The sequence below is a fragment of the Clostridium grantii DSM 8605 genome, from assembly GCF_900129965.1.
In the GTDB taxonomy this organism is placed as follows: domain Bacteria; phylum Bacillota; class Clostridia; order Clostridiales; family Clostridiaceae; genus Clostridium_AF; species Clostridium_AF grantii.
This window is the reverse complement of record NZ_FQXM01000004.1, coordinates 173,014-230,684: the sequence shown is the minus strand read 5'-3', so window position 1 is coordinate 230,684 and position 57,671 is coordinate 173,014. Positions and strand designations below refer to the sequence as shown.

General features: G+C 28.9%; 56 protein-coding genes and 1 other RNA gene (2 of these 57 only partly in view). 51 read left to right on the top strand and 6 right to left on the bottom strand.

Annotated elements, in window-relative coordinates:
• From secD to BUB83_RS04700, 14 genes are all read left to right on the top strand, one after another.
• Positions 1-1,192 carry the 3' portion of a protein translocase subunit SecD gene (secD, locus tag BUB83_RS04765; RefSeq protein WP_073337302.1) on the top strand. 74 nt of this gene lie to the left of the window's left edge, so the window shows 1,192 of its 1,266 coding nt (coding positions 75-1,266); its start codon lies beyond the left edge, outside the window; it ends in the stop codon at positions 1,190-1,192.
• Between the two features lie 4 nt (positions 1,193-1,196).
• A complete protein-coding gene (gene secF / locus BUB83_RS04760; protein WP_073337301.1) occupies positions 1,197-2,051 on the top strand; it encodes a protein translocase subunit SecF in 855 nt (284 codons plus the stop codon).
• A gap of 175 nt (positions 2,052-2,226) precedes the next feature.
• The gene (locus tag BUB83_RS04755; RefSeq protein ID WP_073337300.1) at positions 2,227-3,078 is read left to right on the top strand and encodes a DHH family phosphoesterase; all 852 of its coding nucleotides are present in this window, start codon (positions 2,227-2,229) and stop codon (positions 3,076-3,078) included.
• Between the two features lie 40 nt (positions 3,079-3,118).
• Positions 3,119-3,637, top strand: a complete 519-nt coding sequence (locus BUB83_RS04750; RefSeq protein WP_073337299.1) for an adenine phosphoribosyltransferase — start codon at positions 3,119-3,121, stop codon at positions 3,635-3,637.
• Positions 3,638-3,801: 164 nt separating this feature from the next.
• Positions 3,802-5,973, top strand: a complete 2,172-nt coding sequence (locus BUB83_RS04745; RefSeq protein WP_073337298.1) for a RelA/SpoT family protein — start codon at positions 3,802-3,804, stop codon at positions 5,971-5,973.
• Positions 5,974-6,011: 38 nt separating this feature from the next.
• The gene (dtd, locus tag BUB83_RS04740; RefSeq protein ID WP_073337297.1) at positions 6,012-6,461 is read left to right on the top strand and encodes a D-aminoacyl-tRNA deacylase; all 450 of its coding nucleotides are present in this window, start codon (positions 6,012-6,014) and stop codon (positions 6,459-6,461) included.
• 10 nt (positions 6,462-6,471) lie between these two features.
• The gene (locus BUB83_RS04735) at positions 6,472-7,071 is read left to right on the top strand and encodes an MBL fold metallo-hydrolase (RefSeq protein ID WP_073337296.1); all 600 of its coding nucleotides are present in this window, start codon (positions 6,472-6,474) and stop codon (positions 7,069-7,071) included.
• A 15-nt stretch (positions 7,072-7,086) separates the two neighbouring features.
• Positions 7,087-8,523, top strand: coding sequence for a coproporphyrinogen III oxidase (locus tag BUB83_RS04730; protein WP_073337295.1), 1,437 nt, complete (start codon positions 7,087-7,089; stop codon positions 8,521-8,523).
• An 89-nt stretch (positions 8,524-8,612) separates the two neighbouring features.
• A complete protein-coding gene (gene aspS / locus BUB83_RS04725; protein ID WP_073337294.1) occupies positions 8,613-10,397 on the top strand; it encodes an aspartate--tRNA ligase in 1,785 nt (594 codons plus the stop codon).
• 56 nt (positions 10,398-10,453) lie between these two features.
• A non-coding RNA gene (gene ssrS / locus BUB83_RS04720) (6S RNA) lies at positions 10,454-10,629 on the top strand.
• A gap of 46 nt (positions 10,630-10,675) precedes the next feature.
• Complete coding sequence (locus BUB83_RS04715) at positions 10,676-10,945, top strand: metal-sensitive transcriptional regulator (RefSeq protein WP_073337293.1); 270 nt, start codon at positions 10,676-10,678, stop codon at positions 10,943-10,945.
• A gap of 66 nt (positions 10,946-11,011) precedes the next feature.
• On the top strand, positions 11,012-12,268 hold the full coding sequence (hisS, locus tag BUB83_RS04710) for a histidine--tRNA ligase (protein WP_073337292.1): 1,257 nt from the start codon (positions 11,012-11,014) through the stop codon (positions 12,266-12,268).
• Positions 12,269-12,310: 42 nt separating this feature from the next.
• Entirely contained in the window at positions 12,311-13,546 is a 1,236-nt protein-coding gene (glyA, locus tag BUB83_RS04705) for a serine hydroxymethyltransferase (RefSeq protein WP_073337291.1), read from the top strand.
• A gap of 284 nt (positions 13,547-13,830) precedes the next feature.
• Positions 13,831-15,099 (top strand): ammonium transporter, encoded by a 1,269-nt coding sequence (locus tag BUB83_RS04700; protein ID WP_084133408.1) that lies wholly within the window; start codon positions 13,831-13,833, stop codon positions 15,097-15,099.
• A gap of 35 nt (positions 15,100-15,134) precedes the next feature.
• On the opposite strand, the gene BUB83_RS04695 is transcribed toward BUB83_RS04700, so the two are convergent.
• Positions 15,135-15,401 (bottom strand): aspartyl-phosphate phosphatase Spo0E family protein, encoded by a 267-nt coding sequence (locus tag BUB83_RS04695; protein ID WP_073337289.1) that lies wholly within the window; start codon positions 15,399-15,401, stop codon positions 15,135-15,137.
• A gap of 200 nt (positions 15,402-15,601) precedes the next feature.
• Positions 15,602-15,787, bottom strand: coding sequence for a hypothetical protein (locus BUB83_RS04690; RefSeq protein ID WP_073337288.1), 186 nt, complete (start codon positions 15,785-15,787; stop codon positions 15,602-15,604).
• 623 nt (positions 15,788-16,410) lie between these two features.
• On the opposite strand from BUB83_RS04690, the gene nifJ reads away from it, so the two are divergent.
• From nifJ to BUB83_RS04670, 4 genes are all read left to right on the top strand, one after another.
• On the top strand, positions 16,411-19,914 hold the full coding sequence (nifJ, locus tag BUB83_RS04685) for a pyruvate:ferredoxin (flavodoxin) oxidoreductase (RefSeq protein ID WP_073337287.1): 3,504 nt from the start codon (positions 16,411-16,413) through the stop codon (positions 19,912-19,914).
• Between the two features lie 239 nt (positions 19,915-20,153).
• The gene (locus BUB83_RS04680; protein WP_073337286.1) at positions 20,154-20,456 is read left to right on the top strand and encodes a DUF1292 domain-containing protein; all 303 of its coding nucleotides are present in this window, start codon (positions 20,154-20,156) and stop codon (positions 20,454-20,456) included.
• Positions 20,457-20,512: 56 nt separating this feature from the next.
• Positions 20,513-21,148 (top strand): HAD-IB family hydrolase, encoded by a 636-nt coding sequence (locus tag BUB83_RS04675; RefSeq protein WP_073337285.1) that lies wholly within the window; start codon positions 20,513-20,515, stop codon positions 21,146-21,148.
• Positions 21,149-21,160: 12 nt separating this feature from the next.
• A complete protein-coding gene (locus BUB83_RS04670; protein WP_073337284.1) occupies positions 21,161-21,982 on the top strand; it encodes an aminotransferase class IV in 822 nt (273 codons plus the stop codon).
• A 53-nt stretch (positions 21,983-22,035) separates the two neighbouring features.
• On the opposite strand, the gene BUB83_RS04665 is transcribed toward BUB83_RS04670, so the two are convergent.
• The gene (locus BUB83_RS04665; protein WP_073337283.1) at positions 22,036-23,685 is read right to left on the bottom strand and encodes a putative manganese-dependent inorganic diphosphatase; all 1,650 of its coding nucleotides are present in this window, start codon (positions 23,683-23,685) and stop codon (positions 22,036-22,038) included.
• A 148-nt stretch (positions 23,686-23,833) separates the two neighbouring features.
• On the opposite strand from BUB83_RS04665, the gene BUB83_RS04660 reads away from it, so the two are divergent.
• A complete protein-coding gene (locus BUB83_RS04660) occupies positions 23,834-26,374 on the top strand; it encodes a calcium-translocating P-type ATPase, PMCA-type (protein ID WP_073337282.1) in 2,541 nt (846 codons plus the stop codon).
• Between the two features lie 25 nt (positions 26,375-26,399).
• On the opposite strand, the gene BUB83_RS04655 is transcribed toward BUB83_RS04660, so the two are convergent.
• Positions 26,400-26,843, bottom strand: a complete 444-nt coding sequence (locus tag BUB83_RS04655; RefSeq protein ID WP_073337281.1) for a hypothetical protein — start codon at positions 26,841-26,843, stop codon at positions 26,400-26,402.
• A 216-nt stretch (positions 26,844-27,059) separates the two neighbouring features.
• Here BUB83_RS04655 and BUB83_RS04650 point away from each other — a divergent pair, with 216 nt between their 5' ends.
• On the top strand, positions 27,060-29,339 hold the full coding sequence (locus tag BUB83_RS04650; RefSeq protein WP_073337280.1) for an AAA family ATPase: 2,280 nt from the start codon (positions 27,060-27,062) through the stop codon (positions 29,337-29,339).
• 30 nt (positions 29,340-29,369) lie between these two features.
• Here the strand turns inward: BUB83_RS04650 and ychF are convergent, their stop codons facing one another.
• Entirely contained in the window at positions 29,370-30,464 is a 1,095-nt protein-coding gene (ychF, locus tag BUB83_RS04645; RefSeq protein ID WP_073337279.1) for a redox-regulated ATPase YchF, read from the bottom strand.
• A 431-nt stretch (positions 30,465-30,895) separates the two neighbouring features.
• Between ychF and mraZ the strand changes: the two genes are divergently transcribed.
• The 21 genes from mraZ to pyrR all read left to right on the top strand — a co-directional run bounded on the left by mraZ (position 30,896) and on the right by pyrR (position 48,926).
• Positions 30,896-31,324, top strand: coding sequence for a division/cell wall cluster transcriptional repressor MraZ (gene mraZ / locus BUB83_RS04640; protein WP_073337278.1), 429 nt, complete (start codon positions 30,896-30,898; stop codon positions 31,322-31,324).
• A gap of 11 nt (positions 31,325-31,335) precedes the next feature.
• Positions 31,336-32,274 carry a 16S rRNA (cytosine(1402)-N(4))-methyltransferase RsmH gene (gene rsmH / locus BUB83_RS04635; protein WP_073337277.1) on the top strand — a complete coding sequence of 313 codons (939 nt, stop codon included), beginning with the start codon at positions 31,336-31,338 and terminating at the stop codon, positions 32,272-32,274.
• 16 nt (positions 32,275-32,290) lie between these two features.
• Positions 32,291-32,782 (top strand): hypothetical protein, encoded by a 492-nt coding sequence (locus tag BUB83_RS04630; RefSeq protein WP_073337276.1) that lies wholly within the window; start codon positions 32,291-32,293, stop codon positions 32,780-32,782.
• 14 nt (positions 32,783-32,796) lie between these two features.
• On the top strand, positions 32,797-34,977 hold the full coding sequence (locus BUB83_RS04625) for a stage V sporulation protein D (protein ID WP_073337275.1): 2,181 nt from the start codon (positions 32,797-32,799) through the stop codon (positions 34,975-34,977).
• 94 nt (positions 34,978-35,071) lie between these two features.
• A complete protein-coding gene (locus tag BUB83_RS04620; protein WP_073337274.1) occupies positions 35,072-36,520 on the top strand; it encodes a UDP-N-acetylmuramoyl-L-alanyl-D-glutamate--2,6-diaminopimelate ligase in 1,449 nt (482 codons plus the stop codon).
• Positions 36,520-37,902, top strand: a complete 1,383-nt coding sequence (locus BUB83_RS04615) for a UDP-N-acetylmuramoyl-tripeptide--D-alanyl-D-alanine ligase (protein WP_073337273.1) — start codon at positions 36,520-36,522, stop codon at positions 37,900-37,902. The genes BUB83_RS04620 and BUB83_RS04615 overlap by 1 nt, the downstream gene beginning before the upstream one ends.
• A gap of 2 nt (positions 37,903-37,904) precedes the next feature.
• Positions 37,905-38,861, top strand: a complete 957-nt coding sequence (mraY, locus tag BUB83_RS04610) for a phospho-N-acetylmuramoyl-pentapeptide-transferase (RefSeq protein ID WP_073337272.1) — start codon at positions 37,905-37,907, stop codon at positions 38,859-38,861.
• Positions 38,862-38,891: 30 nt separating this feature from the next.
• Positions 38,892-40,010 carry a stage V sporulation protein E gene (gene spoVE, locus BUB83_RS04605; protein ID WP_073337271.1) on the top strand — a complete coding sequence of 373 codons (1,119 nt, stop codon included), beginning with the start codon at positions 38,892-38,894 and terminating at the stop codon, positions 40,008-40,010.
• 241 nt (positions 40,011-40,251) lie between these two features.
• Positions 40,252-40,983, top strand: coding sequence for a cell division protein FtsQ/DivIB (locus tag BUB83_RS04600; RefSeq protein ID WP_073337270.1), 732 nt, complete (start codon positions 40,252-40,254; stop codon positions 40,981-40,983).
• 9 nt (positions 40,984-40,992) lie between these two features.
• Positions 40,993-41,703 carry a DUF881 domain-containing protein gene (locus tag BUB83_RS04595; protein WP_073337269.1) on the top strand — a complete coding sequence of 237 codons (711 nt, stop codon included), beginning with the start codon at positions 40,993-40,995 and terminating at the stop codon, positions 41,701-41,703.
• 9 nt (positions 41,704-41,712) lie between these two features.
• On the top strand, positions 41,713-42,060 hold the full coding sequence (locus BUB83_RS04590) for a small basic family protein (protein WP_073337268.1): 348 nt from the start codon (positions 41,713-41,715) through the stop codon (positions 42,058-42,060).
• Positions 42,061-42,071: 11 nt separating this feature from the next.
• On the top strand, positions 42,072-42,797 hold the full coding sequence (locus BUB83_RS04585) for a DUF881 domain-containing protein (protein ID WP_073337267.1): 726 nt from the start codon (positions 42,072-42,074) through the stop codon (positions 42,795-42,797).
• 17 nt (positions 42,798-42,814) lie between these two features.
• On the top strand, positions 42,815-43,480 hold the full coding sequence (locus tag BUB83_RS04580; protein WP_073337266.1) for a YggS family pyridoxal phosphate-dependent enzyme: 666 nt from the start codon (positions 42,815-42,817) through the stop codon (positions 43,478-43,480).
• A 15-nt stretch (positions 43,481-43,495) separates the two neighbouring features.
• Positions 43,496-43,963 (top strand): cell division protein SepF, encoded by a 468-nt coding sequence (locus BUB83_RS04575; protein ID WP_073337265.1) that lies wholly within the window; start codon positions 43,496-43,498, stop codon positions 43,961-43,963.
• Between the two features lie 26 nt (positions 43,964-43,989).
• The gene (locus BUB83_RS04570; protein ID WP_073337264.1) at positions 43,990-44,772 is read left to right on the top strand and encodes a YlmH/Sll1252 family protein; all 783 of its coding nucleotides are present in this window, start codon (positions 43,990-43,992) and stop codon (positions 44,770-44,772) included.
• A gap of 17 nt (positions 44,773-44,789) precedes the next feature.
• On the top strand, positions 44,790-45,470 hold the full coding sequence (locus tag BUB83_RS04565; RefSeq protein WP_084133406.1) for a DivIVA domain-containing protein: 681 nt from the start codon (positions 44,790-44,792) through the stop codon (positions 45,468-45,470).
• Positions 45,471-45,632: 162 nt separating this feature from the next.
• A complete protein-coding gene (locus tag BUB83_RS04560; RefSeq protein WP_073337263.1) occupies positions 45,633-46,325 on the top strand; it encodes a 5'-methylthioadenosine/adenosylhomocysteine nucleosidase in 693 nt (230 codons plus the stop codon).
• 70 nt (positions 46,326-46,395) lie between these two features.
• The gene (locus tag BUB83_RS04555; RefSeq protein WP_073337262.1) at positions 46,396-46,974 is read left to right on the top strand and encodes a TraR/DksA C4-type zinc finger protein; all 579 of its coding nucleotides are present in this window, start codon (positions 46,396-46,398) and stop codon (positions 46,972-46,974) included.
• 15 nt (positions 46,975-46,989) lie between these two features.
• Positions 46,990-47,436, top strand: a complete 447-nt coding sequence (gene lspA / locus BUB83_RS04550; protein WP_073337261.1) for a signal peptidase II — start codon at positions 46,990-46,992, stop codon at positions 47,434-47,436.
• Positions 47,427-48,359: an RluA family pseudouridine synthase gene (locus tag BUB83_RS04545; RefSeq protein WP_073337373.1), complete on the top strand. Its 933-nt coding sequence runs from the start codon at positions 47,427-47,429 to the stop codon at positions 48,357-48,359. The genes lspA and BUB83_RS04545 overlap by 10 nt, the downstream gene beginning before the upstream one ends.
• A 27-nt stretch (positions 48,360-48,386) precedes the next feature.
• A complete protein-coding gene (gene pyrR / locus BUB83_RS04540; RefSeq protein ID WP_073337260.1) occupies positions 48,387-48,926 on the top strand; it encodes a bifunctional pyr operon transcriptional regulator/uracil phosphoribosyltransferase PyrR in 540 nt (179 codons plus the stop codon).
• 38 nt (positions 48,927-48,964) lie between these two features.
• Here the strand turns inward: pyrR and BUB83_RS04535 are convergent, their stop codons facing one another.
• Complete coding sequence (locus BUB83_RS04535) at positions 48,965-50,695, bottom strand: Rqc2 family fibronectin-binding protein (RefSeq protein WP_073337259.1); 1,731 nt, start codon at positions 50,693-50,695, stop codon at positions 48,965-48,967.
• 236 nt (positions 50,696-50,931) lie between these two features.
• Here BUB83_RS04535 and BUB83_RS04530 point away from each other — a divergent pair, with 236 nt between their 5' ends.
• From BUB83_RS04530 to BUB83_RS04485, 10 genes are all read left to right on the top strand, one after another.
• The gene (locus tag BUB83_RS04530; protein ID WP_073337258.1) at positions 50,932-51,393 is read left to right on the top strand and encodes a metallophosphoesterase family protein; all 462 of its coding nucleotides are present in this window, start codon (positions 50,932-50,934) and stop codon (positions 51,391-51,393) included.
• A 75-nt stretch (positions 51,394-51,468) separates the two neighbouring features.
• On the top strand, positions 51,469-52,287 hold the full coding sequence (gene dapF / locus BUB83_RS04525; protein ID WP_073337257.1) for a diaminopimelate epimerase: 819 nt from the start codon (positions 51,469-51,471) through the stop codon (positions 52,285-52,287).
• Between the two features lie 197 nt (positions 52,288-52,484).
• Positions 52,485-53,963, top strand: a complete 1,479-nt coding sequence (locus tag BUB83_RS04520) for a GspE/PulE family protein (RefSeq protein ID WP_073337256.1) — start codon at positions 52,485-52,487, stop codon at positions 53,961-53,963.
• An 11-nt stretch (positions 53,964-53,974) separates the two neighbouring features.
• Entirely contained in the window at positions 53,975-55,135 is a 1,161-nt protein-coding gene (locus BUB83_RS04515) for a type II secretion system F family protein (protein ID WP_073337255.1), read from the top strand.
• Positions 55,136-55,163: 28 nt separating this feature from the next.
• Positions 55,164-55,616: a type II secretion system protein gene (locus tag BUB83_RS04510; protein ID WP_073337254.1), complete on the top strand. Its 453-nt coding sequence runs from the start codon at positions 55,164-55,166 to the stop codon at positions 55,614-55,616.
• 32 nt (positions 55,617-55,648) lie between these two features.
• Positions 55,649-56,077 (top strand): pilus assembly FimT family protein, encoded by a 429-nt coding sequence (locus BUB83_RS04505; protein WP_073337253.1) that lies wholly within the window; start codon positions 55,649-55,651, stop codon positions 56,075-56,077.
• Positions 56,058-56,504: a prepilin-type N-terminal cleavage/methylation domain-containing protein gene (locus BUB83_RS04500; RefSeq protein ID WP_073337252.1), complete on the top strand. Its 447-nt coding sequence runs from the start codon at positions 56,058-56,060 to the stop codon at positions 56,502-56,504. Before BUB83_RS04505 ends, BUB83_RS04500 begins: the two co-directional genes overlap by 20 nt.
• On the top strand, positions 56,495-56,977 hold the full coding sequence (locus tag BUB83_RS04495) for a hypothetical protein (protein ID WP_073337251.1): 483 nt from the start codon (positions 56,495-56,497) through the stop codon (positions 56,975-56,977). Before BUB83_RS04500 ends, BUB83_RS04495 begins: the two co-directional genes overlap by 10 nt.
• Positions 56,941-57,369, top strand: coding sequence for a hypothetical protein (locus BUB83_RS04490; RefSeq protein WP_073337250.1), 429 nt, complete (start codon positions 56,941-56,943; stop codon positions 57,367-57,369). The genes BUB83_RS04495 and BUB83_RS04490 overlap by 37 nt, the downstream gene beginning before the upstream one ends.
• Before the next feature lie 8 nt (positions 57,370-57,377).
• On the top strand, positions 57,378-57,671 hold the beginning of the coding sequence (locus BUB83_RS04485) for a hypothetical protein (protein WP_073337249.1). The gene runs 438 nt beyond the window's last position; only the first 294 of its 732 coding nucleotides appear in the window; it begins with the start codon at positions 57,378-57,380; the stop codon falls past the right edge of the window.

Sequence of the window (57,671 nt, the reverse complement as noted above, 5' to 3'; positions counted from 1 at the left end):
AGGTTTATATTCATATACTGGGGCTGTAGGTTTTAAAAGTATATTTGGTTATAAAGTAGCACCATTTACTGAAACAATTAAAAAAGGATTAGATTTACAAGGTGGAGTATCAGTTCTTGAAGAAATTCAAGCAGATGAGGTTGATGAAGCCACAATGGAAAGAACCATTGAAATGCTTTCAATGAGGGTTAATCCAGATGGAGTTAAAGAAACAAGTGTTCAACAGGAAGGAGAAAACAGAATTAGAATAGAAATTCCTGGTGAATTTGATGCAGAAAAAGTATTGGAAAGTATTGGTAAGACTGGTAAGTTAGAATTTAGAGATCCCGACGGAAATGTAATTTTATCAGGTGACGAAGTTACAGATGCATCAGCATATTTAGATCAATATAGTAGTCCTACTATAAGCCTTGAATTTAGTGCTGAAGGAACTACAAAGTTTGCAGAAGCTACTGAAAAATTTATAGGGCAAGCAATCGGTATATATATGGACGATGAATTGTTGACAAATCCTACAGTAAACAGTACAATTACTGATGGTAAAGCAATTATAACAGGAAGTGATACTCTTGAAGAAGCTTCAAGAAAAGCTGGTATAATTAAATCAGGTGCTCTTCCAGTAACATTAAAGGCTGTGGAATATAAAACAGTAGGGGCAACATTAGGTGCCAGTGCATTACCATTAAGTATAAAAGCGGGTATAATTGGTATATTAATAGTTTTTATTTTTATGATAGCATATTATAGAATGCCAGGTTTAATGGCTAATATAGCTTTGTTACTTTATGTGTTTTTAGTACTTGGAACATTTTCTACAATCGAAGCTACTCTTACATTATCAGGAATAGCAGGATTCTTGCTAACGGTAGGTATGGCAGTAGATGCAAATGTATTAATATTTGAGAGAATAAAAGAAGAATTAAAATTAGGAAAAACCATTAAAAATGCTGTTGATACTGGATTTAGCAGAGCATTATCCTCAATACTAGATTCTAATATAACAACTATAATTGCTGCAATTGTGTTATATTCACTTGGTTCTGGTTCGGTAAAAGGATTTGCTTTAACTCTTATGATAGGTATTGTATTAAGTATTTTTACTGCTCTTACTATAACAAGATTATTGTTGAATCTTGCTATAAACATTGGACTAATTAAAAGTTCATCTCATTTTGGGGTAAGAAGGGGGTAAGAAAATGCTTAAGATTATAGAAAAAACTAAAATATGGTTCGCAATATCAATAGTATTAATTGTTATTGGAATGGGTTCACTTTTTGTTAATGGATTAAATTTTGGTATCGATTTTAATGGTGGAACAGTTGTAACTATTGAAATGGGTGAAAAAATTATCCCAGAAACTAAATCAGAAATTGATACAATAATTCAGAAGTATGACAAAAATGCAACATCTAATACTTCAAATGAAACTCAAATTGAGATTAAAAGTAATTCTTTAGATGAAAACACAACAAACGATTTATTTGAAGAAATTAAAACAGCTTATAACTTGGAAGATGCTGACTTACTTTCTCAAAGTAATGTAGGTCCAGCAGTAGGAAAAGAATTGAAAAGTAAAGCTCTTAAAGCACTTGTAATTGCTGTTTTAGCAATGTTGGCGTACATAGCTATAAGATTTGAATTTAAATTTGGTATTGCAGCTGTAATTGCTTTATTACATGATATTTTAATTACATTAGGTGTTTATGCTTTATTTAGAGTTCCATTAAATACTCCTTTTATAGCAGCTATGCTTACTATTCTAGGGTATTCCATTAATGATACAATTGTTATTTTTGATAGAATAAGAGAAAATACTAAAAATATGAAGGGGAAAAGTATTACGGAAGTTACAAATATAAGTGTGACTCAAACTATGTCAAGATCTATAAATACAGTTTTGACTACATTAATTACTATAGTTTCAGTATACATATTTGTACCAGCTGTAAGAGATTTCACTTTTCCGCTAATTGTAGGTATATTGTCAGGTGCTTATTCTTCAATATTTATCGCAAGCCCTGTGTGGGTATTACTAAAAAAGCAAAAGTAATTTTGGGATGCTTATAAAAAGTCTGAAGTACTTCAGACTTTTTATTTTTCACCTTTGGTTAATAACCTTTTGCAAGCAGATATAAAGGAAAAAAATTATATTATATTAAAATTATTGTATTTATTTTTATTTTAAACTATAATAAATATATTTCCTTGCTTTCGGAGGACTACTTATGGAAAAACGTTTTACTAATCAAAATCATATGAACAACTTTCATAATCCTTTATTGCTAAAAGGCATTGATAAAGCTTTGGCGAGAATAATTAAGGCTGTAAATGAAAGAGAAAAAATAGTTTTATATGGTAGCTCTGACGTGGACGGAATAACGAGTACAGCTATGATAATACTTATACTAAAGTATTTAAACGCAGATGTGGAGTATTACGTACCTGATAAGGCTGCCTCTAAACAATTTAATACTGAGTTTATTGAAAGCCATGTAAAATATCTAGGAGCAAAAGTCATTATAACTTTTGGGTGTGGGATAGATTCTTTAGATGAAATTTATTTGTGTAAAAAGTTAGGCATTGATTTAATAATAACTGATTATCGAAAGTCAGATATTATACCAGTGGATACAATAATAATAAATCCTAATCAATCAGGCTGTCAGTATCCTTATAAGGATTTAACTGCAAGTGGAATAGCTTTTAAGATAGCTCAAACTATTGCAGGATATTATCATATTAGTTGTGTAAATAAATATTTGGATTTAGTTTCTATTGGTATTGTGTCAACAAATATTAATATTGATGGTGAAAATAGAATTATAGTAGAGCAAGGGATAAAAGCTATGACGCTATCAAATAATTATGGGCTCAATGCAATAAAGAAACTTAAGAAATTCCAATTAGTTGATATAAATACTTTAAAAGCTTGCGCAGATATATTTATGGCACAAGTAAATGCTTTGGGCAGAATGGATGATGCAAAAATTGTTATTGAATTACTCACTACTAACGATGAAGAAAGAGCAGAAAGAATTGCAAAATATTTAATTAACAAATCAAAAAAAAGTTTATAATAAATTAATTTAAAATAAATTTAATTTAGGAGGAATAAAAGTGAATTTAAAAGATAAGATAAGAATAGTCGAAAATTTTCCTAAAGAAGGTATTAGTTTTAAAGATATCACAACTATTTTACAAGACGGAGAGGCTTTTAGATCTTGTATAGATGAAATAGTAAATTACTTAAAAGATAAGAATATAGATGTAATTGTAGGACCGGAAGCTAGAGGGTTTTTATTTGGAACACCAGTAGCTTACGAATTAGGAATAGGTTTTGTTCCTGTTAGAAAAAAAGGGAAATTACCTAGTGAAACCATTGAAGTTGAGTATCAGTTAGAATATGGTACTGATATATTGCAAGTACACAAAGATGCTATTAAACCTGGGCAAAGGGTTGCTATAGTGGATGATTTATTAGCAACTGGTGGCACTATTGAATCAGCCGCAAAATTAGTTGAAAAAATAGGTGGTAAAGTTGTAACTATGAATTTTGTAGTTGAATTAACGGATTTAAAAGGACGAGATAAATTAAACGATTATGATGTGCAAACTTTAGTAGAATATAATATTTAATAATAAGACCAAAAAAGTAGTTTAGCTTTTTTGGTCTTATTATTTTAAGGATATGATAAGAAATGCTTATATATCTTATTGCAAAATATAACAGGGTATTATATAATATTATAAAAAACTAAAGCTGGTTAGTAGTGCCAGCTTTTGATTTTGGAGAGAATTTGATGATAAAAGAATTGATGAAGGCTATAGATGAAAATTGTATAAATGTTGACAAAAATTTTATTGTAAAAGCTTATGAGCTTGCAAGAGATGCTCATGTAGAACAAAAAAGAGAGTCTGGAGAGCCTTATATTATTCATCCTGTGGAAGTGGCAACTATACTTGCAGAAATGGGATTAGATGAAAATGTAATTGCAGCCAGTTTACTTCATGACGTTATCGAAGATACAGAATATACCTTCCAAGAGATTGAGAATTTATTTAATACTCAAGTAGCAACTTTGGTGGAAGGGGTAACTAAACTTGGTAAGATAAAATATCAAACAAAAGAAGAGCGCCAAGCTGAAAGTGTTAGAAAAATGCTTTTTGCTATGACGAAAGATATTAGAGTTATTTTGATAAAATTAGCCGATAGATTGCATAATATGCGCACTTTGAAGTTTATGAGTGTAGAAAAGCAAAAAGAAAAAGCTAAGGAAACATTAGATATTTATGCTCCTTTAGCTCACAGACTTGGAATGTCAAAAATAAAATGGGAACTAGAAGATTTATCTCTTAGATATATGCATCCAGAAGAGTATTATCAATTGGTAAATGAGATAGCTGAAAAACGTGAAGAAAGAGAATTGTATATTTCCAATATAACTTCTGAGTTAATTACTAAACTATCTTTAGCAGGTATTGAAATCGAAATTGATGGAAGACCTAAGCATTTTTATAGTATATATAGAAAAATGGTAATTAAAAATAAAAAGTTAGAAGAGATATTCGATTTAACAGCCATTAGAATATTAGTAGAGGACATCAAAGATTGCTATGCAGCTTTAGGTATTGTTCATACAATGTATAAACCAATACCAGGTAGATTTAAAGATTATATAGCTATGCCAAAACCTAATATGTATCAATCCCTTCACACAACAGTTATAGGACCGGAAGGAAAGCCTTTTGAAATTCAAATTAGAACTTTTGATATGCATAGAACATCAGAATATGGAATTGCTGCTCATTGGAAATATAAGCAAGGGTCTGAAGGAGATAGAGAATACGAAGAAAAATTAACTTGGTTGAGAGAAACACTAGAGTGGCAAAGAGAAACTTCAAATGCTGAAGAATTTATGGAAGATTTTAAAATAGATATGTTTTCAGATGAAATTTTTGTTTTTACACCAAATGGTAAAGTTATTAATTTGCCTTACCATTCCACTCCTATTGATTTTGCTTATAGAATTCATACAGATGTAGGTCATAAATGTTCTGGGGCAAAAGTAAATGGGAAACTTGTTCCTTTAGATTATCATTTAAAAACTGGAGAAATAGTAGAAATTAATACTAGTTCACACTCAAAAGGTCCAAGTTTACATTGGTTAAAAATCACTCAATCTAATCAAGCTAGAAGTAAGATAAAAGCTTGGTTTAAGAAACAACAAAAGGAAGAAACTTTAGAAAAAGGCAAAGAATTTTTAGAAAAAGAATCAAAAAAACAAGGATATTCTTTAGGAGAATTAACAAAAGGAAAGCCTTTTGAAAAGTTTTTAGATAGATATCATATGAATAATTTAGAAGAGCTTTATGTTACTGTAGGAAATGGAAATATGTTAGCAGCTACCGTAATAGCAAAGATTCTAAAGTATTCTAATAAAAAGGAAAATGTTGACCTTGAGGCTTTAAAAGAACAATTGCTAAAAGAAACTAAAACAATTAAAAAGAAGAAAAGTTCACCAGGAATAATGGTAAAAGGTATAGATAATGTTTTAGTAAGATTTGCAAAGTGTTGTACACCAGTTCCAGGGGATGATATTATAGGTTATATAACTAAAGGCAGAGGGGTTTCAGTTCATAGAAAAGATTGTTTGAATGTAAATAATTTAATAAATACTGACAGTAGTAGAATGGTTCAAGTGTCTTGGGAAGAAAAAGAATCGATTAAGGATGACTATATTACTGGTATAGAAATAAAGGCGGAAGATAGAACTGGTCTTTTAGCAGATTTAATGGAAATAATAGCCAATAAAAAAGTATCTCTTTATGCAGTTAACGTGCAACCGGTTAAAGCAAATATTGCTTATGTAACCTTAAAAGTAAAGATTCAAGATATTAAAAGATTAGAAGATATAATGAAACAACTAAAATACGTTAGAAGTGTTATTTCAGTCTATAGAACTAAAAGTTAATTAGTTCTATAGACTTTCCTTTAGAAAGGGTGATGAATTTGAGAGCGATTGTTCAAAGAGTATCTAGTTCAAAAGTGGTAGTTGATAATACAGTGGTTGGAAAAATTGGGAAAGGTCTTAATGTTTTGCTAGGGATTTCTGTAGAAGATAATTTTGAAGATGTAAAATATATGAAAGATAAAATTGTCAACTTGAGAATTTTTGAAGACCAAGAAGGCAAGTTAAATAAATCGTTGAAAGATATAAATGGAGAATTAATAGTAATATCACAATTCACTTTATATGGAGATTGCAGAAAAGGAAGAAGACCCTCTTTTATTAATGCTTTGTCAGGAGATAAATCAGAAGTTTTATACAATGAATTTATTCATTTGTGTGAAGATGAAGTGGATAAGGTTGAAAAAGGTATTTTTGGAGCAGATATGCAAGTGGAAATACAAAATGATGGACCGGTAACTTTATTAATTGAAAGTAAAAAAACTTTTTAGGAGGAATTTAATGAGTATTAAGTTTGAAACGTTAGAAGTAGGATACCTACAAGAAAATTGTTATATTGTTTATGATGAATCTTCTTTAGAGGGAGTAGTGATTGATCCAGGTGATGAGGAAAATAAAATCATAGCTACTATTGAAAAGATAGGCGTGGATGTGAAATATATACTATTAACCCATGGACATATGGATCATACGGGAGCAGCTGAGGCATTATTATACAAATATAATGTTCCTTTATTGATGAATGAAGAAGATTATAAATTTATTAAAGATAATACTCAGGTTTTTGGGGAGTTTAAGAAATATTCTACAGAAAGCTTTTTGAAGGACAAGGATGAAGTTATAATTGGAAGCAGTAAAATAAAATGCATCGAGACTCCAGGACATTCTCCAGGGGGAATATGTTTTTTAGTGGACGATTATTTATTCTCAGGTGATACAATGTTTATGAGTAATATTGGCAGATGGGATTTGCCAGGAGGTAATTATTCAACCCTTGTGTCTAGTTTGAGAAATAAATTATATGTATTACCGGAAGAAATAAGGGTAATGCCTGGACATGGTCCGTATACCTTTATTAAAGCTGAAAAAAATAATTATTAAGAAAGAAGTTTTTAAATGTTAAATGTGTATCTAAACCATATGGAAGTGAGATTTTCACTTTACCAGCTTTTAAATATGTATTTCCCTTTTGAAATAATTCAATTCAATCAAGAAAAGGATTATGATTATAAATTCTTAATTCAGGGAGAAAATATTTCAATTTATTATAAAAATAAGCTTGAACTTGAAAATAAAATAGAAAATAACTTTTCAGAAGAATTTAAAAAAATAGTATTTAATTATTTGAAGAAGAATACCAAAAAAGAATTGCCTTGGGGTATTTTATCTGGAATTAGGCCAACTAAACAAATTCATAAGCTAATGAAATTAAATTTGTCAAAAGAAGAAACTATAAGTATTTTTGAAGAGAAATTTTTAACTAGCCATGAAAAAGCAATACTTTGTTATGAAACAGCTATAGCGGAAAAGGAAATAGTTAACAAGGAAGAAAACAAAATAAGTATTTATATAGGAATACCTTTTTGTCCAACTAGGTGCTCATATTGTTCGTTTACCTCAAATCCTATTTCTAAATGTAAAAAAATTATAAATCCATATTTGGAAAGTTTATTTATGGAAATAGAAGCTATCTCTAAATTTGTAACAGAGAATAATCTTAAAATTCAATGTGTTTATATTGGAGGGGGAACTCCTACTTCTTTGAATGATGAAGATTTTCATAGTTTAATGACAAAAGTTTTTAATTATTTTGTGAAAAATAGAAATGTGGAAGAGTTTAATGTGGAATGCGGAAGACCAGATAGCATAACTTTAAACAAATTAAATTCCATGAAAGAATTCTTTGTAAATAGAATAAGCATAAATCCTCAAACTATGAATGATGATACATTAAAAAAAATTGGTAGAAAACACAACACTGAAGATATAATAGAAAACTTTAATAAAGCTCGACAACTTGGATTTGATAATATAAATATGGATTTGATTATAGGTTTACCAGGAGAAAATATTTCTTATGTAGAAAAAACTATTCAAGAAATCAAAAAATTAGATCCGGATAGTATTACCATTCATGGCATGTCAATTAAAAGAGCCTCTAAATTACATGAAGATTTGTTAAATAAAAAATTCAAAGTTGAAGAACAAAATAATTTAAATCAAATGTTTGAATTAACAAGAATTTTAGCAAAAGAATTAGAAATGAAGCCATATTATTTGTATAGACAGAAAAATATGGTTGGCAACATGGAGAATTTAGGGTATGCTAAGATAGGTAAAGAAGGAATCTATAATATTCAAATTATTGAAGAAAAGCAAACTATTATTGCATTGGGAGCAGATGCAGTAACTAAAATAGTTTATTTAGATGAGGATAGAATAGATAGAGTTGCAAATTTAAAAGATGTAAGAGAATACATAAAAAGAATTGATGAGAAAATTAATGAAAAACTAGTAAGGTTACAATTATTGCAAAATCATAGTAAAATATAAAATAATATTTTAATAAAAGTAAATAATAACATAACAGCAATAAGGTTAGTAAATAACAATCTTATTGCATAGGAAAGTGAGGCAATACAATGGGAGAATCATTAAACGGTTTAAAGAGAAGTATAATGTGTGGTAATCTTAAAGAAAACCATGTAGGTAATGAATTTACAGTAATGGGATGGGTTCAAAGAAAAAGAAATTTAGGAGCTTTGGTTTTTGTGGATCTTCGTGATACTACTGGATTATTGCAAGTGGTATTTGGTGAGGAAATAAATGTAGAGGCTTTTAATAAAGCAGAGTTATTAAAATCTGAATATTGTGTAGCTATAACTGGAGAATTAGTTTTAAGAGAATCTCCAAATAATAATCTTCCTACAGGAAAAGTTGAATTATTAGGTAAAAGTATTAAAATATTATCAGAGTCTGAAACACCAGCAATTTTAATTAAAGAAAACTTAGATACTGATGAAAGTATAAGATTAAAATACAGATATTTAGATTTAAGAAGACCAGATATGCAAAGAATATTTAAAATTAGACATAAAGTATCTAAAGTTGTAAGAGATTTCTTGGACGAAGAAAACTTTTTAGAACTAGAAACACCTATGCTTACAAAAAGTACGCCAGAAGGAGCTAGAGACTATCTTGTACCAAGTAGAAACTACCCAAGTATGTTTTATGCGCTTCCTCAATCTCCACAATTATTTAAACAATTATTGATGGTTTCAGGATTTGATAAATATTTCCAAATAGCGAAATGTTTTAGAGATGAAGATTTAAGAGCTAATAGACAACCAGAATTCACTCAAATTGACTTAGAAATGTCTTTTGTAGATACAGAAGACGTAATTAGTATGAATGAAAAATTATTACAAAGAGTGTTTAAAGAAGTAGGAAATATTGATATAAGTCTACCAATAAAAAGAATGCCTTACAAAGAAGCTATGGATAGATATGGGTCAGACAAACCAGACACTAGATTTGATCTTGAAATCGTAGATATTTCTCAGGTTGTAAAAGATACTGAATTTGCAGCTTTCAAAGGTGCTATAGAGAATGGTGGAAGCGTTAGAGGTATAAAAGTACCAGGTCAAGCAGGTATGGGAAGAAAGCAAGTTGATAAATTAACGGATTTTGTTAAAAAGTATAAAGCAAAAGGATTGGCTTGGATAGCTTATAAAGAGGATGAAATAAAATCACCAATATTAAAATTCTTAAAAGAAGAAGAAGTAACCGGAATACTTTCATCTTTTGAAGCAGAAAAAGGAGATTTAATACTTATAGTTGCTGATACTAATAAAGTAGTTTATCAATCTTTAGGGGCTTTGAGAATAGATGTAGCTAAAAAATTAGATTTGATAGATAATTCAAGATTTGATTTTCTTTGGGTTACAGAATTCCCTCTTGTATCTTATAACGAAGAAGAAGATAGATACCAAGCAGAACATCATCCTTTTACTATGCCTTTTGAAGAAGATTTACAATACTTAGAAACAGATCCTGGCAGAGTAAGATCTAATACTTATGATATAGTTTTAAATGGAGAAGAATTAGGTGGAGGAAGTATTAGAATCCATGATACACAACTTCAAGAAAGAATGTTTAAAGTATTAGGTTTTACAGAGGAAAGTGCTTGGGAAAGATTTGGATTCTTACTTGATGCATTCAAATTTGGACCACCACCACATGGCGGATTAGCTTACGGACTTGATAGAATGGTAATGTTTTTAGCAGGAACAGAGAATATTAAAGATGTTATTGCATTCCCTAAAAACCAAAATGCTTTCTGTCCTTTAACAGAAGCACCTAATGTAGTGGATGAAAAGCAATTAACTGAACTTGGAGTAAAAATTATTAAAGAAAATAAAGAATAAAAGCAAAATAACATAATATTTTTCATCATTTTGTAGTATAATATAAATATACATTAATGTTCCTGCTTTATACGTAGATGAAGTATATATTGACCCAACATTTTTTGATTGGGAATCTTGCTCTTTTAATCTATTGATGCTCTTAAATGAGAACTTGAAATTGAAAGGCGGATACCCACCTGTTGAGAGACAGGATCAACTATTAGTTCATATACGGTTTAGTGGGAACTTTTAATTAATTGATGCTACGAAAAATATCTAGAGTTAGTGAGGTACCTATGGAAGACAAAATCGTTTTAACTAAGGATATTCAAAATAGATTACGTAGGATTGAGGGACAGGTTAAAGGCATTGAAAGAATGTTAGATAATGAAGCCTGTTGTAAAGACATTTTGGTTCAAGTGGCTGCTGTAAGAGCGGCTGTTAATAAAGTTGGTACTATGATTATTCAAAATTATGCAGGAAATTGTCTTTTACCCAATGAGAATGAAGAACAAAGTGAAAAAGTGGAAGAATTACTTTCTACAATTACAATGTTTTTAAAATAGAGTAATCAAAAGCCTTTCTTAGGGCTTTTTTTATAATTCAATTTTGATTTACAATAGGAGGAAAGAATGAAGATTAATACAAACCCAGTGAGGGGAACTAGAGATTTTGGACCACAAGAAATGGAATTAAGAGATTATGTTACCAATGTAATAATGGAGATATACAGAAACCATGGATTTACAAGAATTCAAACACCGGTTTTAGAAAATATTGATTTACTTCTAGGCAGTGATGGAGGAGAAAATCTTAAATTGATTTATAAGATCTTAAAGAGGGGAAATAAAATAGATTTATCTCAAGAAAACTTAAAAGAAATTGATTTAGTTGATATGGGGTTACGTTACGATTTGACACTACCTTTAAGTAGATTTTATGCAAATAATTATAGTATTTTGCCATCAACTTTTAAAGGTATGCAAATAGGCGAGGTTTTTAGAGCAGAAAGACCACAAAAAGGTAGATATCGTTCTTTTTATCAATGCGACATAGACATAATTGGTGAAGAAAGTGAAATTGCAGAATTAGAGCTTATATTGACAACATCTGAAGCTTTACTAGCTTTAGAATTCAAAGATTTTATTATTCGTATAAACGATAGAAGAATTTTAACAGGATTAATTCAACATGCAGGTTTTAAAGAAGAAGATGTAAACAGTATATGTATTACCTTCGATAAATTAGATAAGATTGGTTTAGAAGGAGTAGAAAAAGAACTTAAAGGAAAAGAGTATAGTGATGAAATTATAAATAAATTTATAGCTATATTAACTGATATAAACCAAGGAATTGAGATTAGTGAAATGGAGAAGTTTGGAATAGAACAAAGTGTTTTAAATCCATTGAGCAATTTAATTGATATAGTTGAAAAACAATCAAAGGGAAAATTCAAAATCAAGTTTGATCCTACTATAGTAAGAGGAATGGGATATTATACTGGTATCATATATGAAATACAATGTGATGGCTTAGGAGTATCAATTGCAGGTGGAGGACGTTATGACAAAATGATTGGTCAATTCATGAAAAGTGATGTTCCGGCAGTTGGTTTCTCTATAGGATTTGAAAGAATTCTTTCAATAATGCAAGATAAAAATTTCAAAATACCAAATAGTTCTCAGAAAATAGCTTTTTTATTTGATAAAGAAAAAGACCATTTATCTAGTGTTATTGAAAAATCCGATGAGTTAAGAGCTGATAAAAATATAGTTGCTCTTATACAAAAGGGCAAAAAGATAGGAAAACAATTAGATAATCTTAAAGAACAAGGTTTTGATAGTTTTTGCATATATGGAGAAGAAATAGAAGTTAAGAAATTAGGTTAAAATATTATTTAATTAAAATAAGGAATATCAAGGGGTGAAATGATGGAATTTGAAAATTTAGTAAATACGGATAAAGAATTATACAATATTATTAAAGAAGAAGAAAGTAGACAAAATTTTAATATTGAGTTAATTGCTTCAGAAAATTTTACTAGTAAATCTGTTATGGAGGCAATGGGTTCAGTTTTAACGAACAAGTACGCTGAGGGGTATCCAAATAAAAGATACTACGGGGGATGTTATGTTGTTGATAAAGCTGAAGATTTAGCAAGAGAAAGACTTAAAAAACTATTTAATGCTGAATATGTTAATGTTCAACCACATTCAGGATCGCAAGCTAATATGGGGGTTTATTTTGCTATGTTAGAGCCTGGAGATACTATACTTGGTATGGATTTAACACATGGAGGGCATCTTACTCATGGAAGTAAGGTTAATTTTTCAGGTTCATTATACAAGTTTGTATCTTATGGGGTAAAAGAAGATGATGAAACTATTGATTATGAAAGTATGAGGGAATTAGCATTAGAACATAAACCAAAGATGATTGTTTCTGGGGCTAGTGCTTACTCTAGATATATTGATTTTGAAAAGATAAGACAGGTTTGTGATGAAGTAGGGGCATTAATGATGGTTGATATTGCGCATATAGCAGGCTTAGTTGCTACAGGGGAGCACCCATCACCAGTTCCTTATGCAGATTTTGTTACTACAACAACACATAAAACTTTAAGAGGACCAAGAGGAGGAGCTATTCTTTGTAAAGAAGAATATGGTAAAGCTATTGATAAAGCTATTTTTCCAGGTATTCAAGGAGGTCCTTTGATGCATATAATAGCTGCTAAAGCTGTTTGTTTTGGGGAAGCTTTAACTGATGAATACAAGGATTATACTATAAAGGTTAAAAACAATGCTAAAACACTGGAAAAAGAATTAAAGAAATATGAATTCCGAATTGTTTCAGGTGGAACAGATAATCATCTTTTACTTATAGATCTAACAAATAAAGATATAACAGGAAAGGAAGCGGAAGCTTTACTTGATTCTGTTGGAATTACAGTTAATAAAAACACAATACCTTTTGAAAAAAGAAGTCCTTTTGTAACTAGTGGAATAAGAATAGGAACACCGGCAGTTACAACAAGAGGTTTTGGAGAAACTGAAATGAGTGAAATAGCTTATTTAATAAACTATGTCATGGAGCACAGAGAAGAAGATCTTTCTTCGGTTAAAGATAAAGTTAAAGAAATGTGTGGAAGATATCCGTTATATAAGTAAAAGGTAGGGCGAAAGCCCTACCTTTTTTATCTTTAAATAAAGTCATAAATAATTAAAATGTTAAAATAATAAAAATATCCTAAAATTTTGATAAATTAGCAATTGACAAACAGAATAATAAATAATATAATAAATACAAAATAATAAATAACAAATCAATAATAAATAGTTGAAAAAAATATTAAATAAGCAATAATATATAATATAATATAATAATTAAATTTATCAATTATTTAATAAAAAATCTAAAATGGGATTTGTTATTAAGAAAAGGGGCGGATTTTATGGATTTAACAAATTTATCAATTGCTATTGACAACTCTTGGGTACTTATTGCAACTGCTTTAGTTTTCTTTATGCAAGCGGGCTTTGCTATGGTTGAAACAGGATTTACAAGAGCTAAAAATGCTTCAAACATTATTATGAAAAATTTGATGGATTTTGCTGTTGGGTCATTAATCTTTTGGGTGTTGGGTTTCACGTTAATGTTTGGTGCGGATAAAGCAGGGTTAATTGGTACAGGTTCTTTGTTTTCATTAGGAAGTTTTGACCACTTGGGATTAAGTATTCCTATTTCTACTTTTCTAATATTTCAAACAGTATTTTGTGCTACGGCGGCAACTATAGTATCAGGAGCAATGGCAGAAAGAACTAAATTCAAATCATATCTAATTTATAGTTTTGCAATTAGTGCAGTTATTTATCCTATAGTTGGACACTGGATTTGGGGTGGTGGCTGGTTAGCAAATCTAGGATTTCATGACTTTGCTGGGTCTACAGTTGTTCATTCTATTGGGGGATGGGCTGCTTTAATGGGAGCTTATATATTAGGACCTAGAATAGGTAAATATGGTAAAAATGGTGAAGTAAATACAATTTGTGCTCATAATATAACTTTGGGAGCTTTGGGTGTTTTCATTCTTTGGTTTGGTTGGTTTGGTTTTAACCCTGGTTCTACATTGTCAGGAATGGATTTTGAAGCAACTGGTCATATATTTATGACAACAAATCTAGCAGCTGCCATGGGAGCTACAGTAGCAATGTTTATTACTTGGTTTAAAAATGGTAAACCAGATGTAGGATTTACATTGAACGGAGCTTTAGCAGGATTGGTTGGTATAACAGCAGGATGTGATTTAGTTAGCCCAGGAGGGGCAGTAATTATAGGATTAATATCTGCTTTTGTAGTAGTTTTTGGAGCAGAATTTATTGAAAAGAAATTAAAAGTTGACGATCCAGTAGGTGCAGTTTCAGTACACGGGTTATGTGGGGTTGTAGGAACTCTTTGTGTAGGATTATTTGCTGTAGATGGAGGTTTATTTTACGGTGGAGGACTATCCATGTTTGGAATACAATTGTTAGGTGCTTTAGCAGTTGCTGTTTGGACATTAGGAACTACATTTGTATTATTTAAGGCTATCGATAAAACAGTGGGACTTAGAGTATCAGCAGAAGAAGAGACTGTTGGACTTGACATTTTAGAACATGGAACAACTGCATATCCTTGTTTTTACACTAAAGCAAAGGGTATGGAAGTACCAGTAGAAAAATAAAAAATAGAGAATCCAACTTTGGATTCTCTATTTTTTTATTGAGTACAGGTTTTGTTTTTTAGACAGCTCATATATTCTACTATAAGAGTATCTAAGTATTGACTTGTTTCTAATATTTCTTTATATTCTAAGGTTTTATCATTTGATAAACACATCTTGTCTAGGATTTTTCTTAATTGATGTATTTTATTATCTAACATAAGTAAATAAGGATTATTTTCTTTACTATCATCATCTAAAGTTATAATAAGTTCATTATTTTTATTGTATGTAACATTATCCGTAGCTAAGAAATCATTCATTTTGTCAATAAAATCATTTATATTAGAAAAGGAAGTTGAAGAGTTTTTTAAATCATTTTCTTTTTTGTTGATATATTTTTTATCATCTCAAGTACATGTTTTTTATCATCAATAAACAAAGGAGCAGCTGTTACTAAGAAAATAGAATTACTAACATATTCAATTTTTGATACAGCATCTTCTTCATAATACGCTTTTCTTCAAATACAGTTTTTGCAAGAAGAACCTCTCCTCCAAATGTTATAGTAAGGTACTTCAGGGAGAAATGATTCATTATCTTTTATTATTTTTGATCTTTTTTTGATTATATCAACTATTCTAATGAAATCATGTCTGCTTTCTATTAAGCATACATTTTCTTTGGTTTGTTCACTCAAACTTTTCATATGATTCTGCTCCTTTCTTTAATGGAGGTTATTAATATAAATAATTTATTAACCAAATAAAAACATAATAGAAAATTTTTTAAAAAATTAAGATATATAATAATAACAATTAAATTTTATCATATCAATAAATTCATTTCAATACATTACTAATTAAATTTACAATATAGCTCTTGTGAAAGGATTTAAAAAAACATGCAGCAATAGTTTTATTTTCTTACAAGATTATATTAAAATTACAAATAATAAATGACAGAATATTTTGATAATTACGAATTTCAATAAAATATTACTTTTTACTAAAGACAAAGCACATTTATATGTTATAATAATATTTGAGTATAATTGTTTTTAATGGCAAAAATATTTGATTTTTATTCCAACAACGTTTGACAAACGTTTGACAATTAATTAACAAATCCTATTTTTCGATAATGTAGAAAAAAATATTATATGACATTTATCGGCGAATATGGACAAGGTATTGTGGCTTAATACAAAGTGAAATTGTTTACTTTTCAATCGGATAATAGTCAGTATTTTGGTTACACTAAAAATGGTTAGTCTAAACGTTTGAAAGCTTGTTTTATTCAAGCAAATATAATAGAAGGAAGGTATTCAAGATGAGTAAAATGAAAACTATGGATGGTAATACTGCTGCAGGATATGTATCTTATGCATTTACTGATGTTGCTGCAATATTCCCAATAACTCCATCATCACCAATGGCTGAACATGTAGATGAGTGGGCGGCTCAAGGAGTAAAAAATATTTTCGGTCAAACAGTTAAAGTTGTAGAAATGCAATCTGAAGGTGGTGCAGCAGGAGCAGTTCACGGTTCACTTCAAGCTGGAGCGTTAACTACTACATACACTGCTTCACAAGGTTTATTACTTATGATACCAAATATGTACAAAATAGCTGGAGAACTTCTTCCATGCGTATTCCATGTAAGTGCTAGAGCTCTTGCAGCTCATGCTTTATCAATATTCGGAGATCACTCAGATGTTATGTCTGCAAGACAAACTGGTTTTGCTATGCTTTCTTCAAACTCAGTTCAAGAAGCAATGGATTTAGGAGCAGTTGCACATTTAGCAACTTTAAAAACTAAAATTCCTTTCATGCACTTCTTTGATGGTTTCAGAACTTCTCATGAAGTACAAAAAATTGAAGTATTAGAATATGATGATTTAGCTAAATTAGTTGATATGGATGCAGTTAAAGCATTCAGAGATAACGCTTTAAATCCAGAGCATCCTGTAACAAGGGGAACAGCTCAAAACCCAGATATCTTCTTCCAAGCTAAAGAGTCTATTAACAAATTCTATGACGCTGTACCAGCAGTTGTTGAAGAGTGTATGGCTGAAATAAGCAAATTAACTGGCAGAGATTATCAATTATTTAACTATGTTGGTGCTGCTGATGCTGAATATGTAGTTGTAGCAATGGGATCAGGATGTGATACTGTTGAAGAAACTATTAACTACTTAAATGCTAAAGGTGAAAAATTAGGTTTATTAAAAGTTCGTTTATATAGACCATTTGTAGTAGATAAATTCTTATCAGCTATTCCTAAAACTGTTAAGAAAATTGCTGTTTTAGATAGAACAAAAGAGCCAGGATCAATCGGAGAGCCATTATTCTTAGATGTAAGAGCTGCATTCTACGGAACAGAAAATGCTCCTGTAATTGTAGGCGGAAGATATGGATTAGGATCAAAAGAATTTACTCCAGGAGATGTTGCTGCAGTATTTGAAAACTTAAAAGCAGAAGCACCAAAAGCTGGATTTACAGTAGGTATTAACGATGACGTTACTAACACTTCTGTAGGTTATGTAGATGGAGTAGACGTTATAGCAGAAGGAACTACAGCTTGTAAGTTCTGGGGACTTGGATCTGACGGTACTGTTGGAGCTAATAAAAGTGCTATTAAAATCATTGGTGACCATACAGACATGTATGCTCAAGGATACTTCTCATATGACTCTAAAAAATCAGGTGGAGTAACAGTTTCTCACTTAAGATTTGGTAAGAATCCAATAAATTCTCCATACTTAATTCAAACTCCTCACTTTGTAGCTTGTCATAACCAATCATATGTAGATAAATATGATATAATTGGTGGATTAAGAGATGGAGGAACATTCTTATTAAACACTATCTGGACTCCAGAAGAAGTAGAAGCACATTTACCAGGAAACTTAAAGAAATATATTGCTGACCACAACATTAACTTCTACACATTAGACGCTGTTAAAATTGCAGAAGAAATTGGTCTTGGTGGAAGAATAAACATGATCATGCAAGCAGGTTTCTTTAAATTAGCAAATATAATTCCTATAGAAGATGCTGTTGCATACCTTAAAGATGCTGTAGTTAAATCATACGGTAAAAAAGGTGAAAAAATTGTTAACATGAACAATGCAGCTATTGATAAAGGTATAGAATCTTTAGTTAAAATAGAAGTTCCAGCAACATGGAAAGATGCTACTAACGAAGTTGTGGTTGATGAAACTCTTCCTAAATTCTTCAAAGATATTTGTGTTCCTGTAAATGCTCAAAAAGGTGATTCATTACCTGTAAGTGCTTTTGCTGGAAGAGAAGATGGAACTTTTGAGCAAGGTACATCTGCTCATGAAAAAAGAGGTATTGCTGTAAATGTTCCATGTTGGTTAGAAGATAATTGTATTCAATGTAATCAATGTTCTTATGTATGCCCACATGCTGTAATCAGACCAGCACTTCTTACTCAAGAAGAATTAGATAATGCACCAGAAGGATTTAAAGCTGTTGAAGCTAAAGCTCTTAAAACAGCAGATAAATTATACTATGGAATGACAGTAAGTCCATTAGACTGTACTGGTTGCGGAAACTGTGCTCAAATTTGTCCAGCTAAAAACAAAGCTTTAGTTATGGAGCCAATTGCAACACAAATGCCTCAACAAGAATCATTTGCTTATGGATTATCAGTTCTAAAAGCTAATCCATTAGATAAAAAGACATTAAAAGGTAGTCAATTTGAGTTACCATTATTCGAGTTCTCAGGAGCTTGTGCTGGATGTGGAGAAACTCCATATGCTAAATTAATAACTCAATTATTTGGAGATAGAATGATGATTTCTAATGCAACAGGTTGTTCTTCAATCTGGGGTGGATCTGCTCCTTCAACTCCTTACACAGTAACTGCTGATGGTAAAGGACCAGCTTGGGCTAACTCTTTATTTGAAGATAATGCTGAATTTGGACTTGGAATGCATATAGGTGGAGAACAAGTTAGAGATAGATTAGTTATGCTTGCTGATAAAGTTCAAGAAGAAACTGTAAGTGATGAACTTAAAGAAGCTTTAACATCCTGGAAAGAAGTAAAAGCATTAGGAGAAGAATCAAAAGTTGCTGCTGAAAAATTATTACCATTATTAGAAGCAGAAAAAGACAACGCTGTTGTAGCTGAAATTGCAGAAAGATCAGACTTCTTAGTGAAGAGATCTCAATGGATCTTCGGTGGAGACGGTTGGGCTTATGATATCGGTTATGGTGGATTAGACCATGTACTTGCATCAGGAGATGACGTAAATGTATTTGTATTTGATACAGAAGTTTACTCAAACACTGGTGGTCAATCTTCAAAAGCTACTCCATTCTCAGCTATAGCTAAATTCGCTGCAGCTGGTAAGAGAACTAAGAAGAAAGATCTTGGCATGATGGCTATGAGCTATGGTTATGTTTATGTTGCTCAAATAGCAATGGGAGCTGATAAAAATCAAACTCTTAAAGCTATAAAAGAAGCAGAAGCTTATCCAGGTCCATCTTTAGTTATCGGATACGCACCATGCGTAGCTCACGGATTAAAATCAGGTATGGGATGTAGCCAATTAGAGCAAAAGAAAGCTGTTGAAGTTGGATACTGGCACTTATACAGATTTAATCCAGAATTAAAAGATGCTGGAAAGAATCCATTTGTATTAGATTCTAAAGAGCCAAAAGGTTCATTCAAAGACTTCTTATTAGGTGAAGTAAGATATGCTTCTTTATCTAACATTCGTCCAGAATTAGCAGATGAGTTCTTTGCTAAAACTGAAAAAGATGCAATGGAAAGATACGAAGGATACAAGAAATTAGCAGAATAAGATAAATTTAACAAGACCTCTTTTAAGAGGTCTTGTTTTTTATTAAATTTTTATTACTATTTTGAAAATAAGCTTTTAATTCTTAATATATATTGGTAAAATAATATTATTAAAAATGAAATTACATCGTAATAAAATTCCAAAATTTAAAGTTCCATTCCATACATGGAACCTATATTAAATAATTGACTAATTAAACTATTATGATATAATTTCAATTAAAGTTTAGGAGGAAAAAAATGGATAATCATGATGAATTACACGAAGGGATAGATACAATTGAAATTGAAATGGAAGACGAAAATGGAAATGTGATTCCATGTGAAATAGTAGATGGGTTTATGTTTGAAGAACAAGAATATGCAGTTGTTAAAAATAAGGAAGAAGATTCTATTTACTTATTTAAAGTAGTAGGAGACGATGAAGAAGCAGAATTAGTATTACCTTCAGACGAAGAGTTTGACGCAGCAGCAGCATATTATGATGGTTTAGTTGAAGAAGATTATGAAGAAGATTTAGAAGATGATTTAGACCAAGAGTAAAACATTATAATTTGAGTCGTTGCATAGTGCATCGGCTCAAATTTTTGGAGGGAAAAATGGAAAAATTAGCAATTTTTGATGTGGATTATACTTTAACCAAAAGCGAAACTTTATATGAATTGTTTAAATTTATGATGTCAAAAGATAAAAAGCTTTTAAAACATTTACCTGTAAGTTTAGGGTCAGCATTACTATATATTATTAAAGTTTTTGACGAAAAAAAAGCTAAAGATAACTTTATCAAATTTCTAAGAAATATTGAAGAGAAAGATTTAGAATTATTGATGGAAGAATTTTATGAAAAAAAATTAAGTAAAATTTTATACAAAGATGCCATAGATAAAATTAAAAAATTAAAAGATGAAGGATGCAAAATATATTTAATTTCTGCATCACCTGAAGTTTATCTCAATCAATTATATAAAATTAAAGAAGTAGATAGAATTATTGGCACTAGATTAAAATGTGAAGAAAAGAAATATTCTATTGAAGGATACAATTGTAAGGGTGAAGAAAAAGTAAAAAGATTAAATGAGGTTTTGAAAGAAAATAATATTGAAGTTGACTTTAAAAATTCATATATGTTTTCCGACTCTTTATCTGATTTGCCTTTACTAGAATTAGTTGGCCATCCTTACTTAATAAACTACAAAAAAGGTCATGATAAAATAGAAGTTCTTTCTTGGAAATAGGAGGCTTTGGGTATGGAAGAGTATATAGGTACTAGTTATTTATATAATGATGAAGCAGTTACCATTAAAGAGTTTGATGTAACTAACGTTTTAATGGAAAACTCCATTTATGAAGTATTTAGGGTAATGAATGGAGTACCTTTATTTATTGAACAACATTTTAAAAGATTAAAGAAAAGTTTTGAATTGATAGATGAAAAAATAAATTTTTCTTTAAGGAAATTAAAAAGCATGGTTAAAAAGTTGTGTGATGAAAATAATATTTTTTTTGGGAATGTAAAATTAGTTTGCAATATAGCAGGGGAAAAAAAGTTTTTTTTGTATTTTATTAAAACTAATTATCCTAGTCGGGAGTTATATGAACAAGGAGTAAAAACCTGTAGTTTTAATTTGGAAAGAGATAATCCTAATGCGAAACTTGTTAAAGGAAATTATAAAAAACTTGTTCAAGAAACTAAGATTGAAAAAAATGTATTTGAATTGATATTAGTTGACAACCATGGATTCATTACTGAAGGAAGTATATCAAATACTTTTATGATAAAAGATAACAAAGTTATAACTGCTTTAAATGAAAAAGTATTAAAAGGTATAACTAGAGATTATGTTTTTGAAATTTGTAGGGAAAATAATATTGAAATAATTGAAATGAATTTTCATATAAGTGAGATTGAACAATTAAATGCTATGTTTATAACAGGTACTTCCCCTAAAATTTTACCAATCCAATCATTGGATTATAAAAAATATTCCACTACCGATAAAATCTTAAGGTTGATAATGAATGAATATGATAAAAAAATTAATGAATATATCAAAAATTATACAATTTAAAATAAACATATATAGCACAACTTTATAGTTGTAGCGATATATGTTTATTTTTATTATTTGTTATTCATAGATTCAATTGTAGTGGTAATGGGAGGAATAACTTGTTTTTTTCTTGAAAGTATTCCATCTACGTAGAATTCGTTATTAACCAACTCTTTGTTAAAAGCCTTTGAAATAATTTCTTTTTCTTTTCCAGAAGCTATAAAGCAAGAGCCATTTTTGAAAATATCTGTAATCATGAATAAAAGCAAATCATAATTTTCAGAGGTAGCTTTTTTCTCGATATAATCTACCAATTCTTTTTTCTTAGAATCGAATTCTTCAATGTTCATAGTGTTTATTTGAGATACTCCTATTTTTCGTTCAATTAAGGTAAAGATTTTAAAATCTGTATTAAATATTTTTTCTATACTTTTACCTTTGATTGAAGTACCGGCTTTAAACATTTCATCAGCAAATTTTTCTATATCTATATTTGCTATATTAGCTAATCTATTAAGAATCATTTTATCTATATTTGTTGAAGTTGGAGATCTAAAAAGCAATGTATCAGAAATAATAGCAGAGGCTAAAATTCCAGCGATTTTTCTTGAAGGTCTTATACCATTCTCAAAGAATTTTGTTGCTACTATGGTTGAAGTACTGCCAACTGGTTCATTTCTAAAATAAATAGGAAAGCCGGTTTGGACATCAGCAATTCTATGATGATCTATAATTTCAATAATATCTGCTTCTTCAACTCCATGTACAGATTGACTCAATTCATTGTGGTCAACTAAAATTAGTTTTTTCTTTTTTTGAGAAATTAAATGATATCTAGATATACTACCTAGTACCTTGTTATTTGCATCTAAAACAGGATAACTTCTATATCTAGTTCTTGCCATAACAGATCTAACATCTTCAATAAATTCAACATTTTTAAATGAAATTAGATTATCTGTGGACATAACAAATTTTATTGGTATACTTTGTATAATCAAACGGGAAGTGGTAAAAGTGTCATGAGGAGTAGAAATTATGGAACAATGTAACTTTTTAGCTTTATTTAAAATATCTTCAGTAGGAGCAAAATTTCCGGTTAAAATCAATAATGAGATATTTTTATTTAGAATAGTATCAATTGCATCTATTCTATTACCACAAATAACTATATCACCATCTTCAATTAATTCATTTGCAGTTGTTGGTTCCATTGCAGCTACCAATATCTTTCCTTTAAAGGAATTGACTTTTTCAAAATTAAGAATTTCCTTACCGGACAAAGTATCTAGAATATTTTGATAGGATGTTTGGCTTTTACCTAATATATAATTATTCCATATGTCCATATAAGCCGCTGTAAGGTCTGTTAAAGTTACAACACCCTCAAAATTCCCTTCTGGATCAACAACAGGGATAGCTTTAGTGCCTTCCTTCTTCATAATAGTCCAAGCGGTTTTAAGGGATATTTCTGCTGAAATAGGAGGAACTTTATCCATTTGTAAATCTCTAACTTGTGGTTTCATGGTTTCCATCAATTTTGGTTTTGATACGTCAAAATAATTTAATATAAATTCTGTTTCTTTATTTAATTCACCTAATCTTATAGGTACAGCGGTAACATCTTCTGTTTTGTTTTTAAATTCAGCATAAGCTATGGCAGAGCATATAGAATCAGAATCAGGATTTTTATGCCCGCAAATATAATATGTTTCTTTCAATTTATTGTCTCCTCTCTTACTTAAAGTAAATACATTATAACTCAACTCTATTAAACTTTTCTATATTTATTTTAAATTCTTCATAACATTATACACATTCTTCATATATTTATCTAGAGGCATAAAAAATAATATGGGAGGGACAGAAATGGTAAATGAAAAAAGCAATTTTAGAGGGTTATCTGAAGATGAAGCTTTAAAAAGGCAAAAGAGATTTGGCCTTAATGTTCTTGAAGAGAAAAAAAGAATATCGCCTTTTGCTATATTAATCCAACAATATAATGATTTTATAATCTGGGTTCTTATAGGTGCAACTATTATATCTTTTATTATGGGAGAAAAAGCAGATGCAATTACAATACTGATAATTGTGATAATGAATTCTGTTTTAGGTTTTATTCAAGAATATAAAACCGAAAGATCATTAGAAGCTTTAAAAGAAATGGCGGCGCCAACAGCAAAAGTGATGAGAAAAGACAGTGTGGTTGTGATAAAAGCAGAATGCTTAGTTCCAGGGGATGTAGTAATAATAGAAAGTGGGGATAGAGTACCGGCAGATTGTATTATTGAAGAAAGTGCTGGAATTCTAATGGATGAATCACTTCTTACTGGGGAATCAGAAAATGTAGAAAAAAATGCAGATAAAAATAATAACTCTTTATTTATGGGGACTATAGTGCTCAATGGTAAGGCAATTGCCAAAGTTGTGGCAATTGGTATGGCTACAGAGATGGGGAAAATAGCAAAAATGCTTAATTCTATTAAAAGAGAAAAATCTCCATTAAAAGAAAAGTTAGATTCATTAGGTAAAATACTTGTATTGATTTGCTTAATTATTTGTTTTGTGGTAACAATTATGGGAGTTTTAAGAGGGAATGATAAATATGAAATGTTTCTTCTAGGAGTATCCCTTGCTGTGGCAGCTATTCCTGAAGGGTTATCTGCTATAGTTACAGTAGCCTTGGCTTTAGGGGTATCTAGGATGCTAAAAAGAAATGCCTTGGTAAGAAAACTACCTGCTGTAGAAACTTTAGGGTGTACATCTATAATATGTAGCGATAAAACAGGAACACTAACTCAAAACAAAATGAAAGTTTTAAAAATATACTTAAATGGCAGAGTTATTGATGTAAACAAAGAAAAAGTAAATAGTGAACTATTAAGAAAAACTTTTGTATTGTGTAATGATTGCATAATATCTTCTAAAAGTAAAAATTTTGAGGAAAGTATAAAAGGTGATGCTACAGATAAAGCATTATTGTCAGTGTTCTTTAATAATGAAAGAGATTATAAGGAATATATAAAAGATAAAATTAAAATTTATGAGATTCCTTTTGATTCCAACAGAAAAAGGGTTTCTGTGGTTATAAAAGAAAAGCTAGGCAATACAGCTTACATAAAAGGAGCGCCTGAAATAATAATAAAAAGATGTAATTATATTTATGAGAATGGGGAATGTAGACTTCTAACTACTGAAGATAAAAAAAGAATTTTAAAAGTTGTGGAAGGAATGACAAGGGAAGCTTTAAGATGTATAGGTGCAGCTTATAAAAGAAATATAAAAAATAATGATAAAACAATAGAGGACAATCTAGTTTTTATTGGTATAGCAGCCATGAAAGACCCTCCTAGAGAAGAAGTTAAAGAAGCGGTATTTAAATGTAGACGTGCTGGAATAAAACCAGTAATGATAACAGGAGATCATAAAAACACAGCTTTTGCTATTGCAAGAGAAATAGGCATCGCAGATGAAAAAAGTGGAGTTTTAACAGGAACAGAGATTGATGATTTGTCAGACAATGAATTATTAGAAAAGTGTAAAAAAACTACTGTTTATTCTAGAGTAACCCCGAATCATAAATTAAGAATAGTAAGATGTTATAAAAAATTAAATAACGTTGTAGCTATGACAGGAGATGGAGTAAATGATGCACCAGCAGTGAAAGAAGCTGATATAGGAATCGCCATGGGTATTTCTGGAACTGATGTTACAAAAGAAGCTTCATCAATGATATTGTTAGATGATAATTTTGCAACAATTGTAGCTGCAGTAGAAGAAGGAAGAATAATTTATAATAATATAAGAAAGTTTATTAGGTATCTTCTATCTTGTAATTTAGGGGAAGTACTTACCATGTTTTTAGCATCACTTATAAATATACAAACACCTTTATTACCAATCCAAATACTATTCATAAATCTTGCAACAGACGGACTTCCAGCTATAGCTCTTGGATTAGATTCTGGTGATAAAGCTATAATGGAGCAAAAGCCTTTAAGTAGAAATGAAAGTATATTTGCTAGAGGATTAAAAGAAAAAATTTTTATAAGAGGTTCATTAATAGGTATTTGCACAGTTTTAGCTTTTTTAGCTGGAAAGTACTATGGTATGGATTTAGAAACTTGCAGGACACTTACCTTGGGTACATTAATTTTATCACAACTTATTCATGTTTTTGAATGTAGGTCTGAAAAGTGCTCTATATTTGAAATGAAGTTTTATACTAATCTTTATCTTGTTGGAGCTGTTTGTATTTCTATAACCATGTTAATTTTAATAATATATCTACCTTATTTAGGCAGAGTATTTCATACGGTTCCTTTAGATTTAGGACAATGGTTAATAATAATTTTCTTTTCAAGTATAATATCTTTTGTTAATAGCTTAGTTTTATTGTTTAGAAAATAAAAAAGAAACTCTAAAGAGTTTCTTTTTATCTACCTTTAAATTTTACTTTTTGAGCATCTTTAAGTTTCTTGATGTTATCATCTGACCCTTCAGTTTGAACTAATTGTTGTTTTGTAGTCATATTTATAACATTCATAATTTCAACACTATCACCAGTCAAAGCAGTTTTTTTATTTGATTTGTTCTTTTCAGGTTTAAGTCCTTGAATAATAAGTGAATTTCCTTGAGAAATTCCAATGAACTTTGGCTTTTTAAACCATTTATTTTTTCTATAATAGCATTTTACTACGTTTCTACTTCTCTCAGGTTTAACAATGATAGTAACCATTATTTTGTGAAAAATCCATAGAACTGATTTTTCTTCAATTTTTACTGATAAAACTTTACCTTGTGCTTGAGTGAGTCTATCGCCATATTTTTTTAAATAATTTTTTGTGTAACTTTCAGTTAATCTATCTCTAATGCCCATTTAAAAAACTCCTTTATGTGTATTTAAATCCATAAAACCTTGTTTGACTAATGAAAATTATATCATAGTATAGTTTTTTTTAAAAGTATTCTTTAAAAAAATTATATTGTAAGGGTAAAATATTGAGATTTTAAGCAGTGAATTATTTTATTTTATGATTAAGTTCCTATTTTCATACTTTTAGAATATTAATATATTATGGAAAGGAGGTTGAGTATGTTAAGAAAATTGGATTCAAAGGATATTGTGTATAATGTTAATTTTGATTCAGAAATATATTTAAATAGGGAAAGTTTTATTCCAGAGTATAAAGAAAATGTTTATGAAGAGTTAGATGAGGCACTAGAATTAAATCATCAGGGATATAATATTTATCTTGTAGATGACTTAACTTCTATGAAAGTTGAAAAATTAAAAGAATATTTAGAAAAGGTAATGGTAAACAAAGAAGTTCCTAATGATATTTGTTATGTGATTAAAGAGGATAGGGAAAAGCCAGAAACCTTGTATTTAAAAAAAGGAAATGGGGAAAAACTCAGAAATGAATTAGAAATGATTCAAAAGAAATATTATGATGTGATTTTTGATTTTTATAATTTAGAAAATTGTGAGGAAAAAGAAAATATAATTGATTCTTTGCAAAACTATAGAACGAAGCTTATTGAAGAATTAGTAGAAAAAGCACATGAGAATGGATTTGATATAAAATCTAGTTATAAAGGATTTGCATTTATACCTCTTACCAAAGAAGGAGAAATAACAGAAGATGATTTTGAATTATTAAAAAAAGAGGAAAAAAAGGATATGCTTGAAAAGGTAGATATTTTGAAAAAGGAAGCAAGAGATATCCTTGATGAATTGAAAAATAAAGAAATAATTGAGTTAGAAAAGTTGAAAGAATTATTGAAAGTATTTTTATTAGAAGAAATGGCAGAATTTAAAGAAGAGTTGTCATTGAAGTTTGAAAATGATGATAGTGCTTTAAATTATATTGAATACATCTATGATAATATTGAGGAAGAACTTGTGGAAATATATACAATGAACTTTGAAGAGGATGATATTCAAATAAAAGATATTTTATTTAATTATGAAGTTAATGTTATGTTTGATGGATCTCAGATTGATTCACCAAGAGTTATATTTGAAAATGACCCATCACTTTCTAATTTATTTGGAAATATTGAATATACGAATAAAAATGGAACATATACATCCGAAATTTCTATGATCACAGGAGGGTCAGTAATCAACTCAAATGGAGGAGTATTAATTATTGAAATAAATAAATTATTGGCTTATTCTAAATCCTATAATTATTTGAAAAATTTTATTGAAGAGGGAAAATTAAAATTAGATTATAATAAGAATTACCTAGAGTTATTAACAATAAGTTCTATAAAACCAGAGGAAATAATTGTTGAAACAAAACTAATATTAGTTGGCACAATTGAAACTTACGATTTGCTGTATGAATACGATCCAGATTTTAAAAAAATATTCAAATTAAAAGTAGAATATAATCCTGTGGTTAATTGCGACGAAAAAAATAAAGAAACGTTGAAAGCAGCATTGAATAATCTTTGCTCAGAAAAAAAATATAAAGAATTATCTGATTCTTGCTATAATAAAATTTCAAAATATCTAGCAAGAAAAGCTGAAAATAGGGAGAAAGTATTATTTGATATAAGTACAATTAATGATATTTTAATATTATCAGACAATAAAGCAAGAAAGTTGAATAAAAAAAACATTGATGAGGAATGTTTGGTTTTTCCAGATGGGAAGAATTCAATAATAAGAAAAAAAATAGATGAAATGTACAAAAATAAGCATATACTTGTAACCGTTTCTGGGGAAAAAGTAGGGCAAGTTAACGGTTTGTCGGTAATAGATTTAAATTATTTTGTATTTGGAAAGCCTATAAAAATAACATGTACGTGTTATAAGGGTGAAGGACATATAATTGATGTTCAAAAGGAAAGCGAGTTAAGTGGGAAAATACATTCAAAAGCTATAAACACTCTTAGTGGTTTGTTGAATAATTTGTTAAATAGTTATAGTAGAATTCCAGTGGACCTACATTTAAGCTTTGAACAGATTTATGGTATGGTAGATGGAGATAGTGCTTCTGTAGCAGAATTCTTAACAATTATTTCATCAATTAGTAAAGTTCCCATAAAACAAAATATGGGGGTTACAGGTTCGCTTAATCAATTTGGAGAAGTACAATCTATAGGGGGAGCAAATGAAAAGATTGAGGGATTTTATAATACCTGTCAAGTTATTGATTCCACAAAAGATAAAGGAGTGCTAATTCCTAATACTAATAGAAATGATTTGGTTTTAAATGATGAAATAGAAAAATCAATTTTATTAAACGAATTTCATATTTATACCATGGAGAACATAAAAGATGCTATTGAAGTAATGATGGGTGATTATGAAGAAGTCTTGATGAAATTAAGAAAAGAATTGAAAAAATATTCAAAATAAGAAAAAGACCTAGTTATAGGTCTTTTTCAATTAAACGTTAAATCTAAAATTAACAACATCGCCATCTTGCATTATATAGTCTTTTCCTTCAAGTCTATAGAATCCTTTTTCTCTTGCAGCAGCCTCAGATCCACATTGAACTAGCTTATCGTAAGAAATAGTTTCGGCTCTTATGAAACCTCTTTCTATATCAGAATGAATTTTACTTGCAGCTTTAGGAGCCTTTGTTCCAATTTTAATAGTCCAAGCTCTGATTTCTTGAACACCAGCAGTTAAGAAACTCATAAGACCTAGTAATTTGTAACTAGATTTAATTAATAAATCAAGACCAGGCTCATTTAATCCATATTCAGCTAGCATTTCTAATCTTTCATCATCATCTAAGGATGATAATTCTTCTTCTATTTTAGCACAAACTTTAATTACTTCAGAGCCTTCTTTTGAAGAAAAATCTCTTACTAATTGAACTAAATCATTATCTTCACCAGACATAATATCATCTTCAGATACATTGGCAACGTAAAGAACAGGCTTTGAAGTTATTAAAAATAAGGCTTTTATTATAGCGGCTTCTTCATCAGTAACTTCAAGAGATCTAGCAGGAAGTTCCTTTTCTAAATGTTCTTTAAGTTTTTCCATGATTTCTAGTTCTGATTTGGCCTCTTTATTACCACTTCTGGCTAATTTCACAGTTTTTTCAATTCTTTTTTCAAGAATTTCAATGTCTGATAGAATCAATTCTAAGTTGATGGTTTCTATATCTCTTATTGGATCTACATTTCCCTCTACGTGAACAACATTATCATCATGGAAACATCTAACTACGTGAACTATGGAAGCTACTTCTCTAATATGAGATAAAAATTTATTTCCTAACCCTTCACCTTTACTAGCACCTTTAACAAGTCCTGCAATATCATAAAACTCTACAGCTGCATGCACTTGTTTTTTAGAGTTGTAAAGCTTTTGTAGAACGTCTAATCGTTCATCTGGAACATTTACAACGCCAACATTGGGTTCTATGGTGCAAAATGGGTAGTTTGCCGATTCTGCACCAGCTTTGGTGATAGCATTAAAAAGCGTGCTCTTGCCAACATTTGGCAAACCTACAATACCTAACTTCATCTTGTACATCCTTTCTTAATATTAACCACTAATTTTATCATTTTAAAGCGATTAATTTTCCTTTATTAGATAATTACTAATAAATTATACTCTAGATTAATTTTAATTTCAATTAAAAGTGATATATAACATTAATTTTGGGTGATTTGGACTTTGAAGTAAAGTAAAGTATTTTATTGTAGTGAAAAATAATTTGATTAAGACTACAATAACAAAAAAATAAACAAAATAATGAATAAATATCAAAAAGTAACAAAAAATACAAAAAAATCAATAAAAAAAGTATTATTTTTAAGATTTTGAAAAAAAATTTTAATTTAATAAAAAAAAGTCTCTAGAAAAAAAGGATTATTTGAATTTGCATAGAACAGTATATAAAAGTGGTTTAAAGTGGTGTAGAATGGAGTAAAGTAGTTTAGTTGGGGTGGAAAATGTTTATAGGGGAATATTCACATTTCTTAGATGCTAAAAACCGAATGATTTTACCCTCAAAATTTAGAGACGAGCTGAATGGAGAAGGAGTTATTACTAAAGGTCTGGATGGATGCTTATATCTATTTCCTTTCAGTGAGTGGAAAATATTACAGGAAAAGTTGAAAAAACTTCCACTAACAAGTAAAGATGCCAGGGCTTTTGTTAGATTCTTTTTTTCAGGGGCTTGCCAAGTTAATTTTGATAAGCAAGGAAGAGCTTTGATACCACAAAATTTATTAGAATATGCTAGTATAAAAAAGGATATAGTAAGTATAGGAGTAATGACAAAAATTGAAATTTGGAGTAAAGAAAAATGGGAGTCGTACAATGATTCAGATATGAATTTTGATGAAATCGCAGAAAAAATGAGTGAACTACTTATATAGAAGGAGAAACTATGGAATTTAAACATATTTCAGTATTATTAGAAGAGGTATTAGAGAATTTGAATATAAAGGAAGAAGGTATTTATGTTGATTGTACCCTTGGTGGAGCAGGACATTCTTCGGAAATTTTAAAAAAATTAAATTCAGAAGGGTTATTAATAGGAATTGACCAAGATACTGAAGCTTTAAGTTTTGCTAAAAAAAAGCTGGAACAGTTTGAAAACGTAAAATATATACATAGCAATTTTCATGATATAAAAGAAGTTTTGGATAGAATTGGTATTGAAAAAGTGGATGGGATTTTAATGGATTTAGGGGTGTCCTCTTATCAATTAGATAAAGCAGAAAGAGGTTTTTCTTACATGAAAGATGCTCCTTTGGATATGAGAATGAATAGTGAAGATACTCGTACAGCCTATGATGTGGTAAATGAATATTCTAAAGCAGAATTAATGAGAATTCTAAGAGAGTATGGGGAAGAAAAATTTACTCCAAGAATTGCAGATAGAATATGCAGGTATAGAGAAACTAAGCCTATAGAATCAACCTTAGAACTAGCAGAAATAGTTTCACAAGCTATACCAAAGAAATTTCAGAAAAATGGGCATCCAGCTAAAAAAACCTTCCAAGCTATAAGGATTGAGGTCAATAAAGAGTTAGAGATTTTAAATAAAGCTATAGAAGATAGCATTGATATGTTAAATGATGGTGGAAGAATTGCTATAATTACCTTTCATTCATTAGAAGATAGAATAGTAAAAACAGTATTCAATAGACTTAGTAATCCATGCACATGTCCTAGTGACTTCCCTATATGTGCTTGTGGTAAAACAGCTTCTATTAAATTGGTAAGTAGGAAGCCTATTGAACCTTCTGAATTAGAAAAAAGTGAAAACTCAAGAAGTAAAAGCGCAAAATTAAGAGTAGCAGAAAAAATTAGTTCTAATTAAATTTGGGGTGAATAGAATGGTAATGAAGAAGAATAATTTTTATATGAATGGCAATACAGCTTTGAATTATGGATCCTTACCAAACCATAAAGATGAAAAACATAAAGAACTTGAGGAATTTAAAAGAAAACAATTAAGAAAAAAATTACAACAGGAACGTTTAACAAAAACGAAGGTTGTGGCCTCCTTTATTCTTACATTTACATTAGGGCTCTCTAGCGTTTATAGATATTCCACTATAAATAAACTTCAAAAAAATATTGGAGATATTAAAACTGAGATTAGTAGAATTGATGCTGAAAATGAAGATTTAAAGATTAATTTACTACAATACAAAAAAGTTGCTTTTATTGAAGATTATGCAATTAATGAACTAGAAATGGTTATACCAAGCTCAGCAAATAGAACTTTCGTTAATTTAGAAAAAAATAATTTTATTGATGAACAAAAGGATGAAAATAGTGGAGGAGATAAAGTTTTAGAACGAATTAAGAGTATTTTTAATTAACGGAGGTATTAAAGGTGAATAAAAATCAATATAGTGATAAAGTAATTATGAAGCGGAGGATGCTCTACACAGTGAGCTTTCTTCTGCTCTTATTTTTTGGATTGTTTATAAGGCTTGGGTATATTATGTTAGTTAAAGCGAAGGATTATAATCCTATTGCAGTACAGCAATGGACAGAGGATGTAAAAATTGATGCAAAAAGAGGACAAATATTAGATAGAAATGGCAATGAGTTAGCTGTATCTGCTAATGTGTATAGAGTTGATTTTGATTTGAATACTTTAAGAAAAGTACAAGAATCTAAAGGGTTAAGTAATGAAGATATTGCAATAAAAATTTCTAATGTTATTGACATAGAAAAAGATAAAGTATTAGGAATACTAGAAAAAACTTTGCCTGGTGGATTGCCTATGAAATCAGCTACTTTAATTAGAAGAATAGAAAAAACGGAAGCTGATAACATAAGAGCACTAGGAATAAACGGAATAATCGTATCGCCTGATACAGCAAGATATTATCCTAATGACAATTTTTTAGCCCATGTATTAGGGCATACAAACTCTGATGGGGAAGGATTAACAGGAGTTGAATTAATGTACAATAGTTACCTTGCAGGAACACCAGGAATACTTATAGCGGAAACTGATGCTAAAAGTCAGGAAATAGGTAATACAATCTCAGAGTACATACCTCCTATAGCAGGAAAAAATTTAATTTTGACTATTGATGAAATGATTCAGCATTTTGCGGAAAAAGCTGCAGATCAAGCATTGATAGACAACAAAGCTAAGGCAGTAACCATAATTATAAGTAATCCAAATAATGGAGAAATACTAGCTATGGTAAATAAACCAGACTATGATCCTAATAACCCATGGATTGATGGATTAAGTTTTGAAGAACTTCAACAAAGTTGGAGGAATAGAGCAGTGAGTGATACTTATGAACCAGGTTCTATTTTTAAGGTGGTTACGGCCACAGCAGCTATGGCAGAAAAAGTTATAGATGAAGATACTTATGAGATAGTTTGTAATGGGAGTACCACTATTGGTAAAAAAATAATTCATTGTTGGAAGAGAACAGGGCATGGAACTCAAGCTTTTGTAGATATTCTTAGAAATTCTTGTAATGTAGGGTTTATGAACTTGGCTGAAAAACTTGGTGCAGAAGCATTAAATAAACATATAAAACTATTTGGATTAGGTGAGAAAACAGGAATAGATCTTCCAGGAGAAGCTAAGGGAATTATAAAAAAGACAGAAAATATTACTGCTACTGATTTAGCAACAATATCTTTTGGTCAAACTAATACACTAACTCCTATACAATATGTTCAAGTAATAAATGCTATTGCAAATGGAGGAAAATTGATTACTCCTCACGTTATGAAGGAGATTCAATGGACAGATGAAAATAATGAAAACCAAACAATTCAATATGATAACTCTAATGTTAGACAAGTAGAAGACCCAGTTGTTATGGAAAGACTTAGAGGGTATCTTGAAGAGGTTATAACTACAGGCGGAGGAGGTAAAGCTTATGTTGAAGGGTACAATATTGGTGGAAAAACAGGAACAGCACAAAAGGTTGTAGATGGCAAATATGCAGCCCAAACATATGTGGCTTCCTTTGGTGGGATGGCCCCTATATTGCCTGGGAAAACTCCAGATTTAACTGTATTTATATCAATAGATGAGCCAGACCCATCAAATTATTATGCTGGACAAATAGCAGCGCCTGTAGCAAAACAAATTTTTGTAGATGTATTTAATTACCTAGATATGGTTAATATTAATAGTAGTAAAGATGAATTACTAAGTGATGTTATTGTTCCGGAGATAAGAGGCTCTAAAAAATCAGAAGCATTAAGTGTACTTAAAGAAAGCAAATTGAATTACGAAATTAGTGGGGACGGAGAATATGTAACAGATACAACTCCAAAGCCTGGGTATACTACAAAAGAAAATAGTAAGATAATAGTTTATACAGGAAGTAATAATCCTGTTACTAATGATATTATCGTTCCAAATTTTAATGGGTTGACAGAAGAAGCAGCTATAGAAATTTTGAATGATTTAGGATTAAAGTATGAATTTAATGGCGAAGGTTTGATATCTCATCAAAGTATAGAATTTAAACAAAAGGTTTCTAAAAATACTTTGATAACTTTTGAACTTGAAATAATAGGAGATTAAAAAAAGTTTACTCTTAGAAAAAAAATGATATAATGTGTACTAGGGTTAGCTAATAAAGCTAATAGGTAAAACTATTGGAAGTGAAGGTGAAAATATGGAATTAAAAGAATTACTATCAGGAATCAATTATAATCTGATTTCAGGAAATATAAATATTAATGTTAATCAAATACAATATGATTCTAGAAATATTTTGCCGGGAGATATTTTTATTTGTATAAAAGGGTTTAAGGTTGACGGACATAATTATATAAATAAAGCAGTAGCAAACGGGGCAAAGATTATTATTGTTATGGATGATGTAGCTATTATAGAAGACGTAACTGTAATTAAAGTGGAAGACACAAGAAAAGCAATGGCTTTTTTAGCTGCTAATTTTTATGGAAAGCCTTCAAAGAAGATGAAGGTAATTGGTATTACTGGTACAAATGGGAAAACAACTTCTGCATTTATGCTTAAAGCTATACTTGAAGAAGCGGGTTTTAAAACAGGAGTTATTGGTACAATAGCCAATTATATAGGTGATAAAAAAGTTAAAGCTGAAAGAACAACTCCAGAATCTTTAGAATTACAGAAATTATTTAAAGATATGGTTGATGAAAAAGTGGATTATTGTATAATGGAAGTCTCTTCTCATTCATTAAGCTTAGATAGAGTTTATGGAACTGAGTTTGATTATGCTATCTTTACAAATTTAACAAGAGATCATTTGGATTTTCATAAAACTTTTGAAGAATATTATGAAGCTAAGTTAAAACTTTTCAAAACGGCTGATTATTCAATTGTAAATATTGATGATACTTATGGGGTAAAAGTTACAAAAGATATAAATTCATTATTTACTAGCTTTGGAATTGAAAATTCAGCAGATTTAACAATTGATAAGGTAGATGCTCATTCTAGAGGTATAGATTTTGAAATAAAGTACGAAGAAATTCAAGAAAAAATAAATTTAAATATTCCAGGCTTATATAATGTGTATAATGCTCTTGGGTGTATTGGGATTTGTTTGAAAGAAAATATTTCAATTAAAGCAATTAAAAAAGGATTGAATGAAGTTGTGGTTCCAGGTAGATGTGAACTAGTAGCAAAGGAATATAACTTAGACTTTGAAATAATAATTGATTATGCTCATTCTCCAGATGGATTAGAAAATATCTTAACTACTGCAAAGGAATTTACTAAAAATAGGCTTGTGGCTGTATTTGGATGTGGTGGAGACAGAGATAAAGAAAAACGTCCTATGATGGGTGAGATTGGAGCAACAATTGCGGACATTGCTATAATAACATCTGATAATCCAAGAAGTGAAGAACCTATGGATATTATTAATGATGTTTTAGCAGGAGTACCAAAGGATGCTAAATTTATTGTAGAAGAAAATAGAAAAGAAGCCATAAAAAAAGCTATTAGATTGGCACAAAAAGGTGATGTTATAGTAATTGCCGGTAAAGGTCATGAAGATTACCAAATATTAAAGGATAAAACTATAGATTTCGATGAAAGAATAGTGGTTAAAGAAATTCTAGAGGAGGAGAACTAATGGAAACTCTTTTATTCCATGAAATAGTTAAAGCTATTGATGGAGAAATATTGAAAAAAACAACTAAAGAACAATTTGATTCTGTAATTATAGATTCTAGAAAAATTACTGAGGGATGTATTTTCCTTGCTTTAAAAGGTGATAATTTTGATGCAAATGAGTTTGTAATTGATAGCAGTAAAAAAGGAGCAAAGTTATGCATAATTGATAATCTTTGTTTCTCTTTAAAGGAAGTAGCAGAAAATACATCAATTATACTTGTAAAAGATTCTAAGAAAGCTCTTTTGGATTTGGCGGAATATTATAGAACTAAATTAAATATAAAAGTAATAGGCATAACTGGGTCTACTGGTAAAACTTCAACTAAAGATATTTTAGCGGCTATGCTTTCGGAGAAGTTTAAGGTTTTCAAAACAAAAGGAAATTTCAATAATGAGATTGGTTTACCGCTGATGATATTTCAATTAAATGATTCTTATGATGTAGCAGTGTTAGAAATGGGTATGAGTGGATTTGGCGAAATAAATAATTTAGCAAGAGTAGCAAGGCCAGATTTAGCCATTATAACAAACATAGGAGTATCTCATATTGAACATTTAAAGACTAGGGAAAACATTCTAAAAGCAAAATTAGAAATTGTGAACTATTTTAGTGAAAAATCTTCATTAATCGTGAATGGTGAAAATGATTTATTAAGTACATTAAGTAGTAATAAATTTGATTTATTTAAAATAGGATTAGATAGAAACAAAAATACTTTTGCAACAGATATAGAAATTTTACCAGCATCTTCTAAGTTTAAAGTTGTAACTTTTAATGGAACACATGAATTTAACTTGAATATGCCAGGTGAACATAATATTCTAAATACTTTATTGTGTATAGAATGTTGTGAACTTTTAGGTATGAGTTTTGAAGAGATGGAAAAAGGGTTAAACAATATAGAAAGAACTTCTATGAGGTTAGATATTGTTAAGGGTGATAAATTCACAATTATTGATGATTGTTATAATGCAAGCCCAGATTCAACAAAAGCAGCTATTGAAGTGCTAGCTTCCTTTAAAGATAAAAGAAAAGTTGCAATCCTTGGTACCATGAAAGAACTAGGGGAAGAAGCTTATAAACATCATGAATCAGTAGGAAAGCATTTAAAGAAAAATAATATAGATATTTTAGTTAGTTGTGGAGAATATGGGAAAGCATATTTTGGTGGATTTGAAAAGGAAAACAATTCATTTTTGTTTGCTAATATTGAAGAGATGGCCTCTAATATATCCTTTCTTCTTAAAAAAGATGATGTTCTCTTGGTTAAAGCCTCAAGAAGTGAAAAATTTGAAAATATTGTTAACTTATTAAAAAGCTTAGATATAAAAGGAGAGTAATCATGCAAAGTGTAATTTATTCAGTTATAGTAGCGTTTTTTATATCATTGGTTTTAGGACCTATAATAATCCCAATGTTACATAAATTAAAGTTCGGACAAAATATAAGAGAAGAAGGGCCTAAAAGTCACCAGAAAAAATCTGGAACGCCATCTATGGGGGGAATTATTTTTATAATTTCTTCGGTTGTAACTATTTTTTTGGTGGATCGTAATTTGAGTTCTTCTTCCTTAGCAATTATCTTTGCTTTAATTGCTTTTGGAGCAATTGGGTTTACGGATGATTATTTGAAAATTGTTAAAAAGAAAAATGAAGGGTTAAAGCCTAAACAAAAAATGATACTTCTTATAATAGCAGCCACAGCACTTGCGATATTTGGATATACATCTCCAGAAGTAGGTACAAAGATTTTTATTCCTTTTCTAAAAAGTGAATGGGAACTAGGAATTCTATTTATTCCTTTTATAGTAATCTATTTTGCTGCTACAACAAATGCAGTAAATTTAACTGATGGATTAGATGGACTTTCTACTACTATTACTATTTTAGTGATGACATTCTTTGCTTCAGTATCTTTAATCTTAGGGAATATTCAAGTGGCTTTATTTTGTGGAGCATTAGCTGGTGCCTTACTTGGATTTTTACAATTTAATGCTTATCCAGCAAAAGTATTTATGGGTGATACAGGTTCTTTAGCATTGGGAGGAGCTTTAGCTACTATAGCAATGGTATTAAAATTACCTTTGTTGGTTATAATTGTAGGAGGAGTGTATTTAGGAGAAACTCTTTCAGTTATAATTCAAGTAATTTCTTTCAAAACAACAGGAAAAAGAGTTTTTAAGATGAGTCCCATTCACCATCATTTTGAATTAATGGGATGGCATGAAACTAGAGTTGTTGTAGTATTTTCTATTGTTACAATTATATTATGTTTGATAGGTTTTTTATCTATTACATAAGCTGGCGTTTTTTTTACAGGAGGAAGTTTTATGAGTAAGTCTTTACTTAGAAAGCAACAAGTAGATTTTATTCTATTATCTTGTATAATGTCTTTGGTTGCAATTGGTGTAATTATGGTTTATAGCGCAAGTTCGCATATTGCATTATATAAATATAAGAATGACTTATATTTTTTAAAACGCCAAGGAGCCTTTGCATTTCTAGGATTTACATCAATGTTTTTTATATCAAGAATCGATTATCATTGGTTTAGACATCATACAGGAAAGATAATGATAATAGTAGTTGCATTTTTATTACTAGTTTTGCTACCTATTTTCCCCTCAATTAATGGAGCTAGAAGGTGGATTATTATAGGTCCAGTATCAATTCAACCATCTGAAATGGCAAAGTATGTTGTTGTGTTGTATATGGCTAAAAGCATTACCAATAAAGGAAATCAAATAAAAAGTTTTCTTTACGGGGTACTACCATACTTATTAGTGTCAGGTTTTTTTGCAGGGCTAGTATTAGCAGAAAAGAATTTAAGTATAGCTGCGGTAATAATGATAGTTACTATTATTGTTTTATTTGCTGCGGGATGTAAATTTATTCACATTTGTTTAGTAGGTGGATTTGTAGGAGCATTAGGAGTAGCGGCAACAGTTTTTCAACCATATAGAATGCAAAGATTTCTAACTTTTTTAGATCCTTGGGCTGATCCTAAAGGAGCGGGGTATCAACTAATCCAATCATTACTAGCTTTGGGTTCTGGATCTATTCTAGGGCAAGGGTTAGGTTTATCAAGACAAAAATGTTATTATATACCTGAACCCCATAATGATTTTATTTTTTCTGTTATTGGTGAAGAATTAGGATTGGTGGGATGTACCTTTATTATGATATTGTTCATAATATTTATTGCAAGGGGTATATCAGTGGCATTAAATGCAAAAGATTTATATGGAACAATTTTAGCTGTAGGAATTACTGCAGTAATTGCAGTTCAAGCAATAATTAATATAGCAGTTGTAACAGGATCTATGCCAGTAACAGGGGTACCACTTCCATTTATAAGTTATGGAGGATCATCCTTGTTTATAAATCTTAGTGCCATGGGATTATTATTAAATGTATCAAAACAGGTTAAGAATAAAAGAAGTTTTTAAAATAAAAAAGAATCTTTGAGATTCTTTTTTTGTTTTAAAAAATAATTTATAATGTAATCGCTTAACGAGAAAAACAGGCTATTAAATTCATGAATTTTAGTATATAATTTAGTGAGTTTAATGAAAGATTTAATACCATAACTATTAATAAGAAAGGGTAAAGTTTTTCTTTTAACATAGAATAAAAATACATTTTGTGGTATTATGTATATGAGTTTGTATAAGAAGAAGGGATTAGTTTATGTCAAAAAAAAAGAAAAATAAACTTAATAAAATATTATTTTTTATATTCTTAATATCAATTGTGGCACTATTATTAGCTAATCTACCCATTTTTTCAGTGAAAAAAATTCAGGTTATAAATAATAAAAGTTTGAAAAGTGAAAAGATTTTGGAACTTTCACAAGTGAAATTGGGTACAAATATATTTTTTATTAAAAGTAAAAACATAGAACAAAAAATATTAAGTGAACCAGAAATTGAGGAAGTAAAAATAAATCGTAAATTACCCAATACTTTAGTACTAGATATAAAAGAAAGAAAATATGTTTTTTATATATTCAGCAATGGAAGTTACTATTTATTAGATAACGAAGGATTTGTTTTTGATAAAAAAGAAACTTTAGAGGATAACAATTTAATAGAATTAAAAGGGCTTGAATATGAAAAGTTAAAAGAAGGGGAAAGTATTGAGATTCTAGATAGTAGAAAAATGATATTGATAAGTAGCTTAACAGATTTAATGAGAGCGCTAAATTCAAATGTCAGTTATCCCACCACTATTGATATTACAGATTTATATGATATAAAAGTTTACTTTAATTCTATGGAAGTGAGAATTGGTAATATCGAAAACTTAAAAGATAAGTTTAATATTGGCATAAATATTTTAAATGAAAAAGATTTAGCAGATAAAAAAGGGTATATTGAAGTTAATTATGGAGGTAATCCTGTATTTTATATAGAAAACTAGGAGGAAAAAATGAATAAAACAAGTGGCAAAATTGCATTAGGAATTGTTTCTCTTTTATTAGGGCTTATGTTAACCTATCAGTTGAGAGCTGTTGCTAAAAACAAAAAAATAACGGGTAATAATGATGTGGCTACAATTACAATTGAAGTTGAAAAGTTAACTAAACAGAAAGCAGATATGCAGAAACAAATAGATGAACTACAAATACAAATTCAGAATTATGAAAAAGCAGTAAGTGAAGATACTTTATCAAAAGCTTTAGTTCAAGAACTGGATAGCACTAGAATGCTACTAGGCTCTACAGATGTTCAGGGAGAAGGAATAATTTTAACAATTGAAGCAGAAGAGGATATTTTTTCTGCTCAAAGTCCACAATATGGAGTAGATTATGGTGATTTAGTTAGAATAGTTAATGAATTGAATTATGCTGATGCTGAAGCTATTTCAATTAATGATATAAGGATTACTTCAAGAACAGGAATTAGATTAGCAGGAAATGCTATAATTATTAATGAAGAAAAAATATCTCCAGTTGAGACAGTTACTATAAAAGCAATTGGAAATAAAAATAAACTTTCAAAAGCACTAGAGTTTCCAGGAATACTTGATACTGGATTTACGGGATTTACTACAAAATTGACACCGTCTGATAAAGTAGAAATCTCTAAGTACAATGTTACTTTGAATTTTATGTATGCAAAACCTATAAATAATAATTGAGGTGTATTTATGATAATTTTTATTGGTCTTATTATTGGAGTTTTAATTGGAATGTTCACAAATTTTTCAATACCAGCACAGTTTGATGCTTATTTATCTGTTGCTATTTTTGCTTGTTTAGATTCAGTTTTTGGTGCACTTAAATCTGTATTAAAAAAAGAATTTAGAACAGATGTCTTTATTTCAGGTTTTTTTGGTAATGCAATTTTAGCTGTTGCATTAACATACTTAGGAGATAAATTAGGCATGCCTATATATATTGCTGCAGTTATAGTATTTGGGGGAAGAATTTTTGATAATTTTTCTACAATTAGAAGAGTGTTATTAAGTAAACTTGAAGAAAGTAGATTGCATTAAGAGGTGATTAAATGAAAAAAAACCAAGCAAATATTTTTATATTTATTGCATCGGTTTTAGTTGGGGTATTGATATCATTAAATGTACTAGGTAACACTGGAAGTCAAAAGATATATTTGGACCCAGAAGATTTCGTAGAAGCTTATAATGAAAAGGTAAAATTAACAAATGAACTTACTAATTTAAATAAAACCTTATATGAGCAAAGTAAAAAAATTGGGTCATATAAAAGTGCTTCAAATAATAATGAAGAAATAGTAGAAGAAATGAAGAGTGAGCTTACTAATAATTATATGAATTTAGGTAAAACTGATGTAGAAGGGGAAGGAATAACTATAACCTTAACAGATGGGGATGAAGTTCTTCCTTTTGGTGGAAATTTAATTCATGATAACGACGTTTTAAATTTGATTAACGACCTTAAAAATGCAGGTGCTGAAGTCATTTCTATTAATGGACAGAGAATAACTGATCAATCGGATATTTTTTGTAGTGGACCTTTTATTGAGGTTAATGGGGTTAAAAACCCAACTCCCTTTATAATAAGTGCTATTGGAAACAAAATGCAAATGGCTAGTTACATGGAATCAGAAGGAAAAAAAATCTCTAATTTGAAAATTAGAGGAATAAAAGTAAAACTTGTAACGTTGGATAATATAAAAATTCTTGCTTTTAATGGAGAATTAAATTATAACTATTTGAGTAAGAAAGATTCGGAAGAAAAGTCTACTAATTAATTTTCAGGGGTGATAAAATGACAATTGAAAATAATTTAATAAATATTAGAGAAAGTTTAGAAGGTAAGGAAGTTGGAATAATAGCAGTATCTAAAACTAGAACTATACAGGAAATGGAAAAGGCTTATTCACAAGGAATAAGAGATTTTGGAGAAAATAAAGTTCAGGATTTTATTACAAAATATGATGAATTTCATAAAGATGTAAAATGGCATTTTATTGGACATTTACAAAAAAATAAAGTAAAATATATAGTAGGAAAAGTTTTTTTAATACATTCTTTAGATTCAATTAAACTTTTAGAGGAACTAGAAAAGAAATATGCTAAAGAAAATAGTTTTGTGGATGCACTAATTCAAATAAATATATCTAAAGACATAAAAAAATGGGGTATATTCATAGAACAAGTAGAAGAATTTATTAAAGAGTGTGAAAAATGTAAGCATGTGAGAATTAAAGGTTTGATGACAGTTATTTCAAAAGGAAATGAAAAGCATTGTAGGGATCAATTCCTTTTAATGAAGAATTTGTTTGAAGATTTAGGAAAAAGAGAATTTAAAAATGTAAATATGAAATACTTATCTATGGGAATGTCAGGAGATTATGCTTACGCAGTAGAAAACGGTTCTAACTTGATAAGAATTGGTGAAGGTATTTTTGGGAAAAGAGATTATTCCAAATAATAGGGGGAAAGTAAATTGGCTAAGGTTTTTAATAAAGTTAAAGGATTTCTGGGATTTTCAGATGAATATGATGAAATAGAAGAATACGATGATGAAATAAATGAAAAACAAAATGAAGTTAGTAACATGATTAATTATGCAAATGCTAACAAAGGAGTGTCTAGAACAGCTTCAAAGGTTGTTTCTTTGCATACAACTCAAGACACAAAAATTGTAATTATAAAACCTACACATTATAATGATTCTGTTGAAATTTGTGATAACTTAAAGGAAAGAAAAGTTTCTTTAATAAATTTAACAGCCTTGGAATCTAGTACAGCTCAAAGATTACTAGATTTTATTGCAGGAGCATCTTATGCATTAGAGGGTGTACTTGAAGAGGTAAATAAAGGGGTATACGTTTTGTCACCTTCCAATGTGGAAGTTTCAAATGAACTTAAATCAGAATTAAAAAATAAAGGAATACTTAATTGGAGTAAATAATTAAATTTTCTTGGTTAGGAATACATATGAATAAATTAGAGTTTTTAAAGTATTTTGATGCTGAAAGTAGTTTGTTAGTTTCAAATATATTTGAAAAGATAATGCTTTGTTCCAAAATTGGAATTATAAAAGGAAGCGATATTTTCTTAACACCTGATGTTTGGGTAGTTTTAAAAAAAATCGAAAACAAATTGCCATGTAAAATAATTTTAGATGGAGTATTTGAGGAGTCAGATAGAAAATATGCAATTTTTCTTCCTAAAGAAAACTTTGGCTATGCTGAAGAAAAATTTATAAAAGTTTTAAAGATTGAAAATATGTCTAAGTACAAGGAATTAACACATTCTCATTATTTGGCAACTTTAATTCATTTGGGTTTAAAAAGAGAAGTTTTTGGAGATTTAATCATAAAGGATAACTGTTGTTTTTGTACTGTAATAGAAAATATGGCTCAATTTGTGTGTGAAAATCTTCAAACAATAAATAAAAATCCAGTTCAAGTTCATATATTAAATATAAATAGTGAACAATTACCACAATTAAATTACTTAGATAAGATGATAAATATTCCATCTTTAAGATTGGATGCAGTAGCTTCTACAGCATTTAATATTTCTAGGTCAGAGGTTGTTGAAAAAATAAGTAAAGGTAATTTGATACTCAATTATAAAAAGCAGTATAAAAAGGATTTCATTATCAAGGAACAGGATATTATTACTTTAAGAGGTAGTGGAAAAATAAGAGTGTTGAACGTTGCTGGAGAAACTAAAAAAGGAAAACTTAAGTTAAAAATTAAAATATACAATTGATTATGGGGGTGTCTACATTGAAAATAACAGTTATGGATATAGAAAATAAAGAATTTAAAAAAGGCTTTAGAGGGTATGAAGTAAATGATGTTGATGAATTTTTAGAAGATATTGCAGAAGATTATGAAACTTTGTACAAAGAGAATTCATCTTTAAAAGAAAGATTAGAAGTCCTAGATGAAAAGCTAGATAATTACAAAATGATAGAAAATACAATAAATAATACTTTGTTAATGGCACAAAAAAGTTCAGAACAATTAAAGATAAATTCTGAAAGTGAAGCACAATTAATAATAAATAGAGCTAATGAAGCTGCAAAAAAAATAATTGATAATTCTCAAAGTGAAGTTATAAAGATAAAAAATGAATATGACAAAATCAAAAACCAATATATGTCATTTAAGACTAAATACAAAAATTTTATGATTTCTCAAACAGAATTGTTTAATGAATTGGAAAAAGATTTTTCAAGAAACTTTAGTATAGCTTTTACTGAAGAAACACCAATAGTGTCAAAATCAATGGAAAATGAAATTGATGCTTTATTTACTAAAGAGAATGAAGTTGCAGCAGGTATAGAGGAAATAGTAAATTTGGACTCTAAAGAAATTGAATTTTTAAATAAAGAATTAAAAGAAAAAACAGAAGTAGAAGATGAAGAATTAGAAAATTTAGAAGAAGAGATTGAAGAAATTTAAAAGAGATAAAGTAAAAGTCTTACTCAAGAGAGTAGGACTTTTAAGTTTCTCATTGTATTAAATGCGAAAATTTGATAAAGTATATATGGTAGTTAGCTCTGAACTTAATTCTAAAAGCTAATACACAGAATAACTATAAATTAATTAACTTAGGAGGTTTTTATGAGAATAGGAATAATAGGAGCAATGGATGAAGAGGTAAGTATTTTGCTCCAAGATATAGAATTAGAAAAAAAAATAACAAAAGCTGGTATGGAATTTAATTTAGGTAAATTGTATAGTAAAAATGTAGTTGTGGTAAAAAGCGGTATAGGAAAAGTAAATGCTGCAGTGTGTACTCAAATTTTAATTGATGACTATGCAGTAGATTCTGTTATAAATATAGGCGCAGCAGGTGGTATTGGAGAAGAAGTTCTTCCAGGTGACGTAGTTATTGCAACTTCTTTAATTCATCATGATATGGATGTTACAGCTTTTGGAACTCCAATTGGTCAAATACCAAGAATGGATTGCTTTGATTTTAAAAGCGACGAAAAATTATTAAAGCTTACCATTAAATCTGCAGAAAATATAAAGGATATTAAAATACACAAGGGTATTATTGTATCAGGAGATCAATTTATAGATAGTGTTGAAAAAGTTAAATGGTTTAGTGAAGAATTCCATGCTTTAGCTTGTGAAATGGAAAGCGCTAGTATAGCACAAGTTTGTTATTTAAATAATAAAGCTTTCGTAATTATAAGATCAATATCAGACAATGCTTGCACAGGAGCACATATGGATTTTAATAAATTTGTTCCTTTAGCAGTTAAAAATTCAAGTATTATTATCAAAAATTTACTTCCTTCAATTTAAATCTGACTTACCAATAATTATCTTTATATATAATCACTATTCTGGTTAAAATAATACAGAGGTGTTGTATATGAATAGGGAGAAAATTAAAATTTTTGAAGAAAAGTTGCTAAAAGAGAAAAAAGAAAAAGAAGATTTGATAAAAGCAATAAAGGATGAAAAACAAGATAATTCTATTAATGAACTATCTAACTATGATAACCATCCTTCTGATTCTGCAACAGAATTGTTTGAAGTTGAAAAAGCAATGGCCTTACAAGCGGAACAAGAAAGAATTTTAGATCAAGTTAATTCAGCATTAGAAAATATTCATCAACAGAATTATGGTCATTGTAAAAATTGTGGTGCACCCATTGTAGAAAAAAGACTTGAGGAAATTCCTTACACGAATATTTGTTCTAAATGTGCACTAGAAAAAGAAAATATTACAACTGAAAATACTTTTAATCAAGCGGTGAATGAAATTGTAATAAGTACTTCTTTTCAAGGAAGAGGCAAAGAATTTAATACTGGAACTGATTCGGCTTATGAAAAATTAGAATCTTTTAATATGATGGAAAACATGGAAGAATTCAGTGATTATGAAGAGGACTATGAGGATTCTATTGAAAAAATAAGCAACCAGCAATATAAAAATCAGCTTCAATAAAAAGGTGGGGGCAAATTGGAAATTTTAATTATAATCCTAGGTATAGCACTAGATAGAATAACTAAGTATTGGGCATTAAATTCATTAAAGATAAATGGAGGAGTAGAAATCATAAAAGATTTCTTCTCTTTTGAATATTTGGAAAATAGGGGGGCAGCCTTTGGTATTTTCCAAAATAAAGTAAGCCTTCTAACAATGGTAACTTCTTTAGTTTTATTAGGTATTATCTACTACAGAATTAAATACAAGCCTAAAACTAAAATTATGAGAATATCTTTAGCTTTGATTATTTCAGGAGCTATTGGAAATTTAATAGACAGAATTTCTATTAATTATGTTGTTGACTTCATATTAGTACATTATAAAAATGTATATTATTTTCCTACATTTAATGTAGCTGATATGTTTGTAGTAGTTGGAACATTTTTACTAGCAATATGTATTGTAAAGGAATGGGAATAATGAAATTTGAGTTTATAATTGATGAAGAAAATAAAGATAAAAGAATAGATGTTTTTCTTTCAGAAAATGTTGAGAATACATCTAGATCTCATATACAAAAACTTGTTGATGAGGAAAATATAATTGTTAAAAATAAAAACAAGCTAAAAGCTAATTATAAGTTGAAACTAGGGGATATTATACTAATGGACCTGCCAGAACCAGAAGAATTTAAAGCAGAGCCTGAGAATATTCCAATAAAGATAATTTATGAAGATGAAGACATTATATTAGTAGACAAAGCAAGAGGTATGGTTGTTCATCCAGCACCGGGAAATTATACAGGAACCTTGGTAAATGCATTGTTATATCACTGCAAAGATTTGTCTGGTATAAATGGGGTTAAAAGACCGGGAATAGTACATAGAATTGATAAAGATACTTCAGGTATTCTTGTTATGGCAAAGAATGATAAAGCTCATATTAGTTTATCCAAGCAATTTAAAGACCATACCATTAAAAGAGAGTATATAGCATTAGTAGAAGGAAGAATGAAACAGGATAGTGGGAAGGTTGATGCTCCTATAGCAAGACACCCAAAAGAAAGAATAAAAATGGCAATTGTTAAAACAGGTAAGAGAGCTGTAACTCATTATGAAGTTATTGAGAGATTTACAAGATTTACTTTAGTTAAATGTGAGCTAGAAACAGGAAGAACACATCAAATAAGAGTTCACTTAAAAAGTTTAGGATTTCCTTTAGTAGGAGATACAGTTTATGGTTTTAAACATAAAAGATTCAAATTAGAAGGTCAATTTCTTCATGCTAGAAAATTAGGGTTTATACATCCTTCATCTGGAGAATACGTGGAGTTTGTTTCAGAAACACCAGAAGAATTAACAGAAATTTTGGAAAAGATTAAAAGAATGGAAAAAGATATTTAGGGATGTTTAAAGGAGGAAATGGGGCAAATGGAATTTAAAGCATTATTATTAGATGAAAAAGCTGTAAATAGAACTTTAACAAGAATTTCCCATGAAATAATTGAAAAAAACAAAGGGGTAGAGGATATTGTTTTAATTGGAATCAAAAGAAGAGGGGTTCCTTTAGCAAAAAGAATTGCTGAGCTTATCGAAAATTTTGAAGGACAAAAGGTTGTGGTTGGATCTGTAGACATAACTCTTTATAGAGATGATTTAACTGAAGTAGACGAACAACCAATTTTAAACAACGAAATTTTATCTCTTGATGTAAAAGACAAGAAAGTTATATTGATTGATGATGTATTATATACAGGAAGAACTGTAAGAGCTGCATTAGAGGCAATTATAGACAAAGGTAGACCTGCAACTATTCAATTAGCTGTATTGGTTGATAGAGGGCATAGAGAGCTTCCTATAAGAGCAGACTATGTAGGGAAAAATGTTCCAACATCTAGAAAAGAAATGGTATCTGTTAAAGTTAATGAAATTGATGAAGAAGATTCTGTTGAACTTTATGAAGTAGAATAAAGAAACTCCCAAATAGGGAGTTTTTGTTTTAAAATTTATTATTTTACTTCAGCAATTTTTGGAGTTTTTGGATCTATAAAAACAGTTTTATTTGTGTAATAAATAACCATTCCAGGCTTTGAACCATTTGGTTTTTTTATGTTTTTAACTTCCGTATAGTCCACAGGAACTTTAGTTGAATTTTTTCCTTTTGAATAAAAAGCAGCTAGATTAGCAGCTTCCTCTAAGGTAATATCAGTAATGTTCTCATGAAATTTAACTATTACATGAGAGCCAGGTATTTCTTTTGTATGAAACCATAAATCATTTTTACTTGCAAATTTCAATGTTAATTCATCATTCTGGATGTTGTTTTTACCCACATAAAGATCAACGCCTTCTGAGGAAATAAAGTGTAAGGGTTTAGAGGCTTTTGATTTATCTTTTTTATTACCAGCTTTTTTCTTTATATAACCTGATTCTATTAATTCTTTTCTTAATTCGTCAATATCTTTATAATTATCACAATTGGTTAAATGAGTTAAAACTGAATTAAGATATTTTAATTCTTCTTCATTGCTTTCCAATTGTATATAAGCAGATTCCTCAGATTTTTTTAATTTATTATATTTTTTATAGTATTTTTGAACATTCTGAGAAGGAGATTTATGAGGATCTATAGAGATGTCAATCCAAGTTTCAAGAGGTTCATAATAGTTTAAAAGTTTTATAGAATCCACACCTTTTTCTATGGCATGGATATTTGCAGTTAGCAACTCACCTTTTAATCTAAAATCATCCTTGCTTTCACATTCTTCTAAAGTTTTATTTAATATCTTTTCTTTTTTCAAACAACGATTAATGTTATTGGTAATGATTTTATTTACGGATGCACTTTTATTTTTTAATCTATCTTTTTTATCCTTTTGGTTATAATATTCTTCTAACAAAATAGAGGCAGATGGAAATATAGATTTATCATAAGCACTAAATTGTGGTAAGTCATAGCAATAAAAATCTTTTAATTCCCCATTAAGAGAATAAATACTGAAATTATATGATTTAGAATTTAAAACTAAAAAATAATTATTGATGAAATCATATAAAGAATTTAAGTTATTTAAATCTAGATTTTTATCTATAGTTTCTTCATAAAGAATCTTTGATATATTAGCACTGATTCCGGCGAATATAGTCATAAATAGTCGTTCATTAAATTCTAGAGTTTCTTCAGTTATTAGATTTGTAAAATCATTTAAAGTAAAATCAAAAGGATTTAATTTTGAATGCACAGGAGGAAGTATAAATTCTACTCCAGGGAAAACTGAACGAAAGGAATTGTTATCTTCAGTCAAATGTTTTATGCTGTCCATAACCATCATATCCCTTTGTCTAACAAGGGTAATATTACTATGTCTTCCCATGATTTCAACATAAAGAGTATAGTTTGAATCAAATCCCATTTCATCACGACTTTCAAAGTTAAGCATAACAATTCTATCGTTATTTATTTGCTCAATTGAAATTAATTTAGCATTACTTAAATATTTTCTTAAAACCATACAAAACATAGGTGCTTTTATAGGATTTGGTTTAGCAACGTTTGTTATATGTAGTCTTGGATAATTTGAGCTAGAACTTATTAAAAGTTTTTGATTAACTCTTCCTTTTCTAATGGTTAAAACTATTTCGTCTTTTTCAGGCTGATTGACTTTTTCAACTTTGCCATCTATTAAAATTTCATTTAATTCATCTTTGATACTTTTTATAAAAATTCCATCTAAAGCCATGAAATCATCCTTTCTATCTTAAATGTCATATGATATAGTATATATTTAATTTTTTTATTAAGCAACTATTGATTAATATTTTAGCATTATAAATACACAGAAATATTCAAGCGTTGCAACTTATTTCATAAGTATAAGATTGCATTTTCTGGTATACTATGAGTATGAATAAAATAAATTTTTACATTATCTTGTGTATATAGGTATCCCTATAAAACAGAATGAGGAGAGTTAATATGATAGAAAAAAATATTGGAGTAATATCAGATACCCACGGATTGTTTAGAACAAAGGTTTTGGAAGTTTTCAACAATGTAGATTTGATTATTCATGCTGGTGATGTGGGAAAAGAAGAAATTTTAGACGAGTTAAGAGAAATAGCTCCAGTGGTTGCGGTGAGAGGAAATACGGATAATGGTTATTTGGCAACAAGATTAAATTATAGTGAAATTATGGATATAGGGGAAAAAAGTATATATCTTATTCATGATATTGATGGCATAGAAATAGAGCCAGAGGCTGCTTATATTGATGTGGTGGTGTATGGTCATTCACATAAACCGGATATGAAGAAAATTAATGGAGTATTATACCTAAATCCAGGAAGTTCAGGTCCAAAAAGATTTAATCTTCCTACTACAGTTGCAATAATGAAAATAAAGGATGATGAAGTTAGTGTAAAGTTTATAGAAATATAAATATATTGACTTTTATTTTTTCATAAAATATTATATACTTGGGCGATTAATATAATTAATGAGGGGGCAAAAAAATTGAGATTTACAAAAATACATGGAACGGGCAATGATTTCGTTTTAATTACCGATTTAAATAATGACTTTGTTGGAAAAGAAAAGGATTTAGCAGAAAAAATCTGTCATAGAAGATTTGGAGTAGGGGCAGATGGAGTTATTTTTGTTAGAAACAGTAGTATTGCTGATACTCAAATGGTTATATACAATTCAGATGGATCTTATGCTGAAATGTGTGGAAATGGCATAAGATGCTTTGCAAAATATGTTTATGATAATAAAATAGTAAGGAAAGATGAGATTACTATTGAAACTGGTGACGGAATAAAAATTGCTTATTTGAATTTAGAAAATGAAAAAGTAACAGGTGTTAAGATTGATATGGGAACATATACTTTTGAGCCTAGTAAAATACCTGTAAATTCTAATGATAAAGTTATTGATTTTGAATTAAAGGAAAATGATAAAATCTACAAAGTAACTACTCTTTTGTTAGGAGTTCCTCATACAATTATTTTTGGTGAACTAGATAACATTGATGTAAATGAGGGAAAAGCTGTTGAATTTAATGAGTTATATCCTGCAAGAACAAATGTTAATTTTTGTGAAGTGGTTCATCCAGGGTTTGTGAAAGTTAAAACTTGGGAAAGAGGAGCAGGGCCAACTATGGCTTGTGGAACAGGAAGTTGTGCGGCGGTAGTAGTGGCAAATATGTTTGGAAAAACTGATAATGTGGTTAAGGTTAGTGTTCCTGGTGGTGAAATGATTATTGAACTAACAGAAGATAAAAGAGTTTTTATGACAGGACCAGCTGTTACTGTATTTGAAGGAGAAATGTAGGATAGTTAAAATAATTAAATAAAAAAGTTTCTAAAATTTTAAATTTTAGAAACTTTTTTTGTTTAAAAAGAATTTTTTTGGTTAATAATTCAATTAATAGTTGAACTGGGATACATATATTTATATATACTATGAAAAAAATTCAAACATTATAATGGATTTTTAAAATTTGTTAGTTAAATAAAAAAGGGGGGCTTATGAATAGGCAAGAGGAAAGAGAAGAGAGTTTTTCAAATAATGATGTAAAAAAGATTTATTTAAGGAATGCTGAAATAGATGAAAGTCTTATTTCATTAATTTCAGAGAATTATGCAAAAACAAATTGTGTTTTTCCTTTTAAAATAGAGGGGAATGTTCTTCATGTAGCTTTTGGTGATATAAGCAATATGAGTATTAAAAATGAATTGAAACTATTAACAAGCAAAAATATTAAAATTTACGAAGAAGAAATAACAAATATTAATTATTGCATAGAAAAATTTTATGGAAACAGAACAATGAAGACCTTTAATATTGATGAACAAGGAAATTATACAAAATTAACTGATATGATAATAGCTTCTGCAATTGTAGATAAAGCTAGTGATATTCATATAGAGCCTTTTGAAGAAATAGGAAAAGTTAGATTTAGAGTTAACGGATATTTAAAGGATTATAAAAATATATCAATGAATATTGTTGAAAGGTTAATTCGTAGAATAAAAATATTATCTAGCATTAATATTGCAAGTAAGTTGATTCCTTGTGATGGAAAATTCTCTACAAATAAGTTTGGAAATAACTATGATTTAAGAGTGAGTACTATTCCAACAATTTATGGAGAAAAAGTAGTTATTCGAATTTTGAATGAAAAATCTATTGATTACTCTTTAAAAGGAATTACAAATAGTAAGGTAATTAGAAATGATTTTAAGAAAATTTTAAGAAACAATAATGGAATAATTTTGTTGTGTGGGCCTACTGGTAGTGGAAAGACCACCACTCTTTATACCTTTATTAATGAGCTAAATAATTCGGAAAAAAATATTATAACCATTGAAGATCCAGTTGAATTTAGAATTAGTGGGGTTAATCAAGTAAATGTTAATAATAAATCAGGACTAACTTTTGAAACAGGTTTAAAAAGTATTTTAAGACAGGACCCAGATATTTTAGTTATTGGGGAGATCAGGGATGAAGAGACCGCAGATATAGCTATTAGAGCGGCTATAACGGGTCATTTGGTTTTAAGCACTATTCATACTACTAATGCAGTTTCTACTATAAATAGACTGCAAAATATGAAGATTAAGAACTATTTGATATCAGATGCCATAGTATCAATTATTTCTCAAAGGCTAGTTAGAGTAAATTGCCCTTATTGCAAAGCAGAAGATAAAGAAAAAAATATAGAAAAAGATTTATTTGAAAACAGAAATAACATCAAGTTTTTTAAAGGGCAAGGATGTAATCAGTGTAATTTTACAGGCTATATGGGAAGAAAATCTATATATGAAATTTTACCAATGAATGATGAAATAAAAAAAGGTATTAATTCTTGTCTTAGTGCGGGGGAATTAAATAAAGTGGCTTTAAAACAGCAAATGATTTCTTTAAACAAAAGATGTGAAGAAATGCTTTTTAATGGTGAAACTTCTTACGAAGAATACTTAAATATTATATACAGTGTTAGATGAAGTAGATAAATATGGTGATAAAATATTTTGTTTATAATCTAGAAGGAAAAAAAATAAAAAAAGAAAGCTTATTTGAATCTATTGAGGAATTTTATTCTTATATCAAAGATAAAAAATTAATTTTATATAAATATAAAATACTTTCATCAAAACAGTTTAATAGTTCACTAGGAAATAGATATAAAATGTTAGAAAATTTGTGTGATAGTTTTTATCAAATTGAAGGTTCAGGACTTTCTTTAAAAAAAGGAATGAAATTAATTATTGAGACTATTAAGGATAAAAGACTGAAAAAAATTCTTGAAAAAGTAAATGAAGACATGAACGCAGGAAATACTTTTTATAATTGTTTCGGGAAATATCCAAAAATCTTTCCGGAATTTTTTATAACTATGCTGTCCATTGGGGAAAAAACAGATAATTTAGAAAGTATATTTAAACAGCTTAAGGATTTTTATTCATTAATGCATAAGATATCAAGCACCATAGTAAGAAGTTTTATTTATCCAATAGTTGTGATTATCTTAGCACTGATTTCTTTTATTTATATGAAACTTAAATTTCAACCAATGATTCAATCCTTAAGCTATGAAAACACAAATAATTTACAAGTAATAAATAAGTGGAGTTGGATCAATAGTATATGGCTTTTGCCAGTGATTATTTTATTTATATATATTATTTGTTTTATTTGTAAAAAACAATTCAATATAAAAATGAATATTTGGAGTGTATTACCTACAAAGCATATAAATAATTTGATCTTTCAGTTTAAATTATTAAATTCAATGTTATTATCGGTATCAAGTGGGGAAACTCTTAAATTTGCTTTCCAGATTACAAAGGATTCCTTAAGTAATGTTTATTACAAAAGTATTCTTGAAAAAGGAATTGAATCTTTGGAAACGGGAAATACATTATCCAAAAGTTTGAAAGAAATGAAGGTGATTAAGCTCATTATAATAGCAACAATTTCTATTGGAGAAGAAACTAATTCTCTAGAAAAAGCTTTAGAAAAGTGTTTGAAGAATACTGTAATTGAAATTGAAAATAAAACAAAAAAAATATCTATTTTGGTGGAACCGTTATTAATGCTGTTACTAGGAGTTTTTATAACCTATTTTATGGTTAGTATATTCACTCCTTTACTCAATATGATGGATAATATTTAATTAAAATAAAAAAAAAGGTGGTAATGAAATGAAAAAAAAGCTTATAAATAACAAGAAAAAAGGATTCTCTATTATTGAAATTTTAGTTGCTATGGCAATCACGTTGATTTTATTAAGTATAATGGCACCTAAGTATATGGCCTATAGAGATAAAGCTAAGGAGTTAAAAGCTGTGGATTTAGGAAGAAAGATATACTCAGTTTATTTAGATAGTTTTATGAATGAAGGAGGATATGATGCAGCTGTTTTAAAAGTTGATATAAATACTATGTTAGGTATTGCTGGAACTGATATTACATTAAGTGATAATGATGATCCGGTTACTATAGAGTATCCATGTGACGGAGAAGAATATAGTGTTGAGATTAATAAAGCAAATGGAAATTTTGAGGTAAAACACGACAGCAATGAAATTTACTCATCAAATCAATATAGTAAAGCTAGTGAACCAAGTGAACCTGATGCACCTGCTGGTGATTAAGTTATTACTAGAAATTAGAAGGTATATGTTATATGAAGTCAAAAGGGTTCAGCTTAATTGAAATATTAATTGTAATAAATATTGCTTTAATATTTTTAAGTTTTACAATATTAAGCTTTGTGGAATTAAATAATAGATTAGCAAATACAATGGATGTGGAATTATGCAGCAATGAAATTGTAAGTATTATTGATGGAGGCAAAAATTATTGTAGGGTTAATAAATATTTTGGAACAATTCGATTAAGTGATACCAACGAAGTGATTTTTGGGTGTAATGATAAAACAATTAAATATAAACTACCTTCTAAATTCAAATTGTATACTTACCCAAAAGAAATAATAATTAATCAAGAAGGGGAAATTGGATCAGCTTGTTCTATTTACTATTACGATAGAAAAAATAAAAGACATTGTATTACAATAAGGGTGGCAACAAATTATGTTAAAGTCAAAGAATAAAAAAGGTTTTACTCTACTTGAAACTATAATAGCTATGGAAATCACAGGGATTATGATTATTTTCATTATTAGTTTTACTATTAAATTAAATAAAGCTAAAATCACACTTTTAAATAATTACTCAAAAAATAGTGCTTTTGATGCTCTTTGCAAGGAAATAAAATATAATTGGGGATACGGGGATGCAGTTTATCTAATGGAAAATGGATTAATATATATGCAAGAAAACTCTCTTGAAACTGAGGTTATTTTAAATAGTAACTCGGTTCAATTATTTAGTAATATAAAAGATGATGCAATTGTTCAACTTGAATTTGAATTTCCAGAAGAAAAGGTAGCAAAGATTTATGTTAGTTTAAAAGATGATTCCAGCGCAGATAAAGATATTATTAAGTTGATTTCTTTAGGTAACTATGAATGGAAGTGAAAAAAGGCATTTCTTTAATTGAAACAATGATTTCTATAAGTATTTATACTTTTATTTTGGGAATACAAATAAGTATTCTTATGAGTGTTATAGGCATACATAAGGAATACGTTGAAAGTAGTAGAAAAATGCTTTATTGCTTTGATTCGTTAAATTTCTTGGAAAAGGAGATCAATTCATCTTTAAATAAAAGAATAATTGTTACCAAGAGTAAAATATCTATAGAATTAAAAGATGGAAATTATAACAATATTGATGTGTATGGCATTAAAGATAACATGAAGTTAAGAATTTCATATTACAAAAAGAAAGCCAGTGGAAGTACAACAATTACTAGTGATATTATTATGGAAGACATAAGTAAATATGAATTTATACAGAAAAACAATTTGGTTTACATAAAAATACAAATGAATAATGGGGAGATTTATAAAAGATGTATTGCAGAACGAAAAATAGTAAAGGGTGGATAGCTTTAGAAACATTGATTATTCTAGCAATTACAATAAGTGTATCTTTCTTTATAGTAAAACAATTGCTTTTAATGAATAAAATCAATAAACAATACGAAAATTCTTTTGAAGTTGAAGTTGAAGTTAAAGATGAATTGGAGTATAGCAGGCAATTTTTATTAAGTGAGCTTTCTAGTTTTTGTTACCACAATATTGAATTAATAAAAAATGATGCAAATTTAGTTTTAGAAAATTTAAACGAAAATAATATTAAATATAACAATTCATTTATAAACTATGAAAATAAAATAATAAAAATGAATTTAAAAGATGAAAAAGGCTTATTTTTAATAGAGTATTATGAGATAATAGAAGAAAAAGGAAAAATAATTATCAAATCTAGTTATAGGTAGGTGATGATATGAGGAAAGATAAATACATAATAAATATTTCAGATAAAGATGTAAACATGGTTAAGGTAAATAATAAGAAAATAAAAGATGTTGAAGTAAAAAGAAATAATAAATTTTTAACTTCCTTGATAAAAAGAAAAGTATCAATAATTTTAGAAGGAGAAGAGATTTTTATTAAATACTTCACATTACCGAAAAATTGCAAAAAGGATTTATCTCAAATCATAAAAAATAAATTACAAGAACTTTATGGAGAAAATATTGATAATATATTATTTTCCTATAATGTTTTAAGTGAAAAT

What these genes read in the sequence shown, in the direction of transcription:
- BUB83_RS04600 (WP_073337270.1), top strand. Translation starts at nt 40,252, where the DNA reads ATGTCAAAAAAAAAGAAAAATAAACTTAATAAAATATTATTTTTTATA.
- BUB83_RS04745 (WP_073337298.1), top strand. Translation starts at nt 3,802, where the DNA reads ATGATAAAAGAATTGATGAAGGCTATAGATGAAAATTGTATAAATGTT.
- BUB83_RS04675 (WP_073337285.1), top strand. Translation starts at nt 20,513, where the DNA reads ATGGAAAAATTAGCAATTTTTGATGTGGATTATACTTTAACCAAAAGC.
- BUB83_RS04495 (WP_073337251.1), top strand. Translation starts at nt 56,495, where the DNA reads ATGGAAGTGAAAAAAGGCATTTCTTTAATTGAAACAATGATTTCTATA.
- BUB83_RS04730 (WP_073337295.1), top strand. Translation starts at nt 7,087, where the DNA reads ATGTTAAATGTGTATCTAAACCATATGGAAGTGAGATTTTCACTTTAC.
- ychF (WP_073337279.1), bottom strand. Translation starts at nt 30,464, where the DNA reads ATGAAGTTAGGTATTGTAGGTTTGCCAAATGTTGGCAAGAGCACGCTT.
- BUB83_RS04755 (WP_073337300.1), top strand. Translation starts at nt 2,227, where the DNA reads ATGGAAAAACGTTTTACTAATCAAAATCATATGAACAACTTTCATAAT.
- BUB83_RS04570 (WP_073337264.1), top strand. Translation starts at nt 43,990, where the DNA reads ATGAATAAATTAGAGTTTTTAAAGTATTTTGATGCTGAAAGTAGTTTG.
- BUB83_RS04660 (WP_073337282.1), top strand. Translation starts at nt 23,834, where the DNA reads ATGGTAAATGAAAAAAGCAATTTTAGAGGGTTATCTGAAGATGAAGCT.
- BUB83_RS04515 (WP_073337255.1), top strand. Translation starts at nt 53,975, where the DNA reads ATGGTGATAAAATATTTTGTTTATAATCTAGAAGGAAAAAAAATAAAA.
- BUB83_RS04580 (WP_073337266.1), top strand. Translation starts at nt 42,815, where the DNA reads ATGACAATTGAAAATAATTTAATAAATATTAGAGAAAGTTTAGAAGGT.
- BUB83_RS04655 (WP_073337281.1), bottom strand. Translation starts at nt 26,843, where the DNA reads ATGGGCATTAGAGATAGATTAACTGAAAGTTACACAAAAAATTATTTA.
- BUB83_RS04700 (WP_084133408.1), top strand. Translation starts at nt 13,831, where the DNA reads ATGGATTTAACAAATTTATCAATTGCTATTGACAACTCTTGGGTACTT.
- BUB83_RS04505 (WP_073337253.1), top strand. Translation starts at nt 55,649, where the DNA reads ATGAAGTCAAAAGGGTTCAGCTTAATTGAAATATTAATTGTAATAAAT.
- rsmH (WP_073337277.1), top strand. Translation starts at nt 31,336, where the DNA reads ATGGAATTTAAACATATTTCAGTATTATTAGAAGAGGTATTAGAGAAT.
- BUB83_RS04650 (WP_073337280.1), top strand. Translation starts at nt 27,060, where the DNA reads ATGTTAAGAAAATTGGATTCAAAGGATATTGTGTATAATGTTAATTTT.
- BUB83_RS04545 (WP_073337373.1), top strand. Translation starts at nt 47,427, where the DNA reads ATGGGAATAATGAAATTTGAGTTTATAATTGATGAAGAAAATAAAGAT.
- BUB83_RS04590 (WP_073337268.1), top strand. Translation starts at nt 41,713, where the DNA reads ATGATAATTTTTATTGGTCTTATTATTGGAGTTTTAATTGGAATGTTC.
- pyrR (WP_073337260.1), top strand. Translation starts at nt 48,387, where the DNA reads ATGGAATTTAAAGCATTATTATTAGATGAAAAAGCTGTAAATAGAACT.
- secF (WP_073337301.1), top strand. Translation starts at nt 1,197, where the DNA reads ATGCTTAAGATTATAGAAAAAACTAAAATATGGTTCGCAATATCAATA.
- BUB83_RS04690 (WP_073337288.1), bottom strand. Translation starts at nt 15,787, where the DNA reads ATGAAAAGTTTGAGTGAACAAACCAAAGAAAATGTATGCTTAATAGAA.
- hisS (WP_073337292.1), top strand. Translation starts at nt 11,012, where the DNA reads ATGAAGATTAATACAAACCCAGTGAGGGGAACTAGAGATTTTGGACCA.
- mraY (WP_073337272.1), top strand. Translation starts at nt 37,905, where the DNA reads ATGCAAAGTGTAATTTATTCAGTTATAGTAGCGTTTTTTATATCATTG.
- BUB83_RS04615 (WP_073337273.1), top strand. Translation starts at nt 36,520, where the DNA reads ATGGAAACTCTTTTATTCCATGAAATAGTTAAAGCTATTGATGGAGAA.
- aspS (WP_073337294.1), top strand. Translation starts at nt 8,613, where the DNA reads ATGGGAGAATCATTAAACGGTTTAAAGAGAAGTATAATGTGTGGTAAT.
- BUB83_RS04500 (WP_073337252.1), top strand. Translation starts at nt 56,058, where the DNA reads ATGTTAAAGTCAAAGAATAAAAAAGGTTTTACTCTACTTGAAACTATA.
- BUB83_RS04680 (WP_073337286.1), top strand. Translation starts at nt 20,154, where the DNA reads ATGGATAATCATGATGAATTACACGAAGGGATAGATACAATTGAAATT.
- BUB83_RS04530 (WP_073337258.1), top strand. Translation starts at nt 50,932, where the DNA reads ATGATAGAAAAAAATATTGGAGTAATATCAGATACCCACGGATTGTTT.
- spoVE (WP_073337271.1), top strand. Translation starts at nt 38,892, where the DNA reads ATGAGTAAGTCTTTACTTAGAAAGCAACAAGTAGATTTTATTCTATTA.
- BUB83_RS04555 (WP_073337262.1), top strand. Translation starts at nt 46,396, where the DNA reads ATGAATAGGGAGAAAATTAAAATTTTTGAAGAAAAGTTGCTAAAAGAG.
- BUB83_RS04695 (WP_073337289.1), bottom strand. Translation starts at nt 15,401, where the DNA reads ATGAATGATTTCTTAGCTACGGATAATGTTACATACAATAAAAATAAT.
- BUB83_RS04715 (WP_073337293.1), top strand. Translation starts at nt 10,676, where the DNA reads ATGGAAGACAAAATCGTTTTAACTAAGGATATTCAAAATAGATTACGT.
- BUB83_RS04510 (WP_073337254.1), top strand. Translation starts at nt 55,164, where the DNA reads ATGAAAAAAAAGCTTATAAATAACAAGAAAAAAGGATTCTCTATTATT.
- BUB83_RS04490 (WP_073337250.1), top strand. Translation starts at nt 56,941, where the DNA reads ATGTATTGCAGAACGAAAAATAGTAAAGGGTGGATAGCTTTAGAAACA.
- BUB83_RS04560 (WP_073337263.1), top strand. Translation starts at nt 45,633, where the DNA reads ATGAGAATAGGAATAATAGGAGCAATGGATGAAGAGGTAAGTATTTTG.
- BUB83_RS04630 (WP_073337276.1), top strand. Translation starts at nt 32,291, where the DNA reads ATGGTAATGAAGAAGAATAATTTTTATATGAATGGCAATACAGCTTTG.
- BUB83_RS04620 (WP_073337274.1), top strand. Translation starts at nt 35,072, where the DNA reads ATGGAATTAAAAGAATTACTATCAGGAATCAATTATAATCTGATTTCA.
- mraZ (WP_073337278.1), top strand. Translation starts at nt 30,896, where the DNA reads ATGTTTATAGGGGAATATTCACATTTCTTAGATGCTAAAAACCGAATG.
- BUB83_RS04735 (WP_073337296.1), top strand. Translation starts at nt 6,472, where the DNA reads ATGAGTATTAAGTTTGAAACGTTAGAAGTAGGATACCTACAAGAAAAT.
- BUB83_RS04585 (WP_073337267.1), top strand. Translation starts at nt 42,072, where the DNA reads ATGAAAAAAAACCAAGCAAATATTTTTATATTTATTGCATCGGTTTTA.
- BUB83_RS04520 (WP_073337256.1), top strand. Translation starts at nt 52,485, where the DNA reads ATGAATAGGCAAGAGGAAAGAGAAGAGAGTTTTTCAAATAATGATGTA.
- BUB83_RS04595 (WP_073337269.1), top strand. Translation starts at nt 40,993, where the DNA reads ATGAATAAAACAAGTGGCAAAATTGCATTAGGAATTGTTTCTCTTTTA.
- BUB83_RS04535 (WP_073337259.1), bottom strand. Translation starts at nt 50,695, where the DNA reads ATGGCTTTAGATGGAATTTTTATAAAAAGTATCAAAGATGAATTAAAT.
- glyA (WP_073337291.1), top strand. Translation starts at nt 12,311, where the DNA reads ATGGAATTTGAAAATTTAGTAAATACGGATAAAGAATTATACAATATT.
- nifJ (WP_073337287.1), top strand. Translation starts at nt 16,411, where the DNA reads ATGAGTAAAATGAAAACTATGGATGGTAATACTGCTGCAGGATATGTA.
- BUB83_RS04670 (WP_073337284.1), top strand. Translation starts at nt 21,161, where the DNA reads ATGGAAGAGTATATAGGTACTAGTTATTTATATAATGATGAAGCAGTT.